Below are 57,671 nucleotides of genomic sequence, written 5' to 3' on the forward strand. Positions count from 1 at the left end.
CAGAGTTGCCATAGTGCGTTAGTTGGCGGTGCCGTTAGTTGCTTTGGTTTTGCCTTCGCCGGGAGTTTCGGCGCCGGTGCCAGCCTGGGCCTGCCCTACCGGGGCAGTATTGGCGGCATCTTTCGTTTCAGTCGAGTCGCTGGTGACCGTGCTGGTCGGGCCTTTGGCAATCAGCTTGCTGAGTGCGTCAGGGCCTTCGCCACGTTGCAGCACGTGTACGTACATGGCAATTTTCCAACGCTCTTCGGGGTTCACCTGCGAGCCGTGAGGCATCATGCGGTTGCGGCCCCATTCGATGACGTGGAAGATGTGACCATCGTTCATCGTCTTGTAAGCGCCCGTCGAGTAGTTCGGTACGCCTTTGAAAACCTTACCAACCGGACCCTGACCGTCGCCGGCTTCACCGTGGCAGTGCATACAAATGCGCGTGTAGAGCACTTTGCCTTCTTCCAGGTTGGCTTTGGTGTAAGGGAATGGGTTGTGCAGCATCCGCTCAGCCATCCGTACACTGTCCTTCGGGATGTGGTCGAAATAGCTGAGTTTACCACGGGGAATGGTACCGTTGGCGGGAGTGCGCTCATTGATGCCGAACGAGTTCACGGTGTTAAACGTGGTTTGGCGCAACGGCTCGTAGGGGATGGATTCGTACATCTCCGGGGCGTATTCTACGCCGGGGTCGTTTCCGTCGTGGGTGCAGGCCGTGGTGGCCAGTCCCAGGGACAGCAGCAGCGCCGAAACGCGCAGGCTCAGGGTCAGCGGATGCGTCATTAGTTGTTGGTCATTTCTTTTTGGTTGACTTCCGAAGCGCCGTTGTCGCGCAGCAGCTGGGTCAGCCGGGGAAATTGCGAGCTGGTTTCATCCAGTTCGATGGCCATTACGAACTTGTCGTCGGTGGCGCGTACATCCATAACCGGCACTTTGAAGCGCGGATACAGACCCGTAATCGTGAAGAAGGTAATGGCCATGCCGTGGCAGGTAAAGAATACCGTCAACTCGAAGGCTACGGGCACGAAAGCCGGCAGGGAGATGTGCGGCTTACCACCGATAATCATCGGCCAGTCGAAACCGAGCATGTAAATCTGCATCCACAGCGCGAAGGCCAGGCCCGTCATGCCAAAGAAAAAGGCAGCGATGGGCAGGCGCGAGCGTTCGATGCCGAGGGCATCGTCAATCCCGTGAACAGGATAAGGCGAAAACACGTCGTGGATTTTCACGCCGGCGGCGCGCACGTTCTCAACGGCGTGCAGCAGTACATCCTCGTCTTCGAAGATGCCAAGGGCGAAGCGCTTAGTCATGCTGGTTGTAAGTTACGGGAGCCGAAGCAGGAGCCCCGTGGATGGCAGGTTGATGAGCGTGAGCGGCGTGAGCCTTCTCGGGGTTGTAAGTCGGGCCGTTATCAACGGTGTACTTCAGGATGGTTTTCACCTCGGCCATGTTAATCACGGGGAAGAACTTGGCGAAGAGTAGGAACAGCGTGAAGAACAGGCCGAGCGTACCAACGTATAGGCCGATGTCGATAATCGAAGGCGAGAACATGGCCCAGCTCGACGGCAGGTAGTCGCGGTGCAGCGAGGTCACGATGATTACGAAGCGCTCGAACCACATACCGATGTTCACGATGATGGACAGGATGAAGGTGAGATTGATGCTGTAGCGCACGCGGCGGAACCACACCAGCTGCGGCGTAATCACGTTGCAGGTCATCATCGAAGCGTAAGCCCACCAGTAAGGACCAGTAGCGCGGTTGATGAAGGCGTACTGCTCAAACTCAACCTGCGAGTACCAAGCGATGAAGAACTCCGTGATGTAAGCCACACCCACGATGGAGCCGGTTACCATCATGATTTTGTTCATCAGCGCGATGTGCTCGAGCGTGATGTAGTCTTCGAGGCGGAACACCACGCGGGTAATCAGCATCAGGGTAAGCACCATGGCAAAACCTGAGAAGATAGCACCGGCCACGAAGTAGGGCGGGAAGATGGTGGTGTGCCAGCCCGGGACAACCGAGGTAGCAAAGTCCATTGATACAATGGTGTGTACCGAGAGTACGAGGGGAGTCGAAACACCAGCTAGAATCAGCGAAACGGTCTCGTAGCGCGACCAAGCTTTGGCCGAGCCTTTCCAACCGAAGCTCAGCATGGAGTAGCTGAACTTGGCGATGGGGCCTTTGGCACGGTCACGAATAGAAGCAAAGTCAGGAATCAGACCGATGTACCAGAACACCAGCGATACTGTGAAGTAAGTTGAGATGGCGAATACGTCCCAGAGCAGCGGCGAATTGAAGTTAGCCCACAGCGAACCCAGCGTGTTTTGCAGCGGGAAAACGTAGAATGCCAACCAAGGACGGCCCATGTGCAACACCGGGAACATGGCGGCGCAGATTACGGCGAAGATGGTCATTGCCTCGGCGGCGCGGTTGATGGAGCTCCGCCATTTCTGACGGAACAGCAGCAGCACGGCCGAAATCAGCGTACCGGCGTGGCCGATACCTACCCACCACACGAAGTTGGTGATGTCCCAGGCCCAGTTCACGGTCTTGTTCAGGCCCCACTCGCCGATGCCGTACCATACGGTGCGGTACACGGAGTAGAAGAACACCCCCAGAAAGAACAGCGCCACGCTCAGAGCTGCCATCCAACGGAGGTTGGGTTTGGCTTCGACCTGATAGCAGATGTCTTGCGTTACGTCGTGTAACGTCTTACCGCCAGTTACGAGCGGCTCGCGTACGGCTGATACGTGCTGCATAGTTGATATAGATTAAGCGTTTTCTTAAGCTTCTTTGCCGAAGAACTCCGACTCGGAATTCCGAATCTTCGTCAGGTACGTCACGTTCGGCTGCACGTTGATGGAGTCGAGCGAGTGGAAGGCGCGCTCACCATCTTCACGACGGAGGAGCTTGCTGATACGGCTGTTGGGGTCTTTCATATCACCGAACACGATGGCATCGGTGGGGCACGACTGGGCGCAGGCGGTTACAATTTCGCCATCAACTGGACGGCGCTTCTGCTTCTTGGCTTCGAGCTTGCCGAGCTGAATGCGCTGCACGCAGAACGAGCATTTCTCCATCACACCACGGGCACGTACCGTTACGTCCGGGTTCAGCACCATGCGGCCGAGGTCGGTGAACATGTGGCCGTTCACGATTTCGAACTTCTCATTCGAGTAGTACGAGAACCAGTTGAAACGACGCACTTTGTACGGGCAGTTGTTGGCGCAATAGCGCGTGCCGATGCAACGGTTGTAAGTCATCTGGTTAAGACCTTCCGAGCTGTGCGTAGTAGCCAGTACCGGGCACACCGTTTCGCAGGGCGCGTGGTTGCACTGCTGGCACATCATGGGCTGGAAGATAACCTGCGGGTTTTCCGAGGGGTCTTCCATGGCGGCGTAAGTGGCCACCTTGCCTTTGCTTTCGAAATCGGTCTTGTGCGTGTCCGAGCTATAGTAGCGGTCGATACGCATCCAGTGCATTTCGCGGCGGTTGATAACCTGCTGCTTGCCCACTACGGCGGTGTTGTTTTCGGTCTGGCAGCCAATCACGCACGAGCCGCAGCCAATGCACGAGTTAAGGTCCACGGCCATACCCCAGTGGTGGTTGTTGTACTGGTAATCCTGCCACAGCGATACTTTGCTAGGCGCTTCCAAACCGTCAGGCGTGGAAATCTTTTCGTACTCAGTTACTTCCTTGGGGTTCTTTTTGTAGTTAGCCAGCGTGTTTTCCTGCACTACCGGGCGACGGTCCATCAGCGTCTGGTGCGTCTGGGTCTGCGCGATGGGCGAGGTTGCGCTCGTCTTCTCCAGCGTCACCACATTCATGTACTGAATGCCATTAGCCGTCATGGCGAGCGGAGCGGCGTTCTCCCCTACTTTATCGCCAGCTTTGCCAGCCATCGTGCGGCCGTAGCCGAGGGCGATGCTTACCGTGCCATTGGTCTGGCCGGGCTGAATCAGCACGGGCAGTTCAATGCTGTGACCGTTAGCCGTCACTTTCACCACGTCGCCTTGCTCCCACTTGTTGGTAACAGCCATGGCGCGGGGTACGGCTACATAGTTGCCCCAGGTTGCTTTCGAAATCGGGTCGGGCAACTCCTGCAGGAAGGGGTTGTTGGCACCGCAACCATCGGCGCTAAGGCCTACTTTTTCGTAGAGGGCTAGCTCAACGCCATTCGGCTTGGCAGCACCGCTCAGCTGCGAGGCAGCGGCGGCGGCGCTCATAGCCGTCATGGCGGGAGTAGCGGGCAAGGCGGTGCCGGTGGCTACGCCATCGTGCACTACTTTGTCCCAAGCCGCATCCGTGGGGGTGATACCGCGCCAGTTGGCACGCAGGAAGCGATAATAAGTCGTGTTGTTACCAGCCCAATGCAGCAGGCTTTCTTGGGCCTGACGGGTGGTGAACAGCGGCGTAATCACCGGCTGCGACAAGCTGAGGAAGCCAGCTTTAGGCTCAAAGTCGTTCCACGATTCCAGCCAGTGGCTGTCGGGAGCGGCGTACTGGCAGAGGCTGCCGGTTTCGTCCAGACGGTCATTGAGTGAAATGGTCAACGGCACTTTGGCGATGCCCGACTTCACTTTGTCACCCATCGGATGGTTGAACACCGGGTTGGCATTATAGAAAATTACGGCGCCTACGCTACCGTTGTTCATATCATTTACCAGCGCGGCCATGCGGGCATCATCGCCCTGGCGCACGTTGCTCGAAGCAGCGCTGATAGTGGTGCCAGCGTTGCCGAGGGCTTGGTTGATGGCGGTTACCAGCGATTGTACGGCTGGGTCATTCGAACCCGAAACCACGAGGCCGGTGTTACCGCTAGCCTTCAACTCAGCAGCGGCGATTGCCAACTGCTTGCCATAAGGTGCAGAAGTCGAAACGCTGCCACCGCTTACTACAGCGTTATACAGAGCGAGTGCTACGGCACCCACTTCCGAAGGCTTCACCGGGACGCGCACATCGGCGTTGGAGCCGGTGAGCGACATGATGGTTTCGAACTGGAAGTGGCGCGACATGGTGCGCTTGTCCGTGCTCACCTTGCGGTTTACCACGTACTGCTTGGCGTACTCCACAGGCGAAATCCAGGTACCGAGGAAATCGGCGTCGAGACTCACAATGACGTTAGCCTTACTGAAATCGTAACCGGGGACCACGCCACCGTTGGCTTGCAGCAGGCCGGTGGCCGACTGCGCGTCATACATGACGTGGGTAGTATTGGGGTAGCGGGCGGCGAACTCGGCGATGGCCTTCTTCGTGCTCGGGCTGATAATCGTGTGCGACACGATGGCGATGCGGCCCGTGGTGTCCGCCAGCTTCGTGCGGATTTCCTGGTCAACCTGCTTCACCTCGGCCTTCTGGCCTTTGATGGCGAAGTGCTGCAAACGGCCACCGTCGTACAGGCTCAGCACGGCGGCTTGAGCACGAGCCGACAGGCCGCCTTTGGTGATGGGTGACTCAGGGTTGCCTTCCAGTTTAATCGGCCGGCCTTCGCGGGACTTTACCAGAACGGCGTTGTAGTCCGAGCCGGTGAAGTAGGTGGAAGCGTAGAAGTTGGAAATGAGCGGGTCAATTTCCTCGGGCTTGTTCAGGTACGGGATGGCTTTCACCACGGGCGTTTCGCACGAGGCAAGCATGGCAGCACCTACGCCAAAACCCATAAGCTTCAGAAAGTCGCGACGGGGAGCCGAGGTATCGTCCTTGCTCTCGTGGCTTTCCTTAACCGGCATGAACTCGGCAAAGGCCGATTGCATGAACTCCGGGGCGCTTTCCAGTTCCTCAATTCCTTTCCAGTACTTCATTTGGGAGGGTAATCAGTAATCAGTATTGGGTAGTCAGTAGTTAATAACGAGCAGGCTAGAATACTGACTACCCAGTACTCCCTACTGAAATCAGCTTATTATTAGTAGTGGCACTTCGAGCACTCGGTACCGCCGTTCGACGACACGGTGAAGGGAGCACCGGCGTTTTTCGAATCGTGCAGCTTCACGAGGTTGTCGTAGTACTTGTTGTCCTTCGTGTTGAGGGGCATCTCGCGGTGGCAGTTGATGCACCAGCCCATGGTGAGGGCCGAATACTGGTACACCACTTCCATATTCTGGATAGGGCCGTGGCAAGTCTGGCACTGCAGGCCAGCAACTTGCGTGTGCTGCGAGTGGTTGAAGTAAGCCAGGTCAGGCAGGTTGTGAATACGAACCCACTGAATCGGCTGCTTGCGCTCGATGGCGCGGTAGATTTTCTTGATTTCGGGCGACTCCGTCTTAATCTGCGAGTGGCAGTTCATACAGATGTTAGCCGAAGGGATGTTAGCCGACTTGCTCTTGTACACCGAAGTATGGCAGTAGGCGCAGTTAATCTGGTTGGTACCAGCGTGCAGTTTGTGCGAGAAGGCGATGGGCTGGGTGGGCTGGTAGCCCTGATTCAGGCCAACAGCCATTACGCTTTGCACACCTTCATAAAGTAAAACGAGAGCGAAAACGACACCTACAATACCACGCAGTACGGGCGAGCGGTAAAACTTACCCCAGTCGAAGCGCTGCTCCAGAATTTCGATGTCGCGGCCGTCGAGGTCCTTGCGGCCACGCAGCACGTCCTTCATCAGGTTACCAATGATAACGAGCGTTACCACCAGCACAATCAGCACCACTACGAGGACAATCAGCAGGATGTCAACGTACTTGCCAGCACCAGCTTCGGCACCGCCAGCAGCAGCGCCTCCGTCCTTGCCATCAGCAGCCGGAGCGTTTTGAGCAGTTACTCCGCCGCCGCCTTTGCCTTCTTCCGAAGTGATATAAGCTACAATCGAAGTCACTTCCTTGTCCGAAAGGGCGAAGGAGGGCATCTGCTGCTTGTTGAACTTGTTGAAGAGAGCTACGGCATACTCATCGCCGCTGGCTACTACTTTGCTGGAGTTCTTTACCCAAGGCAAAATCCAGGAGATGGGACGGCGCTTGGTGATGCCACCGAGGGCGGGGCCAACTACCTGCTCATTCACGGCGTGGCACTGGGCGCAGTTGCCTTTGAAAAGGGCATCGCCAGCGGCGATGGCAGCGGCATCACCGCCACCGGCGGCCGGAGCAGCAGCGGTTGCGGGTGTAGCGGCAGCAGTGGCACCGGGTGCTACCCCTTCTTTTTTCACGGCGGCGGCATCTTGGGCCGAAGCCTGCTGGATGCCGGCAAACGTGAGCACAAACGCCAGCAACAGATGAGGTAAGGAACGGAGTCGAATGCTATTCATAAGAAAATAGACGGTAAAACGAAACGCTAGGGCATTTCAAGGCCACAAATGTAGGTCAGGAATCGTAGGCGGCAAAAGGAAAATGGCATTTTTGGCGTCTCACTACCCCGCCAAAGCTTATTTAGAATAATACCAAATAACATGTTTCAGTATATTATTGGAGCTTGCTTTTCTCGCATTCAGGAAATTGCAAGCCACTACCCACCACCGCTACTTGTGGTTAGTCGCTCACGGCAGGAAGGGATATTTATAAATTGACAGAGGTTCCTTTCTTGCAATGAGTGTCCTCCGGGCTGATACATTATTGTAATCCGTTGACGAGTGACTTTGTTAGAAGTCGCTTCAATCATGCGTTGGCTTGCACCTATTCTATTATAATAGGTAAACCACGCGGTGCTGGGCTGAAGTGAATGTCATACGGAAGCGGGCCGCGGCTGTGCTGCAGGGAAGTATGTAAAGCCGGCTTGGCAATGTGCCGGAAAGTCAGTACCTTTGCGCCCCAATCAATTTTTTACACCCACAATTCACCCCCATCGTAATGGAACAAAGAAATTACGAGACGGTCTTCATCGTGACTCCCGTATTGAACGAGAGCCAGGTGCAAGAAACGGTCGAGAAGTTCACTCAGGTGCTTAAGGAAAATAGCGCCGCCCTTTTGTCCACCGAAGCCTGGGGCCTGCGCAAGCTGGCTTACCCGATTCAAAAGAAAAGCACAGGCTACTATTTCTGCCTGTCCTACACTGGCGAAGGCAACATCGTGGACGTGCTCGAACTGGCTTTCCGCCGCGACGAGCGTGTTATCCGTTTCCTCACGACCGTGCTCGATAAGCACGCTGTGGAGTACAACGCCCGCCGCCGCAACGGCGAAATGAACCAGCAGAAGGCTGCCAAAGAAACCGAAGCCGTAGCCCAATAATTTAGCAACGACATGGCATCTCCCGCATTCAACCGCAACAACGACCGGTCGGCTATGAACAAGCCGCAGGACACCCGTAAGAAATACTGCCGCTTCAAGAAGAACGGTATTAAGTACGTGGACTACAAAGACCCGAACTTCCTGCTGAAGTTTGTGAACGAGCAGGGCCGCGTGCTGCCCCGTCGTCTCACCGGCACCAGCCTGAAATTCCAGCGCAAAGTGACCCAGGCCATCGCGAAGGCCCGCCACTTGGCTCTGATGCCGTACGTAGCCGACGCCCTGAAATAGACCTTAGACCTGAGAACTGAGGACTGGGGATTTAAGCAAGCATTTGCTTTTGCTGAGTCCTAAGTCCTCCGCTTTCACATCTTAATCAAGACATGGAAATTATCCTCAAAGACGACGTTAAGGGCCTCGGGTACAAGAACGACATCGTGACCGTGAAATCGGGCTACGGTCGCAACTTCCTGTTGCCGCAGGGTCTGGCCATGCTGGCAGACAAGACGAACAAGAAAATCACGGCTGAGAACGTGCGTCAAGCCGCTCACAAAGCCGACAAAATCAAAGGTGACGCCCAAGCTATTGCTGACCAAGTTGGTGGCATGGTATTGGAAATCCCCGCTAAGGTGGGTGAGAGCGGCAAAATCTTCGGTCGCGTAACCACCCTGCAATTGGCCGACGCGCTGAAAGCCAAGGGTGTGGACATCGACCGCAAGCGTTTGTCGTTCGACCAGGAGCCTGCTTCGGCTGGCGACTACACCGCTACGGCTAACCTGCACAAGGAAGTGAAGCACACGATTAATTTCCGCGTTGTAGCCGAGTAGTCTCGGTTCCTTTGCTAGATTGAAAAAGCCCTGCCTGCTGGCGGGGCTTTTTTTATTCCGGTTCTCGGGCCATAGCCCGGTTACGGGCTATTTTTGCTTTAATGTTTAGAACTGAATTGACAATTGCCCCGGCCGCTGGCCAACTGGCGCGCACAGCACATGTGCTCACCATGGGCTCGTGTTTTGCTGACAGCATTGGCTCGCGGCTGGTAGCGAACAAGGTAGAGGCGCGGGTGAATCCATTTGGCACCGTGTTTCAGCCGCTGGCGCTGGTTCGGTTGTTGCGCGCTGCCGCCGGCGAAGACATGGACTGGCAGCGGCATCTAGTACAGGCGCGGGGCCGCTGGCAGAGCTACGACTTGCACGGCAGCATCGGGGCCGATTCGCCGGTGGAACTGCTTCAGTACATTCAGGAAGTGGTGCGGCAAACGGGCGAGTTCCTGCGCAATACGGATGTGGTGATGCTGACGCTGGGGACGGCCTGGGCCTACCGGCTGCGCGAAACCGGTGAACTGGTAAGCAATTGCCACAAACAGCCGAGCGACTTGTTTGTGCGCGAATTGCTGACGCCGGATGAAATCATCAACGCGCTGGCCGAGACGCACGCATATCTGCGACGCATCAATCCTGAGCTGCGCTTTGTGCTGACGGTGAGCCCGGTGCGGCATTTGAAAGACACACTGCAACTGAATGCAGTGAGCAAGTCGGTGCTGCGGCTGGCTACCCACATTGTGAGCGACCTGCTGCCCGACGTGGCCTATTTCCCAGCTTACGAGCTGTTGGTGGACGATTTGCGCGACTACCGCTTTTATGCTTCGGATATGCTGCACCCGTCGGAAGTAGCGGAGGATTATATCTGGGAGAAGTTTGCCCGGGCGTATTTCGATGCTGATTTTGGCCGTTTCCGCAAGGAATGGGCGGCGGTGCGGCAGTCGCTGGGCCACCGGCCACTGCACGAGGGTGCGCCCGAACACCGGCAGTTCCTGGAAAGCACCCGCGAAAAGCTGGAGCAGCTGAGTTTGCGTAAAGTAGACGTGGCCGATGAGCTGCGCACGGTGCGGGCGCGCATTGCGGCCCTGCCGGAGCCGATACAGCCGCTCTTGGTAGCCGAAGAGCTGGAGGACGATGAAGAACGGATTGACATTGGCGAAGGCGCTGAAGTTTCGACAGCGACGCGCGTTGCACCAATTAATGCCGCCGCTGAGCAGCCCACTGGCAGCACCGAAACCGGCCGCCCCCCACGCTTATCGCCGGAAGAATTCCGGGCGCAGCGGGCGGGTCGTTCGGGTCGGCCTGAGCGTGGACGGCGCGATGGCCGAGGCAAAGGCCAGGTGGCCGCTCCTAGCGAAACGGAGGCTTTCCAGGCCGCAAGTTTTGGTGAAGCCGATGAATTCGCGCAGCAGCCTTTCCTAACAAATACTGATGCCGGAGAAGCTGAGTTGATTCCCGTAGCCGCCGCCTCTGAATTTACGGTTGGAGCACCGAATCCGGAACAGGGCGCAGATGCTGCCGAGCAGGAACAAGGACGCAAGAAGAAACGCCGTTCACGAGGTGGAGCCAAGCGCACGGCGCGCAAGCACGCATTGCGTCTCGCGGCTGAGTTGGGCGTAGACCCAAGCCAACTACCGGCTTCGGAAGCGGCTTTGGAAGCGGCAGTTGGTGCATTGCCTGCGGGGCAGAGCATCCGTCCGGAGACGCAGAAATCCAGCGTTATCACCAAATCGCAGCCCGTGAAACGGGGTGGGCGGCGCAACGAGCCGGGCCGCGTTTCTCGCGTAGAGTTGTTTGCCACTCCACCTACCGCCGAAAGTTCGGTTTCGGAAACGCCAATGGTGGATGCGGAAGCATTTACACCCGCTGATTTTGAAGCAGTGGCGATACCGGACGCACTGATTACCAGCGCTGAATCTGACATTGCTATTACTACTTCCCGCAGTAGCCGCAACCGGAAGAAGAAAAAGGCCCGAAAACTAGCTGCAAGCATTGATGACGCCGGTGCTGCAGCTTTAGAAAACATAGTAGCTACGCATCAAACCCTGCCAATAGCCAGCGCGGAGCAGCTTTCCGAGCCATCAGAATTGGTTAGTGAGAACCGCCGCGAGAATACGCGTCAGCCACAGGAACCGGTGGCGGCTTTGCCGATAAGTGGGCAAGCTACGGCTGTCGTTGCGACGACAGAAGTATCGGATGCAGTGGATGCGCCCGTTACAAACCCAGCCCCAGCCAAGCAGACGAGCCGTAAGCGACGGGCTGCAGTTGGCGGCCGAGCGGTGAAGCCGGACGTTGACACGCCGGTAATTCCAATAGCTGACCCGTCGGTAGTCCGGACGCAAGTGGCTGCCGGCCGCATGATGGGCACCTCGGCCTCGCTAGTAGCTTCTGCCCCCGAACCGAAAGCTGTCGCAACCAAAGCAGTAGCCCCAAAGGCTGCAGTAGCTAAGAAGGTTACGGCAAAAGCTAAACTGGCAAAAGTGCCCGTAGCACCAACGCCCGAAGTGCTGGCCATGCCAATGGCGACGGAAGCTTCGTCTGCGGCCACGCCCCCAACGCTGAAGCGTAAGGTGGCAGCAAAAGCAAAGGCCGTCACGGCTCCGGCTTTGCCTAAAATGAAGGCTCCGGTCGTTACTACGGACACGGCCTCAACAGTCGCCAAAGACTCCGTACCGGCTAAGAAGGCAGCTAAATCCGCTCAAAAGTCCGCGGCTCCGGCAGCAGAGCAAAAAGTGGTGGCAGTAGCTAAGGCCGCTGCCAAAAAAGCCGCGCCTAAAGCGGCGACCTCAAAGCCAGCTGCCTCGAAAAAAGCGGTTGTCAAGGCTGGTAAACCGGCTATTGTAACCGAAACGCCAGTTGCTAAATCAGCCGCCAAACCCAAAACACCAAAAAAATCAGCTTAACCTCTGATAAAAGCCCGCTGAAACCCGGCGAGTTGCGTTATTTATTGCCCAAGCCCGGCCTTTTTCGCCGGGTTTGGTGTTTTAGCACCTCCCCTACTCCGCATCCTTATGGCCCACGCTGCTTCGCACACCAACCGTCTCGCCCAGGAAACCAGTCCTTATCTGCAACAGCATGCCCACAACCCCGTGGACTGGTACCCGTGGGGACCGGAGGCGCTGAACCGGGCGCAGACCGAGCAAAAGCCTATTCTGGTCAGCATTGGCTATGCGGCCTGCCACTGGTGCCACGTGATGGAGCGTGAGTCGTTCGAGAACGAAGCGGTGGCGGCGGTGATGAACACGCATTTTGTGTGCATCAAAGTTGACCGCGAGGAGCGGCCCGATGTGGACCAGATTTATATGGATGCCCTGCACGCGATGGGCCTGCAGGGCGGCTGGCCCCTGAATGTGTTTCTGACGGCCGATGCCAAGCCTTTCTACGGCGGCACCTACTTCCCGCAGGGCAACTGGACCAAGCTGCTGACCAATATCGGTCAGGCTTACGCCGGCGAGCACCGCGCCGAGCTGGAACAGTCGGCCGAGCGGTTTATGGAGGTGATTGGCAAGAGCGAACTGGCCAAGTACGGCGGTCACAACCGCAACGAGGCTCAGGAAGCCGACTACGCAGCCTTAGAAGCCATCGGTGTAGCGCCGGAAACCGGCCAGGCCGGCGTTTCCGACGATGAATTCAAGCTGCTGGTGTACAACCTCAGCACGAATTTCGACCGCGAGCGCGGCGGTATGAACCGCGCCCCGAAGTTTCCGATGCCCAGCATCTGGCGGTTTTTATTGCGGGCGCACGCCATCAGCGGCAGCCGGGCAGTGCTGGACCAAGCCGCGCTGACCTTGCGCGAAATGGCCTGGGGCGGTATTTACGACCAAGTGCACGGCGGTTTCGCCCGTTATTCGGTTGATGGCGAATGGCTGGCTCCGCACTTCGAGAAGATGCTGTATGATAACGGCCAAATGGTTAGTCTTTACAGCGAGGCTTATCAGTTGACCAAGGACGAGCTTTTCCGGGAAACGGTGTACGACACCATCGAATTTATCCGGTTGGAACTGACGAATGATGAGGGCGGCTTTTATTCGTCGCTCGATGCTGATAGCGAGGGTGAGGAAGGCAAGTTTTATGTGTTCACGAAGGACGAATTGCGCGAGATTCTGGGCGATGAAGAGCCGCTGTTTTCCGACTACTACAACTGCACGGCCGTGGGCAACTGGGAGCACGGCCGCAACATCCTGCACCGCCGCGAAACCGACGAAGCCTTTGCCGCCGCCCACCAACTGGCCCCCGGCGTGCTGCCGGAAATCGTCGCGGGCTGGAAACAGAAAATCATGGCCGTGCGCGCCACCCGCGTGCGCCCCGGCCTCGACGACAAAGTTCTGACCGGCTGGAATGCCCTCATGCTGCAAGGCCTGACGGATGCCTACCGGGCTTTCGGTGAGCCCGAGTTTCTGGTGATGGCCGAGCATAACGCCCGCTTCATCGAAGCCAATCTGCGCGATGGTGCGGGCTTGTTCCGGACCTGCAAAGACGGCCGGGCCAGCATCAGCGGCTTTCTGGAAGACTACGCGCTGGTCATTCAGGCTTACATCAGCTTGTACGAAGTGACCTTCGCCGAGAAATGGCTGCGCGAGGCCGAAGGACTGACGGAGTATGTGCTGGCCAACTTCTTCGACCCCACCGAAACGCTGTTTTTCTACACCGACAGCCGCGCCGAGCCGCTCATCGCCCGCAAAAAAGAGCTATTCGATAACGTAATTCCGGCCTCAAACTCCATCATGGCGCACAACCTGCGCCGCCTGGGTCGCCACCTCGAAAAGGCCCAATACACCGACCTGGCCGCCGAAATGCTGCGCCAATTGTGCCATCTGGTGGTGAAAGAACCCCAGCACCTCACCAATTGGGCCTCGCTTTATGCGGCACTCTTGCGGCCGGGAGCCGAAATCGCCATTCAAGGCCCCGCGACGGAGGAATTCCGCGAGGAACTTAGCCGGCATTTTTTGTTTGATACGGTGCTGGCCGGCACCGAAGCAGCGTCGGAACTACCGTTGCTGAAGTTGTTGCCCACGCCCACAGACGGCCGCACCGCCCTGCACGTGTGCCGCAACTACGCCTGCCAGGCCCCGGTGTATAGTGTGCCGGACGCGCTGGCGGCGCTCTAGCGGCGGCGTCGCGGTTCGTGCTACGGCCCTGTTATCTTTACTATCCGCCCCTATGCTATACCTGTTTTGAGTCTTACGCTTGATTTTATTGCTCCCGTGGCCGCGCCCTCGGCCGACCGGGTGACATTGTTTGCCGACGTTATTCTGCCCCTGCCCTTGCCCCGGCTCTACACCTACCGGGTGCCGTATGAGCTGAACGACAATGTGGTGATTGGGGGGCGCGTCATTGTGCAATTTGGTGCCAAAAAGACGCTCAGCTGCATTGTGGCGGCCGTGCACGAAACCGCGCCCAAGGATTATCAAGCCAAGTACATCCTCGAATTCATTGATGATGCGCCAGTAGTCACCCAGGCGCAGCTCAAGCTGTTTCGCTGGATGGCCGACTATTATATGTGCACTATCGGCGAGGTGATTAATGCCGCGCTACCGTCGGCGCTGAAGCTCAGCTCGGAGTCGCGCATTCAGCTGCACCCGGGGTTTTCGCGGGAGGAGAACGAGTACCCACTTTCCTCCCAGGAAATGTTGATTGTGGATGCGCTGGGCGTGGTGGAAGACGGCAAAGCCCTGACCTTTACTGAGGTGGGTGACCTGCTCGGCATCACTTCCTTCCATAAAGTCATCAAGTCTTTGATGCACAAGGATGTCATTTTTCTGTTTGAGCACACGGCCGACAAATACGCGCCCAAAGTGGTGAAGAAGGTGCGGCTGGCCCACCATTTCGTGTCCGAAGCCTCGCTGGAACTGCTCTTTGAGCAGCTTGCCAGCAAGCCCAAGCAGCTCGATGTGCTGATGAAGTACCTCCAACGGGTGCCGGTATACCAGAACGAGCACTCCAACCAGCACGGCATCGAGAAAGCGTATCTGGCCAGCAGCCCGCACCTCTCGGCCTCGGCCGTAAACACGCTCATCAAAAACGGCGTGTTGGAGCAGTTTGATGTGATTGTGAGCCGCTTCCCCCTCGAGAACGAAGGTGCCATTCATCTGAATTTCGCCCTCACCGAGGCCCAGACCACGGCACGGGACGAAATCATGGCGCACTTTGGCGAGAAGGAAATCGTGCTGCTGCACGGCGTGACGGGCGCGGGCAAAACCGAGATTTATATCGACCTCATCCGCAAGGCGATGGAAGGCGGCGGACAGGTGCTGTACCTGCTGCCCGAAATTGCCCTCACGGCCCAGATTGTGACGCGCCTCATGCGCGTATTCGGCTCGCGGTTGGGTGTGTACCACTCCAAATTCTCCGACAACGAGCGAGTGGAGGTGTGGAACGGCGTGCTCTCGGGCCGCTTTCAGGTGGTGGTGGGCGTGCGCTCGGCGGTGTTTTTGCCGTTCGATAATTTGTCGCTGATAATAGTCGACGAGGAGCACGAATCGAGCTACAAGCAGTACGACCCCGCCCCGCGCTACAACGCCCGCGAAGTAGCCCTGATGATGGCCAACTTTCAGGGAGCCAAAACCCTGCTGGGCTCGGCCACACCAGCTGTCGAAACCTATTACCAGGCCAAACAGGGCCGCTATGGGCTGGTGAGCCTCACCAAGCGCTTTGGCGAAGCCGGGATGCCGGAAATTGAGCTGGTAGACACCCGCAAGGCCCGCGAGCAGAAAACCATGCACAACCACTTCACTGCCGATTTGCTGGGTGAAGTGGAGCGCACCCTAGGCCGGAAAGAGCAGGTGATTTTGTTCCAGAACCGGCGCGGCTACGCGCCCGTGGTGGCCTGCCAGGACTGCGGCTGGATACCGAAATGCACCAACTGCGCCGTGAGCCTGAGCTACCACAAGCACAGCCACGAGCTGCGCTGCCACTACTGCGGCTACCACGACAGCATGGTGAGCAAATGCCCCGCCTGCGGCTCCCGTGCCGTGAAAACGCAGGGCTTCGGCACCGAAAAAATTGAGGACGACCTCAAAATCATGCTCCCGCAGGCCAACATTCAGCGGATGGATTTGGACACGACCCGCGCCAAAAACAGCTACCAGCAAATCATCGCCGACTTTGAGAAGCAGGCCACCAACGTGCTGGTAGGCACCCAGATGGTGACCAAAGGCCTGGATTTTGCCAACGTAAGCCTCGTGGGCATCATCAACGCCGACAGCATCATTCACTACCCCGATTTCCGGGCGCACGAGCGCGCCTACCAGATGTTTGTGCAGGTGAGCGGACGGGCCGGACGGAAGGGCAAAAAGGGCAAGGTCATCATCCAGACGGCCGACCCCACGCAGGTGATTTTTGACAAGGTCATCCGCAATGACTACATCGAGTTTTACAACTACGAAATCGTGCAGCGGCACGAGCACGGCTACCCGCCCTTCATGCGCGTCATCAAAATGACGGTGAAGCACATCGACCAGAACGTGGGCGAGGCCGCCGCCATTTTATTGACGCAGGAGTTGGTCGACCGTCTGGGCCGGGCCGCCGTGCTGGGGCCGGAAGCGCCCTACATCTTCCGCATTCGCAATTTCTATTTGCAGGAAATCACCATCAAGCTCGACCGGGCCCACACCGTGCTCAAGCAGGCCAAGCAGCTGATTGGTGAAGCCATGGACGTGGTGAAAGACCAAAAGGAGTTCAAACAGGTGCGCCTCGTGGCCGACGTGGACCCCATGTAGGCCGTTAGTCATTCCTCAATGGGAGTACTGCCCATCAAAAAGCCCCGACTGCTTCAATGCAATCGGGGCTTTTTGATGATGAAAAGCGCAAGGGCTTACAGCTCGTCGAGCAGGTACAGGATGATGAGCACGATGCCGATAATGGCCAGAATAAGACCCAACAGGCCGATGATACCGCCAATGGTGCCGCCCACTGCGCCACCAACAATGCCCACCAGCAAGCCAACCAGCAGCAGAATCAGTCCCTGCCGCAGCTTGCCGTCAAGGCGGGCCGTGCTGGCCGTATTATCGTGGCGGTTGAAGGTGGCTTTTTGCGATGCCTTCTCCAGTTTCTTGCTTACCTTATTGAGGGCCACGCGCTGCAGGAAGCTCAATTTGGCGGGGGCAGCGGCGGGCGCGTTGGCTACTACGGTAGCGTTGGTCGCCGGCGTTTCAGCCACCACCGCTTTTGTAACGGGGGCCTTGGCTACCGGAGCCGACTGGGCAACGCGTGCGGCGGGTGCAACTGCCACAGCGGCAGCAGCCGGAGCAACAGGGGTGGCTGCCGGGGCTACATCAACCGTTGCAGGCGTGGCGGCAGCTGGCACGGGCGTAGCTACCCGCGTAACGCCGTGGTAGGAGCTACCCTTGGGCAGCATGGCGTATTCGGAACGGCTGCAGCTACCCAGCGTGAGGGCACAGGCAGCAAGCGCAATCAGTTTGGCGAAGGGAGGAAAAAGGTTCTTCATAGGTATGCGGGTAAGAGAAAAATTGATTGCGCATTCTACGGCAAAAATTACAAATAGGCGATTCTTTGGAATTACTTTATTTGTTCCGCCGATTCTTAAAACCGTTTTCCGGCACGGTTCCCGCTACGTCTCAGCTTGTTTCCAATCGGGCGCTGGCTGAACGTAGCGCAACAAATTGCTGTTGAATAGCCTGTATGTGCTTACTTGCAAACCGTATGAAATACTGTTTTTCTACCTGGCAACGGGCTTTGGGCGTAGTAGGAATAGGGACGGGAGCCGGAGTGCTGGTAATGAGCTGCACGCAGCTACCGGCTGAAACCCGCCCCTCGATGAGTAATGAGCGGCGCATGCAGGCCATGATGGTGGCCGATACCAGCGGCTACGAAATCGCTTCGCCCCGCGACCCCAACGGCATTGGGACCTACTACCTGGGACGGCAGATTGCCCACGTAATGGGCCACGAGGGCGCGAGCTGGCTGGAGCGCAAAGGCCGCCGTCAGGAAGAAGGCACCGACTTATTGTTGAAAGAGCTGAACCTGAAACCCACCGATGTGGTGGCCGATATTGGGGCCGGCACGGGCTTCTTCTCGTTTCAACTAGCCAAAAAGGTCCCCAAAGGCCAGGTGCTGGCTGTTGATATTCAGCCCGAAATGATTGCGGCACTGCAGGAAAACAAGCACCGCCAGAAGGTGACCAACGTGCGCCCGGTGCTGGGCACCACCACCAACCCCGGCCTGCCCGCCGACAGCGTGGACCTGGTGCTGATTGTGGATGCCTACCATGAATTTGACCACCCGCGCGAGATGGGCCGCGCCATTCGACGGGCTTTGCGCCCCGGCACGGGCCGGCTGGCGCTGGTGGAGTACCGGGCCGAAGACCCCACCGTGCCCATCAAGCGCATTCACAAGATGAGCATCGGGCAGGCCCGCAAGGAAATGGCCGCCGTGGGCATGGTTCTGGCCGATTCCATCGAGACGCTGCCGCAGCAGCATCTGCTGCTCTTTAAGAAGCCCTAATAGCACAAGTACCCCGGAATTTTATTTCGGGCCGCCAGAACGTTAATCGTTCAACGGCCCAAAATGGAATTCCAGGGTACAAGTTCTGTCCGACCTTTGCGGGATGAACCCCGACCCGCGCCAGCTTTCCATCCTCGATTTCACCTATCCGCTGCCTGCCGAGCGCATCGCGCCGGAGCCCCTCCCCGACCGCGCCGCCAGCAAGCTGCTGGTGAGCCGCCACGGCCAGCTCACCGATAAAACCTTCCGCGACCTGCCCGGCGAGCTACCGGCCAGCGCACTTCTCGTTTTCAACGATACCCGCGTGGTGCGCGCCCGGCTGCTGGCCCGCCGGCCCACCGGGGGCCAGGTCGAGCTGTTTTGCCTGGAGCCCGTGGCCCCGCACCGCAGCCTGGAGCTGGCGTTGCAGCAAACCGGCCACTGCACCTGGCGCTGCCTGGTGGGCAACGGCCGCCGCTGGAAAGAAGGCCCGGTAACCCTGGACTTCACAGCCGCTGACGGCCAGCCCGCCACACTGCATGCCGAGCGTCGGCTACAGGAAGCCGGCACGGCGCTGATTGACTTCCGCTGGGAGCCGGCGGAGTTGCCGTTTGCCGAGGTGCTGCGCGCGGCCGGCCATTTGCCCCTGCCCCCTTACATCGACCGCCCTGATACGGCCACTGATGCCGTGCGCTACCAGACCGTGTATGCCGCCGCCGAAGGGGCCGTGGCTGCTCCTACTGCCGGCCTCCACTTTACCCCCGAAATACTGGCTGAGCTACAGGAAAAAGGCTTTTCAACGGGCCACGTTACGCTGCACGTGGGCGCGGGTACCTTTCAGCCGGTGAAGGCCGACCACATGGCCGGCCACCCCATGCACACCGAGCCCATTCTGGTCACGGCCGGGCTGCTGCGCCAGCTGCTGGCCCACCGCCCCCGGCCGGTAATCGCAGTAGGCACCACCAGCCTGCGCACCCTGGAAACGCTGTACTGGCTGGGCGTGGGCCTGTTGCATTCCGCAAATGCCGCTACGGAGCCAGCCACATCGGCCGTATCCGAACTGCAGGTATCGCAATGGCAGCCTTACGAAATGGCCGAAGTGGCGGCCCGCATCAGCCCCGAAATGGCCCTGACGGCCCTGCTGCAGCACCTCGAAGCCACCGGCACCGATACGCTGCAAGCCAGCACGCGGCTGCTGATTGCACCGGGCTATGAGTTCCGGTTGGCCAATGGGCTGATTACCAATTTCCATCAGCCGGAAAGCACCTTGCTGCTGCTGGTAGCGGCGCTGCTGGGACCAAACTGGCGGGCAGTATATGAGCACGCCCTGGGCCACGACTACCGATTCTTGAGCTATGGCGATAGTTCATTACTACTGCCCTGAAGCGGCGGAAATCCGGTTTTCAGGCGCCGGTCCAACTGCGGCACATTCCTTGCACCAACCTTTGCAAGTAGGGAGCGTACAAAGCCCTCATAACCCTTTTTCTTCTTTTGACCCCATGAAAAAAGTAACCCTGTTGCTCGCCCTTTCCGCTTTTGCTACTGCTGCTTTTGCGCAAACCACTCCCACCACGGAAGTTAAAACCCGCGACAACGGCACCACCAAAGTGGTAACCAAAACCGGCAAAACCAACGTTGGCCAAGCCCTCGAGAACACGAAAGATGCCGCTGGCAACGTGGCCCACAAAACCGGCCATGCCATGAAGCGTGGTGCTCAGAAAACCGGCCACGCCGTGAAGCATGGTGCCAACAAAGTGAGCGCCAAAACCAAAGAAGGCACCGAAAAAATGGAAGCCAAAACCGAATAGTCCTTTCCAAGAGCTGTTCCTTTCCGCTTTCCAGCAAGAGAAACCCCGGCCCAGGTCGGGGTTTTTTCTTGCCCTGGTGCGAAGGACTGCGGCGTTTACTTGACGCTGGGTTTTTCGCGCAGCTCGTGCAGCACTTTTTCTACCACGCCGCGCCCAAACAGGCTGAGGCCGGAGTTGAGCACGACCAGGGCCGCCGTGCCCGCCATTATCCACCTGGAAGCGGGCTGGCGCTGGTCTTTCAGGCTGCCGGCCCAATGCACCATACTGGCCCCCGCGCCAACGGTGGCCAGCCCCAGGGGGGCAAAAATCAGCCATTTGCTTTTGTGCGTCATCGAAAAAAAAGCTGAGGGTGTAATGATGAGCCAAGGGCGCCGATTCAGCATCTGGGCTGCTATCCGCACGTACCTTTCGGCTTTCTGCTTACGCACCGCGCCGAGCCGTGTTTCGGCCCCGGATTCCGCCTTCGCTTTATGACGCCTTACGAACAACTGCTGCACCTTTCCTTCATCGCCCCCAACGACGTGAAGTACTACCTCACCCCCAATGCTTTGCAGGCCTACGACCTGCTGCGCAAAGCCCCGCCCGCGCAGTTACCCTTCCGGTTCGAGCAGGTGCGGCTGGGCCTGGCCATGAGCCTGCTCAAGCTGGTATCGGAGCTGGGCGACCACGACGAAAGCCGGCAGGTGCTCGATGTGCTGCACCGCGCCCTGAACGAGGCCCGCTCGCCCGAGGATATCGACCGCATCATCGGCCGCGAGGCGCGCCTGTTCGACCGGCTTTACGAAAACCTGTACGTGAACGAAGAAGGCGAAGAGCTGCTCAACCTCTTCGGCCGCACGCTGGATGCCGACGCGCCCGAGCTCCTGGAAGAAATAGCGCAGGAAGGCGTGGACCTGGCCCGCACCCTGGACTTTGGTTCCGACGAGGACGAGTAAACTTAAGCTGCCAACCCCAAATCCTGCTTTCTCATGTTTCTCAGCATTCTTGGTTTTATCATTCTGGTGCTGGGGCTGAATGCCTCCCGCTTCTCTGAGCGGCTGGAGCGGCTGCGCGGCGGCCTCGTTTTCCTGGGCGGTGCGTTTCTGATTCTGGGGCTGGCCCTGAGCACGGTGGTGCAGGTGGGCGTGGGGCAGGTAGGTGTGCAAACGCTGTTTGGGCAGGTGCAAAAGCGCGTGCTGCAACCGGGCTTGAGCATCGTGAACCCATTGGTGGACGTGACGCGCTTCGACACCCGGACGCAGAACTACACCATGTCGGCGCAGCACGGCGAGGGCCAGCAGTCGGGCGACGACGCCATTCGGGTGCTCTCGGCCGACGGGCTGGAAGTGGTGATTGACCTCACCGTGCTCTACCACGTGGTGCCGGCGCAGGCTCCGCACATTCTGGCCACCATTGGCGAGGATTATCAGGACAAAATTGTGCGTTCCATTTCGCGCACCCGCATTCGGGATAATGCCGTTTACTACGATGCCGTGGCGCTTTACTCCACGCGCCGCGAGGAGTTTCAGGCCCGGATTCTGGCCGCCATCGAGAAGGATTTCCGGACCAATGGCCTGCAGCTCGACCAGCTGCTCATCCGCAACATCCAGCTGCCCGAGTCGGTGAAACGCAGCATCGAAAGCAAGATTTCGGCCGAGCAGGACGCCCAGAAAATGCAGTTTGTGCTGCAAAAGGAAAAGCAGGAAGCCGAGCGTAAGCGCGTAGAGGCCCAGGGCATTGCCGACTACCAGCGCATTGTAAACACCGAACTGAGCGACAAGCTCCTGCAGTACGAAACCATCAAGGCCAACCAAGCCATTGCCACCTCGCCCAATGCCAAGGTCATCATCATGGGCGGCGGGCGTGGTGCGGCACCGCAACTGCTGATTGGCGACAAATAACGGTTTTAAGTTTGCGCAAAAAAAGCCCGCTCCAACGCATTGGAGCGGGCTTTTTTGTGCAAGCGACGCAGAATTAGAAGCCGGGGTTTTGTATCAGCAGCTCGTTCAGGTTGATGTCGTGCTGTGGGATGGGCAGAATCAGCTTGGGGTCGTTGGCATTCACGGCCGGCGTGGTGCCGGAAGCCGGCACGATAACCGCATTGGTCCGCTTGAGGTCGTAGATGTGGAAGCCTTCGAAGGCCAGTTCCAGCTGGCGCTCGTGCAGCACGTCTTCGAGCGTAACGGTGGTGAGCGGTGTAGCGCCCGAGCGCGTCCGGATGCGGTTTACGTCGGCCAGGGCATCGGCAGTGTTGCCGGCGCGCACATCGGCTTCGGCCCGGATGAGGTACATCTCGGCCAGGCGAATGATGGGAATGTTCTGGCCGTAGGTGCGGTACTTGATGCTACGCAACCGGCCGGGCCGGGCCCCATCGCCGAGGTAAATGAGCTTGCGCGTGGCCGAAGCGGCCAGCGAGTCGGTGCCGCGAGCATCGCTGTCCTCATACTGCGTGGAGAAAGCGGGCAGGATGCGTACATCGCCCCGGCCCACGCCGCCGTCGCTGGCGAAGTAGGTGGCCAGGCCGTCGTTGGACGTGCCAGCGTTGTTCTGGTCGTTTTGTTGAAGCTCAAACAGGGTTTCGCTGCCGTTGCGGTTGGCGAAGATGGCGGCCACCGAGCCCGCCAGCGACTTCCCGCTGTGGGTAATGACGTCATCGGCGGCAGTGCGGGCGTCTGCGAAGTTGCTCTGCTGCAAGTACACGCGGGCCAGCAGCGCCTCGGCGGCGTAGGTGGTGGCGCGGGTGCCGTTGCTTTCGGGCAGCTTTTGCATAGCAATGGTCAGGTCATTAATTACCTGGGTATAGACTTGCGCCACAGTGGCGCGGGGCAGCTTCACAGTGGCCTGGTCAACCGTAGTGTTGGCCGAGAGTGTGATGGGCACGCCCAGCTGCGCATTCGCGGTGCCGGGCTGGTATTGCTGGCCGTAGAGCCGGACCAAATCAAAATACAACAAGCCGCGCACGAAGCGGGCTTCGCCCTCATACTGCGCCTTCAGGTCGGCATTCGTCACCACGGGCAGGGCGCTGAGCACCAAGTTGGCCTGGTTGATGTCCTCGTAGGCCCGCTGCCAGATGCCGGCGGCCGTGGTATTAAGCGAGGTGAACGACGAGCGGGTGGCAATCTGGCGGTAATTGGTAAACGTGCCATCCCAGCGGATGTAGTTCTCGGGGCCAATGAGCTCGGGCACCAGAATGAGGTCGGTACCGTAGAGGCGCGGGTCGTCGAGCTTGGCGTAGAGGCCCACTACGGCACCGCCCACTTTCTCGGGTGTGGTGAGGGCAACTGACACGTCGATGCCTTGTTGCGGGGCAATGTCCAGCGGGTCTTTGCAACCGGTGAGGCTCAGCCCCAGGGCCAGGGCCAGCACGGCTGGCCGAATAAAGGTATGTTTCATATCGGAGAGGAGGTCAAAAGATTAAAAGCCCAGGTTAACACCGGCCAGGAAGGTTTTGGCCAACGGCGGCGTGTAGAAGTCGTGGCCCAACACCGTGTTGGCATTGTAGAGGCCCGATACTACTTCGGGGTCGTAGCCGGTGTACTTGGTGAAGGTGGCCAGGTTCTGGCCTGTCACGTAGATGCGCACCGATTGCAGGTAGCCTTTCTTCACCAAGTCGGCGGGCAGGTTGTAGCCCAGGGTGATGTTTTTGAGGCGGAAGAACGAGCCGTCCTGAATCCAGCGCGACGAGGTGCCCGTGCCATTGCCTTCGCCGAAGCGGGCCTGCGGAATGTCGGTGATGTCGCCCTTTTTCTGCCAGCGGTTGAGCTGGTCGATGGTCTGGTTATCAAAGAAGTCGCCGTTTACCGACTGGTAAATGCCCGCGCCGTTATAAATGTCGTTGCCAACGGTGAACTGGCCCAGGCCGCTCAGGTCGAAGCCTTTGTAGGACATATTGAGCGTGACGCCGCCGGTGTATTTCGGGTTCGGATTGCCCAACTTCTGGTCGACTGCGTTGGCGTAAACACTGGTTTTCGAGCCATCGGCCGTGTAGTAGAGGGCATCACCATTATCGGGGTCAACACCAGCATATTTTTTACCCCAGAACACACCAATGGGCTCGCCCTGACGCACGCGGCTCAGCGTGTTGCCGCCGGGGATGATTTCATCCTTCAGCGTGGTGATGATGTTGCGGTTGAATGAGATGTTGCCGCCCACGCTCAGCTTAAAGTCGCCATCTAGTACGCGGCCATTCAGGGCCAGTTCCAGGCCGCGGTTGCGCAGCGAGCCGATGTTCTCGGTAATAACGCTGTAACCGCCCGTGTAGGGCAGCTGGCGGTTGAGGAGCAGGCCGGTGGTGGTTTTCTGGTACACGTCGGCTTCGCCGGTGATGCGGTTGTTGAGGAAGGCGAATTCTACCCCCAGGTCCACCTGCTTGGTGTTTTCCCAGGTCAGGTTGAGGTTGCCCAGCGTGTTGAGCGGGGCCGTGCCCGACTGGTCGGCATAAGGCAGCGCAGCGAACAGTGAGCGGGAAGCAAAGTTGGCAATTTCGGCGTTGCCGGTGAGGCCGTAGCTGGCGCGCAGCTTCAGGAAGCTCACCACCGAATTATCCTTCAGGAAGCTTTCTTCCGAAACCACATAGCCCACCGAGCCGGCCCCAAACGTGCCGTATGGGTTGTCCTGCCCGAAACGCGACGAGCCATCGCGGCGGATGCTACCCGACACCAGGAACTTGTTGCGGAACGCGTAGTTGAGACGGCCGAAGTAGGAGATAAACGAGAAGCCCGTGCCGAACGACTGGTTGCCGCTGGTTTTCACGGCGGCGCTGGCAATGCGCGTAAACTCCGGCGTGGGGAAACCGCGGCCTTCGGCGGCCGTCAGCTTGGTATCGGAGCGCTGGTATGAGTAGCCGGCTAAGGCCTCGAAACGGTTGTCATCGCCGAGGTTGAAGCCGTAGGTGGCCGTATTGTTGGTGGTGTAGTTGATTACCTGCGTCTGGGCGCTGTAGGCGTAGCCCGTGGAGCCGCCGTCCTGCGTGCCGGCGCCGCGCACTAGGTCTTCGTTCAGGTTCAGGAAGTCGCCGCCCACTTCGGTGCGCAGCGTCAGGCCCTTCAGCGGCTCCCAGCTCAGGTAGGCGGTGCTGAACGAGCGGAAGTTACCGGCGCGGTTGCTGCCGAGCTGCTGGTCGAGCAGGTTGTTGTAGTAGAGCGTATTGGGGTTCAGCTTGCCCGAGGTGGGGTCGTACACCGGCTGCAAGGGCGGCAGGGCGTTCAGTTGCAGAGGGTTGGCAAAGGCGTTGTCGTCCGAAACCCGGTCGTTCACTGAGCGGGTGAGCGAGAGGTTGATGCCCACTTTCAGCTTTTCGTAGATGCTGTGGTCGAGGTTGAGGCGAATGCTGCCCCGCCGGAAGCGGTTGCCGATGATAATACCCGTCTGGTCGTTGAACGTGCCGCTGAGGTAAAAGCGAGTTTTGGCATCGCCGCCGGCCACGCTCAAATCGTACTGGCTCACCGAGCCGTGGTCGCGGAAAGCCTGGTCGCCCCAGTTCGTATCGGAGGTCGAGTTGTAGTCAATCCCGCCGAAATCGGCGAAAACTGCGGCTACGTCCGGGTAAGCATCCGGGTCGGAGGGGTCGACGTAGCCCGCATTGAGAATGGCTTCGCCGAACAACTCCTTGTATTGCGCCGAGTTCAGGAATTTCCGCTTGCGGGTGGGCGTGCTACGGCCCACGTAGTAGCCCACATTCACTTTGGTCTGGCCCTGGCGGCCTTTTTTGGTGGTCACAATCACCACGCCGTTCGAAGCACGCGAGCCGTAGATGGCCGACGACGAGGCATCCTTGAGGATGGAGATGCTCTCGATGTCGTTCGGGTTGAGGTCGGCCAGCGGGTTGGCGCCGTCGGTGTTGGCCTGCGACTGGTCCTGCGAAGTCACCGGAATGCCGTCAATCACATACAACGGCTGGTTGGAGGCCGTAACCGAGGCCGAGCCACGTACCCGAATCTGCACGCCGGCGCCCAGTTTGCCCGAGCCCTGGCTGATGGCCACGCCCGGCGTCCGGCCCTGAATGGCCTGCTCAAAGCTCACCACCGGCTGGTTTTCCACGTCCTTGGCCGAGAGTTGGGTCACAGAGCCCGTCAAATCAGCTTTGGTCTGCGTGCCGTAGCCCACCACAATGGCTTCGGTAAGTTCGGTGGTGCTGGTGGCCAGCGTCACATTGAGCGTGGTTTGGCTGCCCACGGCCACCGTCTGTGCCTTGTAGCCTACGGAGCTGATTACCAGCGTGGCGTTAGGCTGCACAGTCAGGCTGAAATCACCATTGGCACCGGTGCTGATGCCGTTGGTGGTGCCCTGTTCCAGCACCGTCACGCCGGGAATGCCCCCGCCATCGGTCCCGACTACCCGGCCGCTGATGGCCCGGCTTTGGGCCCAGGCCGAAGCGGAATAGAGGCACGCTGCAAAGAGCAGCAGTAGCCTTAAGTGAGTAATAAGTTTGTGTTTCATGGAAAAGTGGGTAAACTGTTAGAAATGAATAAACCCCCGAATAGCAATTCGGGTAAACCGCAAAAAAAGCTGCCCGGAAATAAGAGACTGGCAATAATTTCTCCTCGTCACTACCAATCTCCTACTACTGGATGCCGAAACGAAAGTAATTACACATCCTGAATTTAACATTTCCGTTAACATTATCCGGCGGCCCTGCCATACTTCCCTACCTTTACCGCGCTATTCCCCGCAGCGCGTAGCCACGAGCGCCGCTGACTTTTTCTTTGCTTCTCAATGCCCACCATTCATTACCTCACCACGGCCGAACCCATTGCCTCCGCCGCCGCGCACTTTGCCACTTTGCCCCGCATCGGCATCGACCTGGAGTTTGATGATATGCGCCACCGTTACGGCCGCCACCTGGCACTTATTCAGGTGTTTGATGGCACCGAGGTGTACCTGATTGACCCCCTGCCCCTGCCCGACATGGCCGTGGATTTGGAGCCGTTGTTCGCGGTGCTCCGCAACCCGGCCGTGGCCAAGGTGTTCCACTCCTGCAAGTCGGATATCCTGTTGCTCGACGAGGTGTTCAGCGTCAATTGCCGCAACATTGTGGACACCAGCGTCCAGTTTACTTTATTGGCCGCCGAGGATAATAATATTTCGCTGGGCCGCCTCATTCAGGCTGAGTTGGGCTTCGAAGTCGACAAAGGCGAGCAGAAATCGAACTGGCTGAAACGCCCCCTCACCGAAGCCCAGAAGGAATACGCCGCCAACGACGTGCTCTACCTCTTCGAGCTTACCGACCGCCTCAGCGCCCGCCTGCAGGAGTTGGGCCGCGCCGATTGGGCTGCCCAGGAAAACCTGGCCCTCGAAGCCGTGCGCTACGGCCGCGACGACCCGCGCCCGTGGTCGCGCAACGCCGCCAAATACAAGATTACCGCGCTGGAAATGCCCATTTTCCGGGAGTTGTACATGCTGCGCGACGCCGTGGCCCGGCAGCTCGACCGCCCGCCCTACCACGTCCTCAGCAACGACCGGCTGGCCGAGCTGGCCCGCAACCCACTCGAAACGGCCCTGCAACTGCGCGGTGCCAACGGCCTGCACCCCGAGCTGAAACGCTCGCCCTACGCCGAGCAGCTCCTCGCCATTGGCACCACGGACCTGGAACCTGATGCCCCGATACCGGCCGACCAGCGCAAGTTCCCATTTCGCCGCCGCCTCAGCGGCCCCGCCGCCGCCCGCGCCGATGCCCGCGAAGCCCTGCTCATGGCCCTCAAAGGCCACCTCGCTACCGACCACGGCAGCACGATGGCCAACATGGTGCTCAGCAACCGCCTCATCGCCGACATCATCGAACTGGGTGCCGAAGCGGCCCTGCGCCCCTGGCAGCAGCAGCTTCTGAAAGACTCGGCGGAGAAGCACGGCGAGGATTACGCCTCAATCGAGCAGCCTTTCTAGACCACGAATTCGCTCGGATTTTTCGGATTTCACGGATTTTGTGACGTACAATCACAGAAAAATATCTCAGGCTGAGTAAAACAAAAAAGGCCACTCGCACGAGTGGCCTTTTCTGTTTTATGAAGTTTTCATTTAAAAATGCGCCGACTACAAAATCCGTGGAATCCGAAAAATCCGAGCGAATCCGTGGTCTAGAATTGCGCTTCCTCCGTGCTGCCCACCAGCGCGGCGGTGCTGGTCTGGTTGCTGGTCACCACGTTCTGCACGGCATCGAAATAGCCGGTGCCCACGAAGGACTGGTGCTTCACGGCCTGGTAGCCTTCCTTCGCCAGCGCAAATTCCCGCTCCTGCAGTTCCGAATAACCGGCCATACCGCGCTGGCGGTAGGCCTGAGCCAGCTCGAACATGCTGGTATTGAGCGCGTGAAAGCCGGCCAGCGTGATAAACTGAAACTTGTAACCCAACGCGGCCAGCTCCTCGCGGAAGGTTTCCATCTGCTCCACGCTCAGCTTCGAGGCCCAGTTGAAGGACGGTGAGCAGTTGTAAGCCAGCAGCTTGCCGGGATATTTGGCATGGATGGCTTCAGCGAATTTGCGAGCGTCGCCCAAATCGGGGTGCGAGGTTTCCATCCAGATGAGGTCGGCGTATGGCGCGTAGGCCAAGCCGCGGGCAATACCGGCCTCCACCCCGCACCGGATGCGGTAGAAGCCTTCGCTGGTGCGCTCGGCTTCCTGCAGGATGAAGGGCTGGTCGCGCGGGTCCACATCGGCCGTGAGCAGGTCGGCCGCGTCGGCATCGGTGCGGGCCACAATTAGGGTGGGCACGCCCAGCACATCGGAGGCCAGCCGGGCGGCCACCAGCTTGTTGATGGCCTCCTGGGTGGGCACCAGCACTTTGCCGCCCAGGTGGCCGCACTTTTTGGCCGATGAGAGTTGGTCTTCAAAATGCACGCCGGCGGCTCCGGCCTCAATCATCATCTTCATCAGTTCAAACGCATTCAGATTGCCGCCGAAGCCGGCCTCCGCATCGGCCACGATGGGCGCGAGGTAATGCACGTCGCTGCGCCCGTCGAGGTGCTGAATCTGGTCGGCCCGCAGCAGGGCGTTGTTGATGCGGCGCACCACGGCCGGCACGCTGTCGACGGGGTACAAGCTCTGGTCGGGGTACATGTGGCCCGCGCCGTTGGCATCGGCCGCCACCTGCCAGCCGCTGAGGTAGATAGCCAGCAAGCCGGCCTGCACTTCCTGCACGGCCTGGTTGCCGGTGAGTGCCCCCAGCCCGGCCACGTACTCGCGGGTGTGCAGCAACTCCCACAGCCGCTCAGCCCCCTGCCGGGCCAGCGAGTACTCGATATGCACGGAGCCTTGCAGCTTCACCACATCCTGGGGCGAGTATGGGCGCTCGATGCCAATCCAGCGGGGGTTGTGAGCCCAGTCGAGGGCAATTTCGGCGGCGCGTTGGGTGTGCGTTTTCATGGGAGTTGGGTTGAATGGTGGACGGTTGGGTTTGGGCAAAGAGGTACCAGGCTGCCTGTTGAGGCAGCTTTTTTGAAGTTCAGAAATGGGGTGTAGCGTGGACGCTGCGAGTCCGCGCCCGAGGGGCATTGTTCGGCTAAAGCGCGGACTCGCAGAGTCCACGCTACATCTCTACGCCAGCTGCTCGTAGGCTGGCACAGTCAGGAATTCGATGAATTTCTCGCTTACAACCAGCTTATCAAAAAGTCGGGCGGCATTCAGGAAATGGCCATTTTCATAGGACTTCTCTCCTACCAGCGCTTTGATTTTCTCCAGTTGCGCGGGCACCAGGGAGCGATATAGCTCGGTGGTCACGGGACGGCCATCGGCCAGCACGGTGCCCGGCGTGTGCAGCCACTGCCACACCTGCGCCCGGCTGATTTCGGCCGTGGCAGCGTCCTCCATCAGGTTGTAAATCGGCACGCAGCCGTTGCCGCCCAGCCAGGAGGCCAGGTACTGAATGGCCACGTCGATGTTCAGTTTCAGGCCCTCTTCAGTGATATTGCCCTCTGGGGCTTTCACCAAATCGGCCGCTGTGATGTGCACGTCGGGACGCTTGTTTTCGATTTGATTGGGGCCGGGCATGAGACGGTTGAAAACTTCCAGCGCCACCGGCACCAAGCCGGGATGCGCCACCCAGGTGCCGTCGTGGCCGTTGGTAGCTTCGCGAATTTTGTCCTGGCGCACCTTATCCAGCGCCGCGTCGTTGGCGGCCGGGTCGTTTTTGATGGGAATCTGGGCGGCCATGCCGCCGATGGCGTGCACGCCCCGGCGGTGGCAGGTTTGCACCACCAGCGCCGAGTAGGCGGCCATAAAGGGCACCGTCATGGTTACCTCAGCGCGGTTGGGCAGCCGGAATTCGGGTTTCAGCCCAAGCCGCTTGATGTAGCTAAAAATGTAGTCCCAACGCCCGCAGTTTAGGCCCGCGCTGTGCTCGCGCAGCTCGTATAGTATTTCATTCAGCTCGAAAGCGGCCGGCAGCGTTTCAATCAGAACCGTGGCTTTGATAACGCATTTGGGCTGTTTCAATGACCATTGGGCGAAACCAAACACGTCGTTCCACAGGCGGGCTTCGAGGTGGCTTTCGAGCTTGGGCAGGTAGAAATAGGGTGCCGTGCCCCGGGCGCACAGCTCGTGCGCGTTGTGGAAATAATAGAGGCCGAAATCCAGCAGCGCGGCGCTGATGGGCTCACCATCCACCAGAATGTGCTTCTCCACCAGGTGCCAGCCGCGCGGGCGCACCATGAGCACGGCGGTTTTCTCGTTCAGCTTATACTCCTTAGTGGGCGTGCTGAGCGAGATGGTGCGGCGCACGGCATCGCGCAGGTTAATCTGGCCCTGCACGACGTTGTCCCAGGTCGGCGCGTTGGAGTCCTCCAGGTCGGCCATGAATACGCTGGCCCCGGAATTCAGCGCGTTGATAATCATTTTGCGCTCCACAGGGCCGGTAATTTCCACGCGGCGGTCGAGCAGGTCCTGAGGCAGCGGGGCCACGGTCCACTCCTGCTCGCGCAGGCGCTGGGTTTCGGGCAGAAAATCCGGGAGAATGCCCGCGGCGAAATCGGCCTGGCGCTCGGCGCGGCGGGCCAACAGCGCCTGCCGGGTATGGTCGAAGCGGCGGTGCAGCTCGGCCACGAAGGCCAGGGCCGAAGGCGTAAGGATTTCGGCAAAAGCCGGCGAGTAGGTGCCGAGAACCTTCACCCGTTCGGGCGTGAGGTAGGTGGGCGTGGGGGCGGGCGCGAGGTCGGTGAAAGTCATAGCTGAGTTAGTTAACAGTGAGCAATGAGTAGCAGAGGCTTGTTTTCGGTGGGGCGGCGCTTGTTGCCGGCAATTCGGAGGAATGCGATAAGCTTGGCTTCACACAAACATACATTGCGAATTTCAATTTATCAGCGAATATTCGCTGATAAATTGAAATTCGCTTAAACCCTGCCTTTAGCTAAGTCGCCGTAGCTTCGTCAAAAGAACCTCTGCGGGGAATAGGGCCATTTTAAGTAGTCAGATATCGCAGGGTTCGATGCCAAAATTTTGTTTACGCTATGCTCAACCACGGCCAGGTCGTTCGTCTCATTTTTGGTCTGAAGCTGCGCGAGCTGCGGCAGGAGCGCAGCCTGAGCCCCGCCGAGCTGGCGCGGGTCTGCGATGTGTCGGTGAGCTATTTGAATGAGATTGAGAAGGGCAAGAAGTACCCCAAGGCGGACAAGATTCTGAGCTTGAGCAAGGCGCTGAATGTGCGCTACGACCAGCTCACCTCGCTGGAGCTGCCGCGCCGGCTGGAGCCCATCGGCGAGCTGCTGAATTCCAAAATGCTGAAGGAATTCCCGCTGGAGATGTACGGGCTGGAGCCGGCCCGCATTATCGAGCTGATTGCCAACGCGCCGGCCCGGATGAATGCCTTTATCAGCACGATTTTCGAGATTGCGCGCAACTACGAGCTGCGCCAGGAGCACCTGTTTCTGGCCGCGCTGCGCTCGTTTCAGGAAATGCACGACAACTACTTCGAGGACCTGGAGCAGGACGTGCGGGCTTTCGTGGGCAGCCACCAGCTGAGCACCGCCGCGCCCTTCGACCTCGGCCAGCTGGAGCGCGTGCTCATGGAAGAATACGGCTACACGCTGGACCGCGAGACGCTGGGCCGGCACACCGTGGCCACCCAGGCGCGGCTGCGGAGCGTGTTTCAACCCAAAACCAAACGCCTGCTGTTGCGGCCGGGGCTGAGCCGGGGCCAGCAGGCTTTCGTGCTGGGCCGCGAGGTGGCCTTCAACTACCTGAAGCTGACCGAGCGGCCTTACGTGAGCAGCAGCCTGCAGGTACGGTCCTTCGATGAGGTGCTGAACAATTTCAAGGCCTCCTATTTTGCCGGGGCTTTGCTGATGGAGGAGGAAAGCCTGCTGCGCGACGTGAAGAAGTTTTTCGGGGCCAAAAACTGGCAGCCCGAGCTGCTGCTGAACCTGATGACGCAGTATGACGTGAGCCCCGAGATGTTTATGCAGCGCCTCACTACGCTGCTGCCGCGCCATTTTGGCCTGCAAAGCTTGTTTTTCCTGCGCTTCGACCAAGCCGATTCGCTGGCGCCCTACGAGCTGACCAAAGAGCTGCACCTGGCCCGCCTGCACAACCCTCACGGCAACGAGCTGAACGAGCATTACTGCCGCCGCTGGGTGAGCCTGCGCCTCATCAGCGAGGCCCGCGCCCTGCCCGTACCCGACACCGCCGACGCGCCCGTAACCGTGGCTGGCGCGCAGAAGTCCCGCTACTTCGGCACCGACGACGAGTACCTGTGCTTCACGCTGGCCCGCGCCGGCACGCCCACCCAGGTGGCCCTGAGCGTGACCGTGGGCCTGCGCTGCGACGACAACCTGAAACAGCACGTCCGCTTCCTGGCCGACCCGGCCCTGCCCTTCCGCATCGTGAACGAAACCTGCGAGCGCTGCCCGATTGAAGATTGTGAGTCGCGCGCGGCGGCCCCCACCGAGATTGTGCGGCTGGCCGAGCGGGCAGCGTTCGAGGCGGCCGTGGCGGAACTAGTGGAAGGCAAGTTTTGATGCGGCGCGGCTATTTAATCGGTGGAGTAGTGCTGGCGTTGCTGCTCGTGGCGGGCTACGTGGGGTGGCGCGTGGCCTACCGCCCCAACGTGGTGGCCTTTCCCGAAGGGCCGGCTTACCTCTACATCCGCACCGGCACGGGCTACGCGGCGGTGCTCGATTCGCTGCAAAAGCACGAGCTGCTTATCGAGCTGGCCACTTTCCGCTGGATGGCCGAGCACCACGACTACCCGCCGCACGTGAAGCCCGGCCGCTACCGGCTCGACCCCGGCATGGGCAACATCGACCTGCTGAAAATGCTGATGCGGGGCCAGCAGGACACGGTTAAGTTTGAGCTGAAGCCCTTTCATTACATTGAGCAGCTGCCGCGCAAGGTGTGCGGCCGGCTCGAAACCGACTCTTTCAAGCTGGAGCTTTTGCTGGGCGATAACCAGGGCCTGCAACGCCGCTACCACCTCGATACCTGCACCATTCGCACCATGTTTATTCCCGGGCAGTACCGGCTGCTATGGAACACCAGCGCGCCGGTTTTCCTCGATTCGGTGGCTGCCCGCTACCGCCGGTTCTGGACGCCGGAGCGCCAGGCCCGGGCCGATTCGCTGAAGATGACCCGCGTGCAGGTGAGCGTGCTGGCCAGCATTGTGCAGCGCGAAACGGCCCAGCCCACTGATAAGCCCCTCATCGCCGCCGTGTACCTCAACCGCCTGCGCAACGGCCAGCCCCTGCAGGCCGACCCTACCCTGCTCTGGCCCTTGCACGGCCTGGGCACCCGCAAGCGCGTGCTCAACGTGGACAAAAAAGTGGACTCGCCCTACAACACCTACCGCCACAAGGGCCTGCCGCCCGGCCCCATTACCACGCCGCTGCCCGGCTCGCTGCTGGCGGTCCTCAAACCGGCCCACAACAAAAACCTCTTCTTCTGCGCCCGCCCCGATGGCAGCGGCTTTTCCGATTTCGCCGAAACCTACGCCCAGCACAAGCTGAATGCCCGCCGCTACCAGCACCGGCTCGACAGTCTGGGGGTGAAGCATTGAATTGGGCAGCCGCTTCGGCTTTTCTGCCCGCACTTATTATTTCCGATATGCAGTCTCATATCGGTGTACAGCACTCAATTTTGCGGTCAGGTCGATGTTTGGAAGGCTTGGCTAGGCATGCCAAACCTTGCGGCACGGGGTTATGCTTTCGTGAGGCCCGGGCCGGGGGCTGGCCTACTACCCGGCGGCTGTGTACATTTGTTTCCCAATTTTCCGCAAAACCGCCCGTATGCGCCAACCTCTTCTTTTCTTGATTCCTGTCTTCTGTGGATTAACGGCTTCGTCGGCCCTGGCCAGCGGCTATGACGGCGGCCCACAGGGTGCCCGCGTGCTGGGGCTGGGCGGGGCCAGCACGGCCTATATCAACAGCATTGCCAGCCTGAGCACCAACCCCGGCCTGCTGGGCCAGTGGGCCGATTCTCTTACCCGCGTGAGCATTGGCGGCATTGGCCAGATACGGCGCGCCTCCTTCGTGGGCCAGGATACCTACCAGCGCACCGACCAGGACCTGGTGGTGCAGCCCGGCGGCTACCTCTACGCCACCCACGCCCTGAATAAGCGTGTGGCCCTGGGCCTGGCCATCACCACGCCCTACGGCTACCACACCAAGTGGCCCAGCACCTGGGAAGGCCGCTCCGTTATTCAGGAAAGCCAGCTTAACACCTACTTTGTGCAGCCCACGGTGGGCATTCGGCTCAACGACAACTTTAGCGCCGGCGTAGGGGTTGTGTATGCCTTTGGCAAATACAGCCAGCGCCGTGCCCTGGGCCAATACGACGACCCGACCGCCCAGACTCAGCTCAGCGCCAGCGGCTCGGGCTTTGGCGTGACGGCCGGCCTGTACGGCCGCAGCGGCGATAACCTGTCCTTCGGCATCAGCTACCGCAGCACCGTGCAGCTGAAAATGAACAACGGCACCCTCACCACCACCGGCGTGCCCACCCGCGATGCCAGCCTGGCCCCCGCCTCCTCAGACTTCACTACCCGCATTAGCATGCCCAGCACGCTATCCGTGGGCATTGCCGACCACATTACCAAGAAGCTGCTGCTCACCTTCGACTTCTCCCTGAGCGGCTGGAGCGCGGTCGATTCGCTGAAGCTGAACGTGGCCGCCACCGGCAGCACCCCCGCCCGCACCCAAAGCAGCGTGCGCCGCTACGAAGACGCGCTGAGCTTCCGCGTGGGCACCGAGTACCAGGTAAGCCCCAAGCTGACCTTACTCGGCGGCTTCCACTACGACGAGACGCCCGTGCGCGACGAGTATATTAACCCCGAATTCCTTGATGCCAACCGGGTGGGCGTATCGGCCGGCCTGAGCTACCAGCTCAGCTCCCGCCTGGCCCTGGAAGGAGCTTATTCCTTCGACTACGGCCAGCTGCGCACCGCCCGCGTTTCCCAGAACGATGAGAAGGTATCCAACGTGGCCGGCACGTACCGCTTGGCGGTTAATACTGCCTCGGTGGGCCTTTCGGTAGCATTCTAAGCCGGTCGACTCCACGTCCCTCATTCTGCATTTTCGATTCCGATTTCCGCGATGAAGCATTTTTCTTTTACGCTGTCGGGCCGCGCTGGCTTTGTGGCCGCCACCGCCCTGCTGCTCAATGCCTGCGCTCCGGCCCAGGACACTCCTACCCCCACCACTGCCATCGACCTGAGCCATTACCTGGCTGTGGGCGACAGCTACACGGCGGGTTTCAGCGCGGGGGGCCTCACCCGCACCAGCCAGCAGTATTCGTTTCCCAACCTGATGGCCCAGCAATTTGCGCTGGCTTCGGGCGGCGGCAGCTTCACGCAGCCCACGCTGGAAGCCGGCACGGGCACGGGCTACCTCAATCTGCTCGATTTCACGGCGGCCGGCCAGCCTCGGGCACGCCGGGTAGCGGGCACGGCCGTGCGCCGCTCCGTGATTGACCCCGCCGCCTGCGGGGGCCCCGATACCGTGCGCCTGTTCACGCGCAGCGCCACGGCCAGCGCATTGCCCCAGAACCTGGGCGTGCCGGGCCTCAAGCTCAGCCAGATTGAAGTGGCCGGCCTCGGCAACGAAACCAACGCCACTCCCGGCGGCGCATTCAACCCCTACTTCGAACGGCTGCTGCCTGCTGCCGACAGCCGTACCTACCTGCAAGCTGTGACGACGGCCGCCAGCTCGGCCACTTTCTTCACCTATTTCCAGGGTTTGGATGAGCTGATGCCCTACATCCGTAGCGGCGGCACCTGCGGTACGGTTTCGACCGCTCTGGCGGAGACAATGAAGCTCAACGCCCGGAAAATCCTCGATGTTCTGGCTGCCAACGGCCGCAAAGGCATCATCATGCGCTTGCCCGACATCAAATCACTGCCGCTGCTGCGCCAGGGCCAGGGCAAAAACGTGGAAGCTCGCCTGCAGGCTTTCTACCACGACAATGCCCTGATTTACATCGAAAGTCCCTTCGTGCCTGGCACCTCGCAGCCCATCACCGACGAAGATTACATTCTGGCTACGGCTCTGCCGCGCGTGGGCCAGCTCACGCCGGTACAGGTGGGTACCAGCGTCCTGATGCTGCCCTACGGCCGCGACGAACGCAACCCAATTCGCAACGCCGATGTGCTGGAGAAAGCCTCCGAGCTCAACGTTCTCACCGGCATTATCAATACCTATAACGGCGGCACCAGCCGGGCGCTGAGCTTGGAAGGATTGGCGAAACTCTACAAGTTGCCCATCATCGACCCAGCTCAGAGCCTGTACACGCTGGATACGGGCTTGCTGTTTACCAATGTGGGCAATTCCGTGGCCATCGGAGGCGTAGTTTACTCGGCCGAGCCCGTGCGGGGCAATTTCTTTTCGCTGGACTTTTACACCCTCACGCCCCGGGGCAATGCCCTGCTGGCCAACACCTGCATCACGGCCATCAACCGAGCCTACCAAGCCAATATCCCGGCAGTTGACGTGAACAAGCTGCCCACTACGGCGCAGTAGTGCGGGCTTAGCCTTTTGCTACTATTGCCCTGAAGCCGCTGGCCGCAGCCCCCGATAGCTCGCTATCGAAGGGCCGCGACCAGCGGCTTCGCTTTTTGCTGATGCGGTGGTTATTGCAGCCGGTACAGCCGCAGGGGCAGCGAATCGGCCTGCGCGGCCTGGCACGCGGCCAGGGTTTGGGCATAGCCCAGCCCTGTGTACTCGGAATGCTCCAGGAACAATAGCGGCCGGTGCAGCGCCGGCTCGGGCCACGCCGCCACCGGCCGCTGCGCGGCCAGCGAATCGAACCGGGCCACGCCCGCCACGTGCCGGTAGCCGTCGAGTAGCACGTACTGCACGCCCTGGCGGCGCAGGGCCGGTAGCTGCCGCTGGTCGGTGACTACGGTCAGGGTTTGTTGATTGTCCAGGTACGGGGTCAGATTCACGCCTACGGTACTGGCTATGTGCGTAGCCCCGTGCTGTTGCAGCCACGTCGCCACCTGCGGGTAGCGCGTGGGCAGCGGCGCGTATAGCTCGCGCTGAATGCGGAACAAATTCTGGCCCACCGCGGCCAGCAGCACCCCGGCCAGCGCCCAGCCGGGCAGCACGCGCCGGCCGCTTAGCACAGCCAGCGCGGCCAGCGGCAGGTAGGCAAACAGCAGCCCCCGGGGCGCTTTCACCACCAGCGACATGCCGGCCAGCAGCAACGTGGCCCACACCAGCAGGTAGGGCATTACCGTCCACTGCCGGGTAGCGGCCCACCCACCGGCCCGCCACTGGCGTAGCACCAGCCACGCCGCCAGCCCCAGCCCCAGCAGCAGCAGCGGCGACTCGAAGCTACCCAGATAGCGCAGGTAATAGGTACTATCGAGGCTCATGGTGGCTTGCCGGCCCGCCAGGTTGGCGGTTTTGGGGAAGGCCACGCGCACGTAGAACGCCAGCCAGCGGTACCACGGCAGGCCCACCAGCCACCCCAGCGCACCAAACAGAATGTAGGGCGTAGCCAGGATGCCCAGTACCCGCCCCCAAGTGCGCGGCTGCCGCCACAGGCCGTCGGCCTGCCACCACTCCAGTACCAAGAGGATGGGAATGGTGAACAGGAATTTATAGTCCACGCTCAGGGCCAGTGCCAGCCACAGGGCCACGCGCGGCAATGCGGCAGGACCGGGCTGCTGTAAGCGCGCAAAATGGCTGCGCAACAGCCCCGCAAATAGCACAAGGTTGAACGAGCTCATGGTAAAATCGCGGCCCGAAAATGTGAGCAGTAGCGAGGTGCCGCCCAGCAGCGAGAGGCCCGCCGTTTCAGGACCGTTGAGGTTGGCTTTGCGGCTCACCCAGGCCACGAAAAACCCCAGCCCGGCCACGCCCAATAGCGCATTGATGGTTTGCAGCACCACAAACCGATGCGCAACCAATGCCACCGGCAGGTAGAAAATGCTGAACCCCGGGCTGCCGTGGTGGAAGAGTTGCGAGAAATCGCCGTGCGCCATCTGCTGGGTTATCTGCCAGTCGCGCACCGAGTCCGAATCGGGTGCGCCGGCCTCCGCCAGCCGCCACAGCCGGCTGATGGCCACCAGCACCAGCGCCCCCAGCAGCCACCAGCGGCGGCTAGCGGAAAAGCGGGCGTTATTTACAGAGTCGGATGGAAACATGAGCAGTGGCGCGGACGGGCGGCGAAGGTCGGCACGGCCGTCGCAACATTCAGCGCAACTTCCGGCTTTACCCATTCCACTCAGAAAAAAATATGCGTCTCGTTATTCAGCGCGTCAGCCAAGCCTCGGTCACCGTCGAGGGCCAGGTTACGGGCCAGATTGGCCCGGGTCTGCTGGTGCTGGCCGGCTTCGCCCCTACCGACAATCAAACCTGCCTCGCCTGGATGTGCCGCAAGCTGGTACAGCTCCGCATTTTCGGCGACGAAAATGGCCAGATGAACCGCAGCGTGCAGGACATCGGCGGACAGGTGCTGGTGGTGAGCCAGTTCACGCTGCTGGCCGATGCGCGCAAGGGCAACCGCCCCAGCTACATCGGGGCCGCCCCGCCCACCGTAGCCGAGCCGCTGTACGAGCAATTTGTGGCAATGGTAGCTGCCGAGTTGGGCCAGCCCGTATCCACCGGCATTTTTGGGGCCGATATGAAAGTCAGCCTGCTCAACGATGGTCCGGTAACCATCGTGCTCGATTCGCCAGCTTAAATCTTACCCGTTTTAATCTTTCCACATGACCCTCGAATCCACATGACCCTCGAAGAAGCCCAGAAAACCGTCGATAGCTGGATTACGACCACGGGCGTGCGCTATTTCAACGAGCTCACCAACATGGCCATCCTCACAGAGGAAGTGGGCGAAGTGGCCCGCCTCATCTCCCGCCAGTACGGCGAGCAGTCATTCAAGGAATCGGATAAGAACCGGGACCTGGGCGACGAACTGGCCGACGTGCTGTTCGTGGTCATCTGCCTCGCCAACCAAACCGGCGTCGACCTCACCGATGCGATGACCCGCAACCTGGCCAAGAAAACCCAGCGCGACAGCCAGCGGCATCAGGATAATGAGAAGCTGAAGTAACCGCTCTCCCTTGTCATCCTGAGCGCCGCGAAGGACCTTATTACGCAAGAAAAATCCAACGTGATAAGGTCCTTCGCGGCGCTCAGGATGACAAAAGGATTATAACGGCATCAGTCGGTCCTCCCGCCACACGGGCAGCACATTAGCATAAGAATCAATCCGTAGGCAGAACTCAAAATCCTTGCTGGCTTCTAGTGAGTTGAGTCGCCGAACATGGGCCGATTGCAGCAAATACGCCGATAAATCGGCCGTACCCTGCTCCCACAGGTTCAGCGCCGCCAGCGTGGCATCGGAGCCGCGCACGTCGAAATCCGCGCTCAACCGCTCGGCCAGCGCCCCGCCGAATACCGTGTCCTCAAGGCAGAACTGACCCTTCCAGCCGGCGCACACCACCAGCACATCGCGCTGCTGGCGGCGGGCAAAATCGGCCACAGCCGCCAGGTTCAGGAAGCTGCCCACCACCACGGCCTCCGCTGCCAGCGAGCGGCGCAGGGCGGCCGTGCCATTGGTGGTGCTGATGGTGAGGGCGCGGCCCCGCACCGGCCGGGCGGCATCGAGAAAGCCGAAAGGCGAGTTGCCCAAATCGAAGCCGGGGGCGGCGAGGCCGTCGCGCTCGGCGGCGGTTAGGCAGCCGTGCTGCTGGCCGTAAGCGCTGCATTCGTCCAGCGAAGCCACCGGGAAAACGTGGGTCACGCCCTCCCCCAGCGCCGTGACAATGGTGCTGGAAGCCCGCAAAATATCCACGATAACGGCCACCTTGCCGCGCAAGTCATACAAGGGCAGCAGCTCAGGCGAGAAGCAAATATCAAGTTTGGGCATAAAATGTAGCGCGGACTTTGTAGTCCGCGTCTCCGCGCAGTGCGCGTATTGGTATAACGACGCGGGGACGCGGACTATAAAGTCCGCACTACGGCTTTACTCCTCCGTGCCTTTGGTGAGCGGCAGCTTGCTCACCGTGGCGGGCATGTTTTTGCCGCGAATCTGCACAAAAATCTGGGTACCGGGGGCCGCCAGCTCGGTTTTCACATAACCCAGGCCGATGCCTTTGCTGAGCGAAGGCGACTGCGTGCCGCTGGTTACATCCCCGATTTTCTGGCCGTCGGCGTCCACCAGCTCGTAGTGGCCACGCGGGATGCCAGGGCCGTCCATCACGAAGCCAACCAGCTTTTTGGTCACGCCGGCTTCCTTTTGCTTTTTGAGGTTTTCGGAATTGGTGAACTCCTTGGTGAACTTGGTAATCCAGCCCAGGCCGGCTTCGAGGGGCGAGGTGGTATCGTCGATGTCGTTGCCGTAGAGGCAGTAGCCCATTTCGAGGCGGAGCGTGTCGCGCGCGCCCAGGCCAATGGGCTTGATGCCGTAGGGCTGGCCAGCGAGCATGATTTTATCCCAAACCATGGCCGCGCTTTCGTTCGGAATGTAGAGCTCGAAGCCGCCCGCGCCGGTGTAGCCGGTGGCCGAAATAATCACATCAGGAGCGCCGGCGAAAGTGCCCTGCACGAAGGAATAGTACGGGATGCTGCTCAAATCCACATCGGTCAGCGACTGCAAAGCGGCCTGCGCCTTCGGTCCCTGCACGGCAAACAGGCTGGTGCGGTCCGAAATATCCTCCATTTCCACGCCCTGCGTGTTGTGGTGCTGAATCCAGTTCCAGTCTTTTTCAATATTGGAAGCATTAACTACCAGCAAGTAGTCCTCGTCGGCCAGCTTGTACACCAGCAGGTCGTCTACGATGCCGCCGTCGTGGTTGGGCAGGCACGAATACTGGGCTTTGCCGTCGGTGAGCTTGCTGGCGTCGTTGCTGGTCACGCGCTGGATGAGGTCGAGGGCCTGGGGGCCGCGCAGCCGAAATTCGCCCATGTGCGACACATCGAACATGCCCACGGCGCGGCGCACGGTGTGGTGCTCGTCGAGGTCAGATGAATAGCGCACCGGCATGTCGTAGCCGGCAAAGGGCACCATTTTGGCACCCAGCTCGCGGTGCTTGCTATCGAGGGTAACGGTTTTCAGGGAAACGGTCATATTAGGAGTGGCTGAGTAGCGGAGTGGCTGAATGAGTGGGAATGCGTTTGGAGCTGCAAAGGTGGGGCAAAAAAGAAAAGCCGCTTCGTTTCGGAAGCGGCTTTTTCAGTTTGTTCCTGTCATCCTGAGCGGAGCGAAGGACCTTATTACATCAGAATAAGTTATTCAAAAGTGATAAGGTCCTTCGCTCCGCTCAGGATGACAGATGGCTACACGGCCACCATCCAGTTGTGCACGTCGGCACCCTCGCCGGTACGGATGGCATCCAGGGCCGCTCCTACGCGCTTCGAGAAGGCGTTGGGGCCCACTTCGGGCAGCTCGTAGTCGTGGCCTTCGTAGCCGATAACGGCAATGGGCGCGATGGTAGCGGCCGTGCCGGCGCCGAAAGCTTCTTCCAGCTTGCCGGCATGCAGGGCTTCCACAATTTCGCGGCTGCTCACCTTGCGCTCTTCCACGGGCATGCCCATGTCGTGGGCCAGCTCCAGCACGCTGCGGCGCGTGATGCCGTCGAGGATGCTGGTACTGAGGGCGGGCGTCACCACGCGGCCGTCAATCACAAAAATGGCGTTCATGGTACCCGATTCTTCCACGTAGCGGTGCTCGGAGGCATCGGTCCAGATAAGCTGGTTGTAGCCCTCCTGCTGGGCCAGCTTGGTGGGGTACATGGCCGCGCCGTAGTTGCCGGCGTTTTTGGCGTAGCCCGCGCCGCCCTCGGCCGAGCGCACGTACTTCTGCTCGAAGCGCACGCGCAACGGCTTGTTATAGTACAAGCCCACGGGGCAGGTGAAAATCACAAATCGGTAGGCCTCCGATGGCCGCACGCCGATGAAGCCATCGGTGGCAAACATGAACGGACGGATGTAGAGCGAGCTGCCAGCACCCGTGGGCACCCAGCCCGCATCGAGCTTGATGAGCTCGCGCAGGCCCTGCATAAACAGCTCTTCCGGAATCGTGGGCATGCACATGCGCTCGGCCGAGGCATTGAGGCGCGCCCAGTTGTCGATGGGGCGGAACAAGGCCACACCGCCGTCGGTCTGGTGGTAGGCCTTCATGCCCTCGAAAATGGCCTGGCCGTAGTGCAGGGCTGAGTTGGCGGGACTCACCGAGAGGTCGCCGTAAGGCAAAATCTGGGCATCCTGCCACTCGCCGTCGCGGTAGTCCACCACAAACATGTGGTCGGAGAATACTTTGCCGAATTCGAGGTGCTCGAAGTCCTGCGAGGCCAGCCGCGAGGCCGTGGTTGGCTGCGTGTGAATCGGAAGCGTGTCTATCATAAAAAGGGCAGTTACGGGGTACGCGTGGGTGGGATTTTCCGAGTACGGAATTAGAGAGGGTGTGGGTAATTATTAAGGCAAAGGTCGGCAGTTGGCCGGAATCAATCGGCTCGCCGGCTTTGTCGAAGCCTGAGCGGGGCGGCCGGGCTTCTTTCTGCATGACGCTCAAAGGGGTTGTTTCGGTTCACAGCCGGGCCTGCCAGGTCACTTCCTCCACGCCCAGCTCGTGGGCCATGGCCCGGCTCAGCACAAACAGGAAATCGGACAGGCGGTTCAGATACACCACCACCAAATCGGCCACAAAAGCATCTTCGGCCAGGTGAATAACGAGGCGCTCGGCGCGGCGGCACACGCAACGCGCTATATGGGCGTGGCTTACGGCGGGATGGCCGCCCGGCAGAATAAAGGCGCGCAGCTCGGGCAAATCGAGGTTGAGGCGGTCTATTTCGTCTTCCAGCAGCGTCACGTCGGCGGCGTGCAGGTCGGGCAGCTTCATTTTCGACTTCTCCGGGTCGGCCGCCAGGGCCGAGCCGATGGTGAACAGCCGGTCCTGGATTTCCTTGAGCAACGGCCGGCGGCCGGCGTTCACGTCCAGGTCGCGCACCAGCCCGAGGTGGGAATTCAATTCATCCACCGTGCCGTAGCACTCAATGCGCAGGCTGCTCTTGGGCACGCGGGTGCCGCCGATGAGGGAGGTAAGGCCTTTGTCGCCGGTTTTGGTGTAGATTTTCATTGGGCTTGATTAGTCTTTCTAAAACGTCATGCAGAGCGCAGCGAAGCATCTTGCCCGCAGTAGCTGACTCAACCGATTGGATTACTTACGGTGAGCAAGACGCTTCGCTATGCTCAGCATGACGTTTTTTTTAATGCCCGACGACGGCGTGCTTCATCACGTCGTGGTTGATTTCATCCGTCTCCACCAGCCCGTCGCGCAGGCGCACGATGCGGTGGGCGTAGCGGGCAATGTCCTCTTCGTGCGTCACCATGATGATGGTGTTGCCCTTGGCATACAGCGCCTCAAACAGGTCCATGATTTCGTGGCTGGTTTTCGAGTCGAGGGCACCGGTGGGCTCATCGGCTAGCAGCACGCTGGGGTTATTCACGAGGGCGCGGGCAATGGCCACGCGCTGGCGCTGGCCGCCCGAAAGCTCGTTGGGGCGATGCGAGGCACGGTCGGCCAGGCCCACCGAGCGCAGGCTTTCCATGGCGCGTTCGGTGCGCTCGCGCTTGCTCAGGCCGGCGTAGATGAGCGGCAGGGCCACGTTATCGAGGGCCGAGGCGCGGGGCAGCAGGTTGAAGCTCTGGAAAACGAAGCCGATTTCCTTGTTGCGCACCTCAGCCAGCTGGTTGTCGCTCATGCGGCTCACGTCCTGCCCATTGAGGATGTACTGGCCCTTGCTGGGCGTATCGAGGCAGCCCACAATGTTCATCAGCGTCGACTTGCCCGAACCCGACGGCCCCATAAACGCCACGTACTCGCCGCGCGCAATCTTGATGGTAACCGAGCGCAGCGCGTTGATTACCTCCGTGCCCATCACGTAGGCTTTGGCGATGTCGGTGGTTTCGATAACGTTCGGATTCATGGAGCAGAGAGCTTATTGCAGAGGTGAGGAAGCGGGCGCTTGGGAGAAAGACGCCCCGGCGGCCGCGCGGGCTGCCTGATGGGCGGCGTACTCCGTTGCTAAAGTAGCATAAGTATCGGGCGGGAGCTGGCGGCGCAGCTGGGCCAGGGCATCGGCGGCGTATTCGGTCAGGCCGGCATCGGCGGCGGCCAGCACATAAGCCCGCAACAGCGGCAGCGACTCCGGGTTTTCGTCGAGGCCGGCGCGCAGGGCTGAGTAGGCGTTTGTATAATCGTGTCGGCGCGTGTAGAACCCAGCAGCTGCCAGGACGGCCGTGGCATTGAACGGGGCTTCGCGCACGATGCGCTGGTAGCTTTTGGCGGCAGCGGCAGCATTGCGCTCCTGTTCAGCCCGCCGTGCCTCCGCCAGCCAGGCCATGCCCACGCGACCGGCTGTATCAGTAGCCAGTGCCGGGCGGCCAGCAGCCAGCAACTGCTGCACCTGCCTCCCCTGCCGCTGCTGGGCCGAATCGGGCGAAGCCAGGAGCCGCGCCGTGGCGGCCCGCACCGAGTCGGCATTACCGCTCAGGGCCAGCGCATACACCCGCATTTCGGCGGCCTGGGGAGCGCCGTGCGAGGCAGCAAAAGCCAGCTGGTCGGCGGCAGTGGCGTATTGGCCCTGCTGAAGCTGCCACAGCGCCAGCAGCTGCTGGAAGTAGGCTGAAGTAGCCGTAGTGCCCGTCGCCAGCGGCAGAAGCAGCTGCCGCGCTACCTGCTCCTGCCCCAGCGCGTGCCGCGCCAGCGCCTGCAGAAAAAGGAGCTGCTCGTAGTAGCTGGAATTAGCCGGCTGTGTGGCCAAGCGGTTCAGCTGGGCCAGCAAGGCGGGCGTGAGCTGGGCTTTGCGCCGGGCCACGTCCCATAGCACCGCGTGGTAGAGCTGGGCAAAAGTGGCTTCGTCCAAAACCTCTACATCGGCGGCCGGGGCGGTGGGCGTGGGCTCCATTGGCGTGGCAGTGCGGAGCTGGAGCAGCGTGAAGTTGCTCATCAGGCCCGGCTCGGTGGTTTTCAGGTTCAGCTGGGCGCTGCGCTTCCGGGCATCGGCCAGCAGGTTCTGGCTCAGCAAAAAGGCCAACTGATTGGTGCGGCTGGCGTAGCTGCCGGGGGCCAGCTGCTCGGCTTTGTCGAGGTAGAAGGCGACGGAATCGGTTATCGTGGTGCGGGTGAAGAGCTGGGCCAAATCGCCGGCCAGCGCCGCACTACGCGGGTGGGCTTTCAGGCCGCCGCGCAGGATGTCCAGGCCTTCGAATAAGTCGTCCGGGTCGTTATAAAGCGTGGCCAGACGGAGTGAAACCTTCTCATCCGGCCCGCGCAGCAGGGCCCGGCGCAGGGAGAGTATTTCGTTGCGGCGCTGCTGGCGGAAGCGGAAGATGGCCGCCCGGCCAAACTCGGCGTGCCGGTTGGCGCGGTACAGCACGTCGCCGCTTTCGGCGTAGTAGCGCTCCGCCAGACCGGCGAGGCTGAGGTCGTCGGGCGCGGCTTCGCTTTGCTGGCGCGTGAGGTCGCCGAGGTTGTTGTACTGGCCGGCCATCACCTGGTTGGCCAGCGGGAAATCCTGGCGCGACTGCACCAGCACTAGGCCCCCTATCGACAAAATATACACCGAATAGAACGGCAGGCGGCGTGGCTCAAACACCACTCGGTACACCCGCAACCGCTGCCGGATGAGCGGTGCAAAGTTCACCAGCACATACAGCAAAAACGGCGCCCCCAGCAGCAGCAGCGCCAGCCCCGTGAAGCTACGGGCCGCCACCAGCAGGGGCGTGTTGGCCGTGGCAAACGCATAGCCCAGCGCCCCGGCCGCGCCCAACACAATTAATGGGTACAGCTGCGCCATTCCCTCAGTATATGGCACCCAGGCCGCGTAGCTAGGCGCCCGCAGCCGCAGGCCCAGCCAACTGGTTACCACGGCCGGCACCAGCAGCACCAGCGGGTCGAGGTTCAGGCCCGGCAGCAATTGCAGCGCGTCATCGTTCCAGACGTAGAGCGCCAGTACGCCCAAGTAGAGCAGGCTAGCCGCCACAAACGGCAACAGGCCAAACCGTCCGCCCGGCTGCTCGGCCTGGGTATTGAACCACAGCAGGGCCCGGATATTTTCCAAGCCCACCCACAACACAAGCAGTGCTACCAGCACCGCGCCGCCCGGCGTAGCATACGCCGCCAGCTGCAGCACGGTATCCACAACGGGCAGCTGGCTTTGGGCGAGCAACAATGCGCTCAGCCCGGCCACTACGGCCCCCATCACCCCGGCCCGCCGCCAGAGCGGCCAGTCCTCGGCAAAAGCGTGCAGGGCGAAACCGATACCGCCTACCAGCCCCAGCATGAGGTACAGGAAATACCGCTCGCTGGTGTTGAAAATACCCAGCGACTCGGTATTCAACGACAGCAGCAGGAAAATAACCGGTATCATGCCCGCTACGAAAGCCATGCGCGCCAGCGTACTCACCACCGCCACCCAGCCCGCCAGCACCACCGCCAGCAGCACCAGGAACACGCCCGCCGCCACGGGCTGCGTAAATGGCCCCGCCACGTCGTGCGTCAGCGTCACGATGAAGCTGCTGGCCTGCACCGGCAGGTGCACCGGGCCGGCCGCCACACTGTCCAGCGTCAGGGGCGTGGCTTCCAGGTGCGCTACTTCGCGCACGGGCAGCGTGCTGTTTTCGCCCGTGAAATAATAAAAGATGGTCAGGCCCACGGCCAGCGCGGCCAGCCAGACCAGCCAGCCGGGCCGCGCCACGGCGCGAGGGCTTACAGATTGCGGCGTCACCAACTATTCCAGCACTTTGGGTACCCGGAAGTAGTCCGAATCCTTGCGGGGTGCGTTGCGCAGGCCGTCCTGATGGCTCACGGTGTTGCGGGCCTCGTCGTCGCGCAACACGTTGATTTCCTGCGAAAGGTGCACCAGTGGCTCCACGCCTGTCGTGTCGAGGCCTTCGAGCTGAGCCACAAAATCGAGGATATTGTTCAGGTCGCCGAGCATTTGCTGCTCGCGGGTTTCGTCAAATTCGAGGCGGGCCAGGTGGGCCAGGCCGCGCAGGGTGCCAAGGTCGGTGCTCATGTTAATTACGAGTTTTGAAGTATGAATTATGAGTTGGTGGACTGCCGCTGCTCAGATGAGGCAACGGCACTCGGCGCGCGCCAGGTACTGGGGCCGGGTTTCACGGCGCCTTCGGGCAGCAAATCGGCGGACAGCTGAGCATACACCCGCGCTTTCAATTCGGGTATGTCGGCCAGGGTGAGGCCGGTAGTAGGAATGGGCGGATGGAAAACGATTTTGAGCCGGTGGTAGCGCACGCGCAGGCCCTTTTCCACATCGGGCATAAACATATGGTTCAGCGGCATGCCCACTGGCACGATGGGCACCCCGGCCTCGATGGCCATCTGAAAGGCTCCATCCAGAAACGGCAGCAATTCCTTGCCCGGGGTGGGCGATATGCGGCCTTCCGCAAAAATGGCGATGCTCTTGCCATCGGCCAGGTTGCGGCGGGCCGCCACCATGGCCCGGCCCCGGCTCACAGCGCTGGCCCGGTCCACGGTGATGTAGACCCGCCCAAAAATGGGACCCCACACCGGCACTCTTGCCAGCGAGGCCTTGCCCATCATGTTCAGGAAGCCCGGGATATACTTGAAGAGCATCATGATGTCGATGTACGAGCCATGATTGGCCACGTACACGCAAGGCTGCGGATTGGGGCCCTGGCTTTCGCGCACCACTTCCACGGGCACGCCCCACATCGTAATGGACAGCCACGACCAAAAGCGGTTTAGCGCGTGCACCACCCTGCCCCCGTCGGGCCGCCGGCTGAAATACCATTGCACCGGGTACGTGAGCACAAACGGCACGATGAACCAGAACGTAGCCCACGTAGTGTAAAGACGATGGCTGAGGTAACGAAGCATATGGCGCATGGCAGCAAAGTTAGGCTAGCCAGCCGGAGTGCATTGCACCAAGGCACCGGGCCGGCCGGCAACGACCTCCCAGACGGCCGCAAAATTCGCTATCAGCAGGCGGCTACGTGCGGGCGGCCAGCACTTTTTCCGCCTTCAGCAGGCCCGCTACGCTGATGCCGTCCGTAATCCGGTCGTCCATCACCATCCGGATGGCTTCGGCCAGCGGTAGCTTCCACAGGCGCAGGTCTTCGGTTTCTTCGGGCTCCAGTTCGCCTTGCGTCAGGTCTTCGGCCAGGTACACAAAGCCTTCCTCATCCGTCACTGAGTTGGACGTGTGCAGACGGGCAATACGCGTCCAGCGGGCCGCCGTGAGGCCGGTTTCCTCCTTCAGCTCGCGTTGGGCCGATTCCAGAATATCTAGCTCTACCAGGCCGCCGCCCATCGGAATTTCCCAGCTGTATTCGTTCAGCGGGTAGCGGTACTGGCCCACCAGCCAGGTATTACCCTCCGCATCGACGGGCACAATGCCCAGCGCCTTGTTCTTCATAGTTACCACGCCGTAGATTCCCTGGCCGCCGCCGGGGTTCCGCACCTGGTCTTCGCGCACCGAAATCCACGGGTTGTGGTACTTGATTTCGCTGCTGAGCGTGTGCCAAGGGTTGTGGGATTCGTCTACGTCGGGGCGGGCTGCGGATTGCATGGCTAAGAACAGGAAAACTATTGAGTAGAAAACGTAAAACTACGCCCCTACCGGCCTTATTGTGACCTTGTCAAAGCCATCGTTCAGCGACGCCAATCCGCCATCCGCCGTGAAAAACATGCCGTTGGCCGCTTAAACGTCCAGATTAATCCATTCGCACTTGCGCTCCCCCCTTTTGGTTTCGTAGCTTTGACCCATAAGTACCCCCGCACGGGCTGGAAATGTGGAAAGGAAGGACCTCTCGTGCGGCGGCGCTCTGGCTGAAAAGGTGGGGTAGACACCTCCAAAGCCAGACCCGCCACTTTAAGGTCGTCACCCTCGGGTGGCGACCTTTTTTTGTGCCCTGATTCTGCCCTACCGCATTTCCAATGGGCAGTTGAGCTTCTGTTGTGCTTAACCCTGACGGGCGGGCTGCCGTACCACCCTCATCTGGCTGCATACATCCCGGCCGGCACCTTCCTCATGGCTCAGCCCAATTCCAAACCCAAGCAAAACCCCACCCCGGAAGACCACGACCCGCTTTTTAACCTGAAGCACGCGCAGGCCGAAGCCGACTTGGCTCAGAATACGCAAGGCTTGGGCCCCGTCACCAACGAATACGTATCGACCGACGAGGACACCGAAATCGACGAAGGCCCCCGCGACAGCCAGGGCCAGCGCCGCGGCGAAAGCACGCCCACGGACCTGGGCAGCACTGCTGGCAGCCACTAATCACCCCGCGGTTACCACGAAGGGAGTGAGAGATGAAAGTAACTTTGCAACGGTTATTTTCCTCCCTCACTCCCTTTTTCGTTGCTAACAGCTACCTACACCGGCCACGCCCTCGAAGCGGGCCTCGACGAAGCGGGCCGGGGCTGCCTGGCGGGCCCGGTTTTCGCGGCGGCCGTCATTCTGCCGCCCGACTTTGCCCCGCAGTTCCTCAATGATTCCAAGCAGCTCAGCGCCAAACGGCGCGACGCCCTGCGGCCCATCATCTGCGACGAAGCTGTAGCGTGGGCAGTGGGTCAGGCCTCTGTAGAAGAAATTACCAGCATCAACATTGCGCAGGCCAGCTACCTGGCCATGCACCGCGCGGTGGCAGCGCTTGGCATTGGGCCAGCGCATCTTTTGGTGGATGGCAACCAGTTTACGCCATTGGCAGGCTTTGCGCACACCTGCATCATTGGCGGCGATGGCCTGTACCGCAACATTGCCGCCGCTTCCATCCTGGCCAAAACCTTTCGGGATGAGCACATGATGACTCTGGCCGACGAATTTCCGGAATACGGCTGGCAGCAGAACGCGGGCTACCCTACCGCCAGCCATCGGGCGGCCATCAGGGCGCATGGCCCTAGCCCTCACCACCGCATGGGGTTTCGGCTGCTATAGGCAATGTTAATCCTTCAGCTTGAGCAGGTCCAGAAACAGGCTGAATCCGTCCACGCTGGTCCCGCCTTCGCCGAAGGTATCAAAGCTCAGGGGCTTGATGATGTAGCCGCTCACGGCCAGTTCCTGCGCTTTCAGGCGGTCCGATTCGAGGTCGGAAGTCGTCATAATGAAGACGTTCAGGTTCACAAACTCGGGGTCGGAACGCAGCACTTCCAGCAGTTCCAGGCCATTCATGCGCGGCATGTTGATGTCGAGCATCACGAGGCTGGGTTTGGCTATTTTGGGTTCACCACCTTCGCCGCGGAGCATGCGGAGGGCGTCACGGCCGTTGCGGGCGTGGATGAGGGGCACGTTGATGTTTTGGCGACGCAGCTCGCGCTGCACGTTCATCACGTCCATCTGGTCGTCTTCCACGAGCAGGATGCTGGGCGTGGGATGGTCGGCGGACATAGGCTTGGCAATTGGCAACAGCGGGAAAATGCCCGCAAATAGCAGCTCGAAGCTGCTATAAAGTAGCGGTTGATACGGTAGAAATGGCTGGTGTGGCTACCGCAGCAGCCACATTTTTGGTTTTGGGCGGGTGCTTGGGCCAGGTAAAAATGAACTTAGCGCCCTGACCTTCGGCCGATTTGACGCTGATGCGGCCGCCCTGCCGCTCCACAATTTTTTTCACGATGGCCAGCCCCACGCCGGTACTTTCAAAGGTATCGCGCTCCGTCAGGGTCTGGAAGATGACAAAAATACGGTCGTGGTATTCCGGGTCAATACCAGGCCCATCATCGGCCACCGAAAACGAATAGAATTCGCCAGCGTCGTCGCAGCCGATGTGCACGGTGCCCGTCGCGGGGTGGTCGTGGTATTTCACCGCATTGCTGATGAGGTTGGTGAACACCTGTTGGAGCTGCACGGCGTTGGTAGTGAGCGTGGGCAGAAAGAAGGGCAGCTCGACCTTGAATCCCTCGGGCAGGTGCAGGCTGTCGATGATTTCGCGCAGCAGCGTGCGTACAAACACCGTCTCGTTGGCCTGCGCTACCCGGCCCACGCGCGCCAGGTCCAGAATGCCGCTGATAAGCTTTTCCATGCGGTGCACCCGTTGGCGCATCATGCCCAGAAACTCGCGGATGTGCGGCGGCAGCGCATCCTTGCCCATGTCTTCCTCAATCCAGCGGGAAGCGCTTTCGATGCCGCGCAGCGGGGCTTTCAAATCGTGCGACACGACGTAGGCAAACTGGTCCAGCTCCTGGTTGCGGCTTTCGAGTTGGTTGATGTTGGCTCCCACGGTGCGCGCCATCACATTGAGGGCGGCCGTTAGTTCGCTTACCTCGTCCTGCTCGTTGTCAACAATCTGGGTATCGTAGTCGCCATCGGCCATGCGCCGGGCCAGGTTCAGCATGCCGCGTAGCCGCCGGGCAAACGTCCGCACGATGTACAGTGCCCACAGCAGCCCCAGCACCAGCGCCATAATGGCCAGCCCCACCGACATCCATTCGGCTCGGGTGATGCTGTCGTTCAGGCGCTGGCGCATGGCCTTGCGCGAGGCCGCTTCCGTCTGCTCAAATTCATTTAGCCGAAACCGGATATTATCCATCAGCTGCTTGCCAGTAAGGGTTTCGGCCAGGCGGTGGTGCGGCATGTTATCCAGGCCGCGCTGCAACGGGTTGCGACGGCGGGCCTCCCGCTTCTCCGAAATCAGCAAATGGCTATAACCCAACCACTGCTGAAAGAGCCGCTGGGTTTGGTCGATTAACTGAACTTGCCCGGGGCTTTCTTCAACCAGCGTACGCAGCTGAGAAAACCGGCCAACCAAGTCGCGCTCTCCCTCATAATAGGTGTCCAAGGTCGCCTCATTGCCGATGAGGACGTAGCCCCTAAACCCGGTTTCCATGTCCACAATGTTCCGCAGCAGGTTCACTGCTTCGTTGGTAACGTGCTGGGAGGATTCTACTTGCCGGGAATTGCGCAGCACCTGGCCCGCCAGTTTATAGGAGAACAGGACAATCACCGAAAACAGCGCCAGCAACAGCACAAATCCGGCAAACAGCTTCGTAGTAAGGGTTATTTTCATGCACTGGTGCGCGGGCGCATCGCTTCGGGTCAGGCCTTGGTACGGAGCTTGGTCTCCATGGTTTGAAGCAGGCTCATCATTTCATCGGCAATCACCTGCAGGGGCGCGTAGCCCGCCCCCGCTTCCTGAACATTGCCAGCGAGGTACAGGTCCATCAGCCGGCTGGCCTCCTTATGAATCAGCACGTGCTGTTGGTCAAACTGCCGAGCTTCGGGCAAGTGCGCGTACACCCCGGCCCCGCGCATACGGGTGGCTATCCACAGACCCAGGCCACATTGCTCGGGGTCCCGCAACAGGCCTTCGCTGCCACCATTGCCAAAGAGAAAGGAGCGCAGCTTGCTCTTGAAATGCACGTGCTTGATGCGGGCGGAATCAAAGTCCTGTTTCAGGTCTTCTGTGGTCATAGGCAAATTTATACCGGTAGGCGAGCGCACAGTGCAAAGCACCTGTCGCAAAACCGGGAGCTGCCCCGGCTAGAGGGGAAATAAAGCCGAGCAACCGGCCAGGGCCTCGTAGTACGCCGCAGGGCCCCGGCCGGTTGCCGCTTTGGAATTCGGTACTTTCGCGGTTCAATCAATTTCCTCGGTGAGCCCACGGCACCGCTGCCGGCCACCTTTCACCATTTCCCCCACCATGACCCAAGACCAGATTAAGGACTTGAAGGGCCGCGCCGAGGCCCTGAGGAGGTATCTTTGACTACGATGCCCGCAAAGAACAATTAGCTGCCTACGAGGCCAAAACCACGGCCCCCGGCTTCTGGGACGACTCCAAAGCCGCCGAAGCCACGCTCCGCGAAATCAAGCCCATTAAGACGTGGACCGATGATTTCGACGCCGTGCAGCAAGCGCTGGCTGATACCGAAGTGCTCTACGACTTCCATAAAGAAGGCGACGTGAGCGAAGCCGAAATGCAGGCCGACTACGACGCCACGCTCAAAAAGCTGGAGGAGTTGGAGTTCAAGCGCATGCTCTCGGACGAGGAGGACCAGCTTTCGGCCATCATCGACATCAACCCCGGCGCCGGCGGCACCGAAAGCCAGGACTGGGCCGAAATGCTCATGCGCATGTACATCATGTGGGCCGAAAGCCACGGCTTTGGGGTGAAGCAAATCAGCTACCAGCCCGGCGAAGGCGCGGGCATTAAGTCGGCGTCCCTCGAAATCGATGGGGACTTCGCCTACGGCTACCTGAAAAGCGAAATCGGCGTGCACCGCTTGGTGCGTATGTCGCCATTCGACAGCAGCGGCCGGCGGCATACGTCCTTCGCCTCCGTGTTTGCCTACCCGGTGATTGATGACACCATCAACATCGAAATCAACCCCGCCGACATCTCCTGGGACACGTTCCGGGCCGGCGGCGCGGGGGGGCAGAACGTGAACAAAGTGGAAACGGCCGTGCGCCTCACCCACGCGCCGTCCGGCATCATCATTGCCGTCCAGATTGAGCGCAGCCAGCTCATGAACAAGGAGCACGCCTTGCGCATGCTCAAATCGCGGCTTTACCAGATTGAGATGGACAAGCGCCACGCCGAGCGCGACAAGGTGGAAGCCACCAAGAAGCGCATCGACTTCGGCTCCCAGATTCGCAACTACGTGCTCCACCCCTACAAGCTCATCAAGGACCTGCGCACCGGCATCGAGCGCACCGATGTACAGAACGTCCTCGATGGGGATTTGGACGAGTTCATCAAAGGGTTTCTGATGCAGAGCTAGAGCAAAGGCGAGCTTACTATTAGCCGATTTTGTGCGACAAAAAAAGGCTGCCCGATTGGGCAGCCTTTTTTACGTTGAACGGAAATCCGTTACTTTTTATCCCAGAAGAGTTTAGTCTCAGCCTTGTCACCACCGATGGCGGAAGCAGCCTGCGAGTAGTTAGCACCGTTGATGTTTTGCTCAACAACCGGGTAGAGCAAACGAACCGGAATACCCGAAACAGCTGCAGCAGGAGGCGTCAGCACGGGGTAATCCAGACGACGCCACGAGGTCCAGGCCTCAACCGGCTGGTTGTACAGAGCCACCCACTCCTGGTAAGCAATACGCTGGATAGGAGTACCGGGAGCCGTAGTGAAAGCCACGTTCGGCTGAGCCAGGTAAGCGGCAGCTTCAGCGGCGGTTCCACCCCACTGCGGCTCCGTAATCGAAGCAGTAACGCCGGCATTGTAGTGCGACTCGGCGGTGGTACCTGCACCTACGTTCCAGCCGCGGAGAGCACCTTCAGCCAGCATCAACTCAACCTGAGCATACGATACAATTACACCAGGCAGCGTCTGACCACGGAGTTTGTTGCCGGGCAGCGAGTTGGTGGATTTGCTGTTCGTCGAGCCGTACGTACCACCGTTGAAGGTGCCCGCGGGGACCGTAGTCGAAGTCACCGGGTTGAAATACTGCTTCAGACGCGGGTCTACAACACCAGTAGCCGGGCCAGAAGTACCCTTCAACTGGTTAACAAAATAGCTGGTACCAGCAAAGTCGGTACGGGCGCTTCTCACCAGGTCCTCATAAAGCGGGTTGGTGTTGGGGAACGTGCCGTTGAAAGTCAAGTCGATAACGTCAGCGTTCGATGCCGGCAGTTTACCAATCGTGGACTCAGCCATGGTCTTTGCCTTAGCACCATCAACATCGGCAATAACGAGAGCCATGCGCAGTTTCATGGCGTAGGCAAACTTGAGCCACAGCGCCGTGCTACCGTTATTAATCAAGTCGTTGGCACCGAGGCCCGTTGCTACGGCCGGGTCAATCTTGCCGATAGCTACGTCAAGCCGCGAAATCAGGTCGTTGTAAACGGTAGCCTGGTCGTCGTACTTGGGCTGCGCCTTGTTATAGTCGAGCGCATCAGTGTAGGGAATGTTTCCGAAAGTCTCTACCAGGTTAGCCCAGGCATAGATTTCCAAAATTTCCGTTACGGCCAAAGCGTTGGTCTTGTTAGCAGCAGGCACCGTCAAGTCGGTAGGAATCGTCGTTTTTGCCTCGCGCAAGTCGCGGATGCAATCACGATACAGAGCTGACCAGTACGCATTTGGAATGTTCCGGGTGTTCTGGTCATAGCGCGACTCAGTCGGGTAGTCCGTAGCCGCCCAATATTGAACGTAGAAGCGGAAAGGATTGAGGTTAACGTTCGTGCTTACGAGCGTCCGAGCCAGCGTGCGTTCAGCATTGGCGATGAATCCCGATGCAAGAGCAGTGGTAGGGGATTTGGGGTCAACGTTATAATTGCTCTCCAGTGACCCTACGCAGGAGGTTGTCAGCATCAATGCTGACGCACCAGCAATAAGAATATTTTTCATGTTTGATTAGAAGCTGAGACGGAGGTTAGCACCGAGCGTGCGGATAGCGGGGAACGAGCCAGTGGAATAGCCTTGGCCGAAGTTACCGGAGCTAGGAGCATCTTCCGGGTCAGCGTAAGGCAGGTTCTTGTTGATAATCCACAGGTTGCGGCCTACGATGGAGATATCAGCACCTTTCACACCACCTACTTTAGCCATGAAAGCTTTCGGCAGTGCGTAAGACAGCGATACTTCACGCAGTTTCACGAAGCTGGCGCTGTATACGAAGGCAGCAGCGGGGTTAACCGTGGTGCCGTAGGCAGTGTAGCCATTAACCGTGCTGTTGTCAGCACGAACCGTGTTAACCGAGCCATCCGACTGAACGCCGGGGAAAATTACACCGCCGCCGTTGGCAATGGTGTTACGCGAAGGGTTGCCCAGGTCGTTGAGACCAGCCGTTACAGGGTACAGACCCGTGTCCAGACCATACGACTGGTCCAGCGAGAAGATTTGACCACCGTTGCGTACGTCAACCAGGAAGTATAACGACAGGCCTTTGTAAGATACCGTGTTCGAAACACCGCCGGTCCAGTTAGCATTGGGGTTAGCAATTACTTCGTTAGCGGTAGCGCTTTTCACGTAGTAGCCATCGGTGCCAACCACACGCTGGCCATCCTTGTAAACGTAGTTGAAACCACGGATGGTGCCGAAGGGCTGACCAACAGTAGCGTTGCTCGACACACCACCCTGGTAGTTAGCCAGTACAATGTTGTCTACGCCATCGGCGAGCGACATTACGCGGTTCTGGTTCTTGGTCCAGTTAGCGTTAATCGTCCAAGTGAAATCGTTGGTTTTAACAGGCGTAACGAAAGCAGTGAGTTCCAGACCACGGTTACGCACATCACCGGCGTTAACGTAGCGGAAGCTGTAGCCGGTAGCGGTCGAGATGTTAATCGGAATAATCTGGTCAATCGAGTTCGACTGGTACACGTTGGCTTCGAAACCCAAGCGGGTGTTCAGGAAAGCCATTTCAAGACCGATTTCGGTGCTCTTCGTACGCTCGGGCTTCAACAGGGGGTTGTTCTTAGTGCTTGGCACCGAGAACAGGGCCACCGAACCGAAAGCGGTAGGCTTGTCGTAAGAGTCAACAATGCTGTAAACAGGAGCACCGGCACCTACTTCAGCGTAGTTTACGCGGGCTTTGCCATACGACAACCACGGAGCGGTTTCTTTTACCAGTTCAGAGAACACAAAACCCAATGCTGCCGAAGGGTAGAAGAAGGTGTTTTTGTTCGTTGGGAGAGTCGAAGACTTGTCCTGACGAGCCGTCAAATCCAAGAACAGCATGTCGCGGAAGCCCAGGGTAGCGCTAGCGAATACACCGTCTACTGCCTGGCGCAGGTCTTGCTCAGCAGGTGGGCTCAAAGCCGATACGCTGTTCGACAGCGAGTACAGCTCGGGAATAACAAGGCCACTGTTGGTGGTAGCGCGGATAGATTTCGTAGCCTGACGACGCATGTTGGCACCCAACAGACCGTTGAAGCTCAGGTCCTCGTTGATTTTAGCTTTGAAGTTACCAATCAGGTCAAAGTTGGCTTCGCGGTAGGTACGGTTGAAGCGGCTGTAGCCAGCTACGTTAACCGAGCCATAAGCCATGCGCTCTTCCTGCAGGTCGTCGTTCGAGTCCAGGGTAACGCGGCCCAGTACGCTAAACCAATCCGTTACCTTGTAGTTAAGGGCAACGTTGCCGAAAGTGCGGTAGCGCGAATCCGTTTCGAAGCTCTTGGCACGGGAGAAGTAAGGGTTGTTCCAGTATTCTGCTTTAGA

At 59.9% G+C, this 57,671-nt stretch carries 48 protein-coding genes (2 of these 48 cut by a window edge); 21 read left to right on the forward strand and 27 right to left on the reverse strand.

All coding sequences use genetic code 11. From position 1 onward, the window contains the following. The 6 genes from ACYVM5_RS01655 to ACYVM5_RS01680 all read right to left on the reverse strand — a co-directional run. Positions 1-12: the start of a quinol:cytochrome C oxidoreductase gene (locus tag ACYVM5_RS01655; protein ID WP_460616445.1), read on the reverse strand. The gene continues 1,299 nt to the left of window position 1, outside the view; only the first 12 of its 1,311 coding nucleotides appear in the window; its start codon is at positions 10-12; its stop codon lies beyond the left edge, outside the window. A gap of 6 nt (positions 13-18) precedes the next feature. Then, entirely contained in the window at positions 19-768 is a 750-nt protein-coding gene (locus tag ACYVM5_RS01660; RefSeq protein ID WP_460616446.1) for a c-type cytochrome, read from the reverse strand. Next, the gene (locus ACYVM5_RS01665; protein WP_342299864.1) at positions 768-1,295 is read right to left on the reverse strand and encodes a DUF3341 domain-containing protein; all 528 of its coding nucleotides are present in this window, start codon (positions 1,293-1,295) and stop codon (positions 768-770) included. Before ACYVM5_RS01665 ends, ACYVM5_RS01660 begins: the two co-directional genes overlap by 1 nt. Beyond that, the gene (gene nrfD, locus ACYVM5_RS01670) at positions 1,288-2,745 is read right to left on the reverse strand and encodes an NrfD/PsrC family molybdoenzyme membrane anchor subunit (RefSeq protein ID WP_460616447.1); all 1,458 of its coding nucleotides are present in this window, start codon (positions 2,743-2,745) and stop codon (positions 1,288-1,290) included. The genes ACYVM5_RS01665 and nrfD overlap by 8 nt, the downstream gene beginning before the upstream one ends. A 24-nt stretch (positions 2,746-2,769) precedes the next feature. Next, positions 2,770-5,784 (reverse strand): Fe-S-cluster-containing hydrogenase, encoded by a 3,015-nt coding sequence (locus ACYVM5_RS01675; protein ID WP_460616448.1) that lies wholly within the window; start codon positions 5,782-5,784, stop codon positions 2,770-2,772. Positions 5,785-5,885: 101 nt separating this feature from the next. Next, a complete protein-coding gene (locus ACYVM5_RS01680; protein ID WP_460616449.1) occupies positions 5,886-7,220 on the reverse strand; it encodes a cytochrome c3 family protein in 1,335 nt (444 codons plus the stop codon). 538 nt (positions 7,221-7,758) lie between these two features. Here ACYVM5_RS01680 and rpsF point away from each other — a divergent pair. The 6 genes from rpsF to priA all read left to right on the forward strand — a co-directional run bounded on the left by rpsF (position 7,759) and on the right by priA (position 16,669). Beyond that, positions 7,759-8,136, forward strand: coding sequence for a 30S ribosomal protein S6 (gene rpsF / locus ACYVM5_RS01685; protein ID WP_460616450.1), 378 nt, complete (start codon positions 7,759-7,761; stop codon positions 8,134-8,136). A 54-nt stretch (positions 8,137-8,190) separates the two neighbouring features. Continuing rightward, entirely contained in the window at positions 8,191-8,424 is a 234-nt protein-coding gene (gene rpsR, locus ACYVM5_RS01690) for a 30S ribosomal protein S18 (protein WP_035561439.1), read from the forward strand. Between the two features lie 92 nt (positions 8,425-8,516). Beyond that, the gene (gene rplI, locus ACYVM5_RS01695) at positions 8,517-8,960 is read left to right on the forward strand and encodes a bL9 family ribosomal protein (protein WP_460608914.1); all 444 of its coding nucleotides are present in this window, start codon (positions 8,517-8,519) and stop codon (positions 8,958-8,960) included. A 170-nt stretch (positions 8,961-9,130) separates the two neighbouring features. Further along, the gene (locus tag ACYVM5_RS01700) at positions 9,131-11,854 is read left to right on the forward strand and encodes a GSCFA domain-containing protein (RefSeq protein WP_460617434.1); all 2,724 of its coding nucleotides are present in this window, start codon (positions 9,131-9,133) and stop codon (positions 11,852-11,854) included. A 108-nt stretch (positions 11,855-11,962) separates the two neighbouring features. Then, complete coding sequence (locus ACYVM5_RS01705; protein WP_460616451.1) at positions 11,963-14,059, forward strand: thioredoxin domain-containing protein; 2,097 nt, start codon at positions 11,963-11,965, stop codon at positions 14,057-14,059. A 66-nt stretch (positions 14,060-14,125) separates the two neighbouring features. After that, positions 14,126-16,669 (forward strand): primosomal protein N', encoded by a 2,544-nt coding sequence (gene priA / locus ACYVM5_RS01710; RefSeq protein WP_460616452.1) that lies wholly within the window; start codon positions 14,126-14,128, stop codon positions 16,667-16,669. 95 nt (positions 16,670-16,764) lie between these two features. On the opposite strand, the gene ACYVM5_RS01715 is transcribed toward priA, so the two are convergent. After that, positions 16,765-17,397, reverse strand: a complete 633-nt coding sequence (locus ACYVM5_RS01715) for a hypothetical protein (protein ID WP_460616453.1) — start codon at positions 17,395-17,397, stop codon at positions 16,765-16,767. 215 nt (positions 17,398-17,612) lie between these two features. On the opposite strand from ACYVM5_RS01715, the gene ACYVM5_RS01720 reads away from it, so the two are divergent. The 3 genes from ACYVM5_RS01720 to ACYVM5_RS01730 all read left to right on the forward strand — a co-directional run bounded on the left by ACYVM5_RS01720 (position 17,613) and on the right by ACYVM5_RS01730 (position 20,200). Then, entirely contained in the window at positions 17,613-18,413 is an 801-nt protein-coding gene (locus ACYVM5_RS01720; protein WP_460616454.1) for a class I SAM-dependent methyltransferase, read from the forward strand. A 103-nt stretch (positions 18,414-18,516) separates the two neighbouring features. Next, a complete protein-coding gene (locus tag ACYVM5_RS01725) occupies positions 18,517-19,776 on the forward strand; it encodes an S-adenosylmethionine:tRNA ribosyltransferase-isomerase (RefSeq protein ID WP_460616455.1) in 1,260 nt (419 codons plus the stop codon). 115 nt (positions 19,777-19,891) lie between these two features. After that, the gene (locus ACYVM5_RS01730) at positions 19,892-20,200 is read left to right on the forward strand and encodes a hypothetical protein (protein ID WP_460616456.1); all 309 of its coding nucleotides are present in this window, start codon (positions 19,892-19,894) and stop codon (positions 20,198-20,200) included. A 95-nt stretch (positions 20,201-20,295) separates the two neighbouring features. Here ACYVM5_RS01730 and ACYVM5_RS01735 read toward each other — a convergent pair whose 3' ends face one another. After that, the gene (locus ACYVM5_RS01735) at positions 20,296-20,532 is read right to left on the reverse strand and encodes a hypothetical protein (RefSeq protein WP_460616457.1); all 237 of its coding nucleotides are present in this window, start codon (positions 20,530-20,532) and stop codon (positions 20,296-20,298) included. Between the two features lie 138 nt (positions 20,533-20,670). Between ACYVM5_RS01735 and ACYVM5_RS01740 the strand changes: the two genes are divergently transcribed. Beyond that, positions 20,671-21,135 (forward strand): hypothetical protein, encoded by a 465-nt coding sequence (locus ACYVM5_RS01740; protein WP_460616458.1) that lies wholly within the window; start codon positions 20,671-20,673, stop codon positions 21,133-21,135. A 33-nt stretch (positions 21,136-21,168) separates the two neighbouring features. Next, positions 21,169-22,080 (forward strand): prohibitin family protein, encoded by a 912-nt coding sequence (locus tag ACYVM5_RS01745; protein WP_460616459.1) that lies wholly within the window; start codon positions 21,169-21,171, stop codon positions 22,078-22,080. Positions 22,081-22,153: 73 nt separating this feature from the next. Here ACYVM5_RS01745 and ACYVM5_RS01750 read toward each other — a convergent pair whose 3' ends face one another. Next, positions 22,154-23,572 carry a RagB/SusD family nutrient uptake outer membrane protein gene (locus ACYVM5_RS01750; RefSeq protein ID WP_460616460.1) on the reverse strand — a complete coding sequence of 473 codons (1,419 nt, stop codon included), beginning with the start codon at positions 23,570-23,572 and terminating at the stop codon, positions 22,154-22,156. A gap of 21 nt (positions 23,573-23,593) precedes the next feature. After that, positions 23,594-26,617 carry a SusC/RagA family TonB-linked outer membrane protein gene (locus tag ACYVM5_RS01755; RefSeq protein WP_460616461.1) on the reverse strand — a complete coding sequence of 1,008 codons (3,024 nt, stop codon included), beginning with the start codon at positions 26,615-26,617 and terminating at the stop codon, positions 23,594-23,596. 276 nt (positions 26,618-26,893) lie between these two features. On the opposite strand from ACYVM5_RS01755, the gene ACYVM5_RS01760 reads away from it, so the two are divergent. Continuing rightward, the gene (locus tag ACYVM5_RS01760; RefSeq protein WP_460616462.1) at positions 26,894-28,060 is read left to right on the forward strand and encodes a ribonuclease D; all 1,167 of its coding nucleotides are present in this window, start codon (positions 26,894-26,896) and stop codon (positions 28,058-28,060) included. A 191-nt stretch (positions 28,061-28,251) separates the two neighbouring features. Here the strand turns inward: ACYVM5_RS01760 and aceA are convergent, their stop codons facing one another. Together aceA and aceB are read right to left on the reverse strand one after the other, a co-directional pair. Next, the gene (aceA, locus tag ACYVM5_RS01765; protein WP_460616463.1) at positions 28,252-29,535 is read right to left on the reverse strand and encodes an isocitrate lyase family protein; all 1,284 of its coding nucleotides are present in this window, start codon (positions 29,533-29,535) and stop codon (positions 28,252-28,254) included. Positions 29,536-29,706: 171 nt separating this feature from the next. Then, the gene (gene aceB / locus ACYVM5_RS01770; RefSeq protein WP_460616464.1) at positions 29,707-31,332 is read right to left on the reverse strand and encodes a malate synthase; all 1,626 of its coding nucleotides are present in this window, start codon (positions 31,330-31,332) and stop codon (positions 29,707-29,709) included. 281 nt (positions 31,333-31,613) lie between these two features. Between aceB and ACYVM5_RS01775 the strand changes: the two genes are divergently transcribed. From ACYVM5_RS01775 to ACYVM5_RS01790, 4 genes are all read left to right on the forward strand, one after another. Beyond that, positions 31,614-33,119 (forward strand): helix-turn-helix domain-containing protein, encoded by a 1,506-nt coding sequence (locus tag ACYVM5_RS01775; protein ID WP_460616465.1) that lies wholly within the window; start codon positions 31,614-31,616, stop codon positions 33,117-33,119. A gap of 29 nt (positions 33,120-33,148) precedes the next feature. Then, complete coding sequence (gene mltG, locus ACYVM5_RS01780; RefSeq protein ID WP_460616466.1) at positions 33,149-34,153, forward strand: endolytic transglycosylase MltG; 1,005 nt, start codon at positions 33,149-33,151, stop codon at positions 34,151-34,153. Between the two features lie 250 nt (positions 34,154-34,403). Beyond that, entirely contained in the window at positions 34,404-35,636 is a 1,233-nt protein-coding gene (locus tag ACYVM5_RS01785; protein ID WP_460616467.1) for an OmpP1/FadL family transporter, read from the forward strand. Between the two features lie 51 nt (positions 35,637-35,687). Continuing rightward, positions 35,688-37,109, forward strand: a complete 1,422-nt coding sequence (locus tag ACYVM5_RS01790) for a hypothetical protein (RefSeq protein WP_460616468.1) — start codon at positions 35,688-35,690, stop codon at positions 37,107-37,109. A gap of 110 nt (positions 37,110-37,219) precedes the next feature. Here the strand turns inward: ACYVM5_RS01790 and ACYVM5_RS01795 are convergent, their stop codons facing one another. Next, positions 37,220-38,740, reverse strand: coding sequence for a hypothetical protein (locus ACYVM5_RS01795; RefSeq protein WP_460616469.1), 1,521 nt, complete (start codon positions 38,738-38,740; stop codon positions 37,220-37,222). Between the two features lie 92 nt (positions 38,741-38,832). On the opposite strand from ACYVM5_RS01795, the gene dtd reads away from it, so the two are divergent. Together dtd and ACYVM5_RS01805 are read left to right on the forward strand one after the other, a co-directional pair. Then, on the forward strand, positions 38,833-39,279 hold the full coding sequence (gene dtd, locus ACYVM5_RS01800; protein ID WP_460616470.1) for a D-aminoacyl-tRNA deacylase: 447 nt from the start codon (positions 38,833-38,835) through the stop codon (positions 39,277-39,279). 42 nt (positions 39,280-39,321) lie between these two features. After that, positions 39,322-39,648 carry a nucleotide pyrophosphohydrolase gene (locus ACYVM5_RS01805; RefSeq protein ID WP_460616471.1) on the forward strand — a complete coding sequence of 109 codons (327 nt, stop codon included), beginning with the start codon at positions 39,322-39,324 and terminating at the stop codon, positions 39,646-39,648. Positions 39,649-39,747: 99 nt separating this feature from the next. On the opposite strand, the gene ACYVM5_RS01810 is transcribed toward ACYVM5_RS01805, so the two are convergent. The 9 genes from ACYVM5_RS01810 to ACYVM5_RS01850 all read right to left on the reverse strand — a co-directional run bounded on the left by ACYVM5_RS01810 (position 39,748) and on the right by ACYVM5_RS01850 (position 49,150). Next, positions 39,748-40,467 (reverse strand): 2-phosphosulfolactate phosphatase, encoded by a 720-nt coding sequence (locus tag ACYVM5_RS01810; protein WP_460616472.1) that lies wholly within the window; start codon positions 40,465-40,467, stop codon positions 39,748-39,750. A gap of 96 nt (positions 40,468-40,563) precedes the next feature. Beyond that, positions 40,564-41,667, reverse strand: a complete 1,104-nt coding sequence (gene gcvT, locus ACYVM5_RS01815) for a glycine cleavage system aminomethyltransferase GcvT (RefSeq protein ID WP_198067850.1) — start codon at positions 41,665-41,667, stop codon at positions 40,564-40,566. A 209-nt stretch (positions 41,668-41,876) separates the two neighbouring features. Then, positions 41,877-42,941, reverse strand: a complete 1,065-nt coding sequence (locus ACYVM5_RS01820) for a branched-chain amino acid transaminase (protein WP_460616473.1) — start codon at positions 42,939-42,941, stop codon at positions 41,877-41,879. Between the two features lie 184 nt (positions 42,942-43,125). Next, a complete protein-coding gene (locus ACYVM5_RS01825) occupies positions 43,126-43,674 on the reverse strand; it encodes an ATP:cob(I)alamin adenosyltransferase (protein ID WP_460616474.1) in 549 nt (182 codons plus the stop codon). 130 nt (positions 43,675-43,804) lie between these two features. Then, a complete protein-coding gene (locus ACYVM5_RS01830; RefSeq protein WP_460616475.1) occupies positions 43,805-44,524 on the reverse strand; it encodes an ABC transporter ATP-binding protein in 720 nt (239 codons plus the stop codon). A 12-nt stretch (positions 44,525-44,536) separates the two neighbouring features. Further along, on the reverse strand, positions 44,537-47,326 hold the full coding sequence (locus ACYVM5_RS01835; protein ID WP_460616476.1) for a tetratricopeptide repeat protein: 2,790 nt from the start codon (positions 47,324-47,326) through the stop codon (positions 44,537-44,539). 3 nt (positions 47,327-47,329) lie between these two features. Beyond that, positions 47,330-47,617, reverse strand: coding sequence for an Asp-tRNA(Asn)/Glu-tRNA(Gln) amidotransferase subunit GatC (gene gatC, locus ACYVM5_RS01840; protein ID WP_168671800.1), 288 nt, complete (start codon positions 47,615-47,617; stop codon positions 47,330-47,332). A 26-nt stretch (positions 47,618-47,643) separates the two neighbouring features. After that, positions 47,644-48,468: a lysophospholipid acyltransferase family protein gene (locus ACYVM5_RS01845; RefSeq protein ID WP_460616477.1), complete on the reverse strand. Its 825-nt coding sequence runs from the start codon at positions 48,466-48,468 to the stop codon at positions 47,644-47,646. A 103-nt stretch (positions 48,469-48,571) separates the two neighbouring features. Further along, the gene (locus tag ACYVM5_RS01850; RefSeq protein ID WP_460616478.1) at positions 48,572-49,150 is read right to left on the reverse strand and encodes an NUDIX hydrolase; all 579 of its coding nucleotides are present in this window, start codon (positions 49,148-49,150) and stop codon (positions 48,572-48,574) included. Between the two features lie 462 nt (positions 49,151-49,612). Between ACYVM5_RS01850 and ACYVM5_RS01855 the strand changes: the two genes are divergently transcribed. Both ACYVM5_RS01855 and ACYVM5_RS01860 read left to right on the forward strand, forming a co-directional pair. Then, complete coding sequence (locus ACYVM5_RS01855; protein ID WP_460616479.1) at positions 49,613-49,861, forward strand: hypothetical protein; 249 nt, start codon at positions 49,613-49,615, stop codon at positions 49,859-49,861. Between the two features lie 81 nt (positions 49,862-49,942). Continuing rightward, on the forward strand, positions 49,943-50,518 hold the full coding sequence (locus ACYVM5_RS01860; RefSeq protein ID WP_460616480.1) for a ribonuclease HII: 576 nt from the start codon (positions 49,943-49,945) through the stop codon (positions 50,516-50,518). 6 nt (positions 50,519-50,524) lie between these two features. Here the strand turns inward: ACYVM5_RS01860 and ACYVM5_RS01865 are convergent, their stop codons facing one another. Genes ACYVM5_RS01865 through ACYVM5_RS01875 form a run of 3 tightly spaced genes read right to left on the reverse strand, consistent with a single transcriptional unit; the run spans position 50,525 to position 52,987 of the window. Next, the gene (locus ACYVM5_RS01865; RefSeq protein ID WP_198067841.1) at positions 50,525-50,968 is read right to left on the reverse strand and encodes a response regulator; all 444 of its coding nucleotides are present in this window, start codon (positions 50,966-50,968) and stop codon (positions 50,525-50,527) included. Between the two features lie 55 nt (positions 50,969-51,023). Next, entirely contained in the window at positions 51,024-52,583 is a 1,560-nt protein-coding gene (locus ACYVM5_RS01870; RefSeq protein WP_460616481.1) for a sensor histidine kinase, read from the reverse strand. A gap of 29 nt (positions 52,584-52,612) precedes the next feature. Then, positions 52,613-52,987 carry a CZB domain-containing protein gene (locus ACYVM5_RS01875; RefSeq protein ID WP_460616482.1) on the reverse strand — a complete coding sequence of 125 codons (375 nt, stop codon included), beginning with the start codon at positions 52,985-52,987 and terminating at the stop codon, positions 52,613-52,615. 229 nt (positions 52,988-53,216) lie between these two features. Between ACYVM5_RS01875 and prfB the strand changes: the two genes are divergently transcribed. Then, positions 53,217-54,294 (forward strand): peptide chain release factor 2 gene (gene prfB / locus ACYVM5_RS01880; RefSeq protein WP_460616483.1). Its coding sequence is split into 2 segments (ribosomal slippage): positions 53,217-53,276 and positions 53,278-54,294, totalling 1,077 coding nucleotides; the frame shifts between segments, so codons are not numbered across the junction. A gap of 89 nt (positions 54,295-54,383) precedes the next feature. Here prfB and ACYVM5_RS01885 read toward each other — a convergent pair. Both ACYVM5_RS01885 and ACYVM5_RS01890 read right to left on the reverse strand, forming a co-directional pair. Further along, positions 54,384-55,865 (reverse strand): RagB/SusD family nutrient uptake outer membrane protein, encoded by a 1,482-nt coding sequence (locus ACYVM5_RS01885; protein ID WP_460616484.1) that lies wholly within the window; start codon positions 55,863-55,865, stop codon positions 54,384-54,386. Positions 55,866-55,871: 6 nt separating this feature from the next. Continuing rightward, positions 55,872-57,671: the 3' portion of a SusC/RagA family TonB-linked outer membrane protein gene (locus tag ACYVM5_RS01890; protein ID WP_460616485.1), read on the reverse strand. The gene runs 1,419 nt beyond the window's last position; 1,800 of the gene's 3,219 nt are visible here — the last part of the coding sequence; the start codon falls outside the window, past its right edge; it ends in the stop codon at positions 55,872-55,874.

This window comes from Hymenobacter ruber (genome assembly GCF_054783255.1).

Coding starts and splice junctions, on each gene's coding strand:
- ACYVM5_RS01660 (WP_460616446.1), bottom strand. CDS start 768: ATGACGCATCCGCTGACCCTGAGCCTGCGCGTTTCGGCGCTGCTGCTG.
- ACYVM5_RS01665 (WP_342299864.1), bottom strand. CDS start 1,295: ATGACTAAGCGCTTCGCCCTTGGCATCTTCGAAGACGAGGATGTACTG.
- nrfD (WP_460616447.1), bottom strand. CDS start 2,745: ATGCAGCACGTATCAGCCGTACGCGAGCCGCTCGTAACTGGCGGTAAG.
- ACYVM5_RS01675 (WP_460616448.1), bottom strand. CDS start 5,784: ATGAAGTACTGGAAAGGAATTGAGGAACTGGAAAGCGCCCCGGAGTTC.
- ACYVM5_RS01680 (WP_460616449.1), bottom strand. CDS start 7,220: ATGAATAGCATTCGACTCCGTTCCTTACCTCATCTGTTGCTGGCGTTT.
- rpsF (WP_460616450.1), top strand. CDS start 7,759: ATGGAACAAAGAAATTACGAGACGGTCTTCATCGTGACTCCCGTATTG.
- rpsR (WP_035561439.1), top strand. CDS start 8,191: ATGAACAAGCCGCAGGACACCCGTAAGAAATACTGCCGCTTCAAGAAG.
- rplI (WP_460608914.1), top strand. CDS start 8,517: ATGGAAATTATCCTCAAAGACGACGTTAAGGGCCTCGGGTACAAGAAC.
- ACYVM5_RS01700 (WP_460617434.1), top strand. CDS start 9,131: ATGGGCTCGTGTTTTGCTGACAGCATTGGCTCGCGGCTGGTAGCGAAC.
- ACYVM5_RS01705 (WP_460616451.1), top strand. CDS start 11,963: ATGGCCCACGCTGCTTCGCACACCAACCGTCTCGCCCAGGAAACCAGT.
- ACYVM5_RS01715 (WP_460616453.1), bottom strand. CDS start 17,397: ATGAAGAACCTTTTTCCTCCCTTCGCCAAACTGATTGCGCTTGCTGCC.
- ACYVM5_RS01720 (WP_460616454.1), top strand. CDS start 17,613: ATGAAATACTGTTTTTCTACCTGGCAACGGGCTTTGGGCGTAGTAGGA.
- ACYVM5_RS01725 (WP_460616455.1), top strand. CDS start 18,517: ATGAACCCCGACCCGCGCCAGCTTTCCATCCTCGATTTCACCTATCCG.
- ACYVM5_RS01730 (WP_460616456.1), top strand. CDS start 19,892: ATGAAAAAAGTAACCCTGTTGCTCGCCCTTTCCGCTTTTGCTACTGCT.
- ACYVM5_RS01735 (WP_460616457.1), bottom strand. CDS start 20,532: ATGACGCACAAAAGCAAATGGCTGATTTTTGCCCCCCTGGGGCTGGCC.
- ACYVM5_RS01740 (WP_460616458.1), top strand. CDS start 20,671: ATGACGCCTTACGAACAACTGCTGCACCTTTCCTTCATCGCCCCCAAC.
- ACYVM5_RS01745 (WP_460616459.1), top strand. CDS start 21,169: ATGTTTCTCAGCATTCTTGGTTTTATCATTCTGGTGCTGGGGCTGAAT.
- ACYVM5_RS01750 (WP_460616460.1), bottom strand. CDS start 23,572: ATGAAACATACCTTTATTCGGCCAGCCGTGCTGGCCCTGGCCCTGGGG.
- ACYVM5_RS01755 (WP_460616461.1), bottom strand. CDS start 26,617: ATGAAACACAAACTTATTACTCACTTAAGGCTACTGCTGCTCTTTGCA.
- ACYVM5_RS01760 (WP_460616462.1), top strand. CDS start 26,894: ATGCCCACCATTCATTACCTCACCACGGCCGAACCCATTGCCTCCGCC.
- aceA (WP_460616463.1), bottom strand. CDS start 29,535: ATGAAAACGCACACCCAACGCGCCGCCGAAATTGCCCTCGACTGGGCT.
- aceB (WP_460616464.1), bottom strand. CDS start 31,332: ATGACTTTCACCGACCTCGCGCCCGCCCCCACGCCCACCTACCTCACG.
- ACYVM5_RS01775 (WP_460616465.1), top strand. CDS start 31,614: ATGCTCAACCACGGCCAGGTCGTTCGTCTCATTTTTGGTCTGAAGCTG.
- ACYVM5_RS01790 (WP_460616468.1), top strand. CDS start 35,688: ATGAAGCATTTTTCTTTTACGCTGTCGGGCCGCGCTGGCTTTGTGGCC.
- ACYVM5_RS01795 (WP_460616469.1), bottom strand. CDS start 38,740: ATGTTTCCATCCGACTCTGTAAATAACGCCCGCTTTTCCGCTAGCCGC.
- dtd (WP_460616470.1), top strand. CDS start 38,833: ATGCGTCTCGTTATTCAGCGCGTCAGCCAAGCCTCGGTCACCGTCGAG.
- ACYVM5_RS01805 (WP_460616471.1), top strand. CDS start 39,322: ATGACCCTCGAAGAAGCCCAGAAAACCGTCGATAGCTGGATTACGACC.
- ACYVM5_RS01810 (WP_460616472.1), bottom strand. CDS start 40,467: ATGCCCAAACTTGATATTTGCTTCTCGCCTGAGCTGCTGCCCTTGTAT.
- gcvT (WP_198067850.1), bottom strand. CDS start 41,667: ATGACCGTTTCCCTGAAAACCGTTACCCTCGATAGCAAGCACCGCGAG.
- ACYVM5_RS01820 (WP_460616473.1), bottom strand. CDS start 42,941: ATGATAGACACGCTTCCGATTCACACGCAGCCAACCACGGCCTCGCGG.
- ACYVM5_RS01825 (WP_460616474.1), bottom strand. CDS start 43,674: ATGAAAATCTACACCAAAACCGGCGACAAAGGCCTTACCTCCCTCATC.
- ACYVM5_RS01830 (WP_460616475.1), bottom strand. CDS start 44,524: ATGAATCCGAACGTTATCGAAACCACCGACATCGCCAAAGCCTACGTG.
- gatC (WP_168671800.1), bottom strand. CDS start 47,617: ATGAGCACCGACCTTGGCACCCTGCGCGGCCTGGCCCACCTGGCCCGC.
- ACYVM5_RS01845 (WP_460616477.1), bottom strand. CDS start 48,468: ATGCGCCATATGCTTCGTTACCTCAGCCATCGTCTTTACACTACGTGG.
- ACYVM5_RS01850 (WP_460616478.1), bottom strand. CDS start 49,150: ATGCAATCCGCAGCCCGCCCCGACGTAGACGAATCCCACAACCCTTGG.
- ACYVM5_RS01855 (WP_460616479.1), top strand. CDS start 49,613: ATGGCTCAGCCCAATTCCAAACCCAAGCAAAACCCCACCCCGGAAGAC.
- ACYVM5_RS01865 (WP_198067841.1), bottom strand. CDS start 50,968: ATGTCCGCCGACCATCCCACGCCCAGCATCCTGCTCGTGGAAGACGAC.
- ACYVM5_RS01870 (WP_460616481.1), bottom strand. CDS start 52,583: ATGAAAATAACCCTTACTACGAAGCTGTTTGCCGGATTTGTGCTGTTG.
- ACYVM5_RS01875 (WP_460616482.1), bottom strand. CDS start 52,987: ATGACCACAGAAGACCTGAAACAGGACTTTGATTCCGCCCGCATCAAG.
- ACYVM5_RS01885 (WP_460616484.1), bottom strand. CDS start 55,865: ATGAAAAATATTCTTATTGCTGGTGCGTCAGCATTGATGCTGACAACC.